The sequence below is a fragment of the Paractinoplanes atraurantiacus genome (assembly GCF_900215205.1).
GTDB lineage: Bacteria > Actinomycetota > Actinomycetes > Mycobacteriales > Micromonosporaceae > Actinoplanes > Actinoplanes atraurantiacus.
In genome coordinates, this window is record NZ_OBDY01000027.1 from 111229 (window position 1) to 153848 (window position 42620).

At 71.7% G+C, this 42620-nt stretch carries 34 protein-coding genes; 16 read left to right on the forward strand and 18 right to left on the reverse strand.

The features are described 5' to 3' along the window. Window positions 1–44 precede the first annotated feature (44 nt). On the forward strand, window positions 45–608 hold the full coding sequence (locus CRP55_RS56380; protein ID WP_097327231.1) for an endonuclease VII domain-containing protein: 564 nt from the start codon (window positions 45–47) through the stop codon (window positions 606–608). 393 nt (window positions 609–1001) lie between these two features. On the opposite strand, the gene CRP55_RS40140 is transcribed toward CRP55_RS56380, so the two are convergent. Beyond that, the gene (locus tag CRP55_RS40140; protein ID WP_097327232.1) at window positions 1002–1712 is read right to left on the reverse strand and encodes a response regulator; all 711 of its coding nucleotides are present in this window, start codon (window positions 1710–1712) and stop codon (window positions 1002–1004) included. Further along, window positions 1709–3178 carry a sensor histidine kinase gene (locus CRP55_RS40145; RefSeq protein WP_245923673.1) on the reverse strand — a complete coding sequence of 490 codons (1470 nt, stop codon included), beginning with the start codon at window positions 3176–3178 and terminating at the stop codon, window positions 1709–1711. The genes CRP55_RS40140 and CRP55_RS40145 overlap by 4 nt, the downstream gene beginning before the upstream one ends. Before the next feature lie 108 nt (window positions 3179–3286). Here CRP55_RS40145 and CRP55_RS40150 point away from each other — a divergent pair, with 108 nt between their 5' ends. Both CRP55_RS40150 and CRP55_RS56570 read left to right on the forward strand, forming a co-directional pair. After that, window positions 3287–4603, forward strand: coding sequence for a cation:dicarboxylate symporter family transporter (locus tag CRP55_RS40150; RefSeq protein ID WP_097327234.1), 1317 nt, complete (start codon window positions 3287–3289; stop codon window positions 4601–4603). 13 nt (window positions 4604–4616) lie between these two features. Continuing rightward, entirely contained in the window at window positions 4617–6569 is a 1953-nt protein-coding gene (locus CRP55_RS56570) for a protein kinase domain-containing protein (protein ID WP_179855539.1), read from the forward strand. On the opposite strand, the gene CRP55_RS40165 is transcribed toward CRP55_RS56570, so the two are convergent. Together CRP55_RS40165 and CRP55_RS40170 are read right to left on the reverse strand one after the other, a co-directional pair. Then, on the reverse strand, window positions 6570–9662 hold the full coding sequence (locus tag CRP55_RS40165; RefSeq protein ID WP_097327236.1) for an NACHT domain-containing protein: 3093 nt from the start codon (window positions 9660–9662) through the stop codon (window positions 6570–6572). It abuts the gene before it with no gap. 3 nt (window positions 9663–9665) lie between these two features. After that, window positions 9666–10292 (reverse strand): maleylpyruvate isomerase family mycothiol-dependent enzyme, encoded by a 627-nt coding sequence (locus tag CRP55_RS40170; RefSeq protein WP_097327237.1) that lies wholly within the window; start codon window positions 10290–10292, stop codon window positions 9666–9668. Window positions 10293–10887: 595 nt separating this feature from the next. On the opposite strand from CRP55_RS40170, the gene CRP55_RS40175 reads away from it, so the two are divergent. Continuing rightward, window positions 10888–12057 carry an epoxide hydrolase family protein gene (locus CRP55_RS40175; protein WP_097327238.1) on the forward strand — a complete coding sequence of 390 codons (1170 nt, stop codon included), beginning with the start codon at window positions 10888–10890 and terminating at the stop codon, window positions 12055–12057. Here CRP55_RS40175 and CRP55_RS40180 read toward each other — a convergent pair. The 3 genes from CRP55_RS40180 to CRP55_RS40190 form a co-directional block, all read right to left on the reverse strand. Next, the gene (locus CRP55_RS40180; protein WP_097327239.1) at window positions 12054–13016 is read right to left on the reverse strand and encodes a serine hydrolase domain-containing protein; all 963 of its coding nucleotides are present in this window, start codon (window positions 13014–13016) and stop codon (window positions 12054–12056) included. The genes CRP55_RS40175 and CRP55_RS40180 overlap by 4 nt on opposite strands. A gap of 80 nt (window positions 13017–13096) precedes the next feature. Further along, window positions 13097–14251: a hypothetical protein gene (locus tag CRP55_RS40185; RefSeq protein ID WP_143235267.1), complete on the reverse strand. Its 1155-nt coding sequence runs from the start codon at window positions 14249–14251 to the stop codon at window positions 13097–13099. A gap of 142 nt (window positions 14252–14393) precedes the next feature. Further along, a complete protein-coding gene (locus CRP55_RS40190; protein ID WP_097327241.1) occupies window positions 14394–15959 on the reverse strand; it encodes a GGDEF domain-containing protein in 1566 nt (521 codons plus the stop codon). A 152-nt stretch (window positions 15960–16111) separates the two neighbouring features. Between CRP55_RS40190 and CRP55_RS40195 the strand changes: the two genes are divergently transcribed. The 3 genes from CRP55_RS40195 to CRP55_RS40205 all read left to right on the forward strand — a co-directional run bounded on the left by CRP55_RS40195 (window position 16112) and on the right by CRP55_RS40205 (window position 20828). Then, window positions 16112–17491, forward strand: a complete 1380-nt coding sequence (locus CRP55_RS40195; protein WP_097327242.1) for a M28 family peptidase — start codon at window positions 16112–16114, stop codon at window positions 17489–17491. Window positions 17492–17571: 80 nt separating this feature from the next. Continuing rightward, the gene (locus tag CRP55_RS40200) at window positions 17572–18708 is read left to right on the forward strand and encodes an acyltransferase family protein (protein WP_179855540.1); all 1137 of its coding nucleotides are present in this window, start codon (window positions 17572–17574) and stop codon (window positions 18706–18708) included. Window positions 18709–18824: 116 nt separating this feature from the next. Further along, entirely contained in the window at window positions 18825–20828 is a 2004-nt protein-coding gene (locus CRP55_RS40205) for an NACHT domain-containing protein (RefSeq protein ID WP_097327244.1), read from the forward strand. A 22-nt stretch (window positions 20829–20850) separates the two neighbouring features. Here CRP55_RS40205 and CRP55_RS40210 read toward each other — a convergent pair whose 3' ends face one another. From CRP55_RS40210 to CRP55_RS40220, 3 genes are read right to left on the reverse strand one after another with little or no spacing between them, the layout of a single operon-like run. Continuing rightward, window positions 20851–22128, reverse strand: a complete 1278-nt coding sequence (locus CRP55_RS40210) for an ABC transporter permease (RefSeq protein WP_097327245.1) — start codon at window positions 22126–22128, stop codon at window positions 20851–20853. Continuing rightward, window positions 22125–22805, reverse strand: coding sequence for an ABC transporter ATP-binding protein (locus CRP55_RS40215; RefSeq protein WP_097327246.1), 681 nt, complete (start codon window positions 22803–22805; stop codon window positions 22125–22127). The genes CRP55_RS40210 and CRP55_RS40215 overlap by 4 nt, the downstream gene beginning before the upstream one ends. Continuing rightward, window positions 22802–23788, reverse strand: coding sequence for an efflux RND transporter periplasmic adaptor subunit (locus CRP55_RS40220; RefSeq protein WP_179855541.1), 987 nt, complete (start codon window positions 23786–23788; stop codon window positions 22802–22804). The genes CRP55_RS40215 and CRP55_RS40220 overlap by 4 nt, the downstream gene beginning before the upstream one ends. A gap of 126 nt (window positions 23789–23914) precedes the next feature. Between CRP55_RS40220 and CRP55_RS53560 the strand changes: the two genes are divergently transcribed. Further along, entirely contained in the window at window positions 23915–24064 is a 150-nt protein-coding gene (locus CRP55_RS53560; RefSeq protein WP_179855542.1) for a hypothetical protein, read from the forward strand. Further along, the gene (locus CRP55_RS40225) at window positions 24061–24339 is read left to right on the forward strand and encodes an NUDIX hydrolase (RefSeq protein ID WP_101536239.1); all 279 of its coding nucleotides are present in this window, start codon (window positions 24061–24063) and stop codon (window positions 24337–24339) included. The genes CRP55_RS53560 and CRP55_RS40225 overlap by 4 nt, the downstream gene beginning before the upstream one ends. A 3-nt stretch (window positions 24340–24342) precedes the next feature. Here CRP55_RS40225 and CRP55_RS40230 read toward each other — a convergent pair whose 3' ends face one another. Beyond that, window positions 24343–25263 (reverse strand): tetratricopeptide repeat protein, encoded by a 921-nt coding sequence (locus tag CRP55_RS40230; RefSeq protein WP_143235269.1) that lies wholly within the window; start codon window positions 25261–25263, stop codon window positions 24343–24345. A 72-nt stretch (window positions 25264–25335) separates the two neighbouring features. Between CRP55_RS40230 and CRP55_RS40235 the strand changes: the two genes are divergently transcribed. The 3 genes from CRP55_RS40235 (at window position 25336) to CRP55_RS40245 (ending at window position 29437) form a co-directional block, all read left to right on the forward strand. Then, window positions 25336–27498 carry a phage tail tip lysozyme gene (locus CRP55_RS40235; protein ID WP_097327248.1) on the forward strand — a complete coding sequence of 721 codons (2163 nt, stop codon included), beginning with the start codon at window positions 25336–25338 and terminating at the stop codon, window positions 27496–27498. Window positions 27499–27592: 94 nt separating this feature from the next. Beyond that, a complete protein-coding gene (locus CRP55_RS40240; RefSeq protein WP_097327249.1) occupies window positions 27593–28114 on the forward strand; it encodes a hypothetical protein in 522 nt (173 codons plus the stop codon). Window positions 28115–28123: 9 nt separating this feature from the next. Beyond that, window positions 28124–29437 carry a sigma 54-interacting transcriptional regulator gene (locus CRP55_RS40245; RefSeq protein ID WP_097327250.1) on the forward strand — a complete coding sequence of 438 codons (1314 nt, stop codon included), beginning with the start codon at window positions 28124–28126 and terminating at the stop codon, window positions 29435–29437. Here CRP55_RS40245 and CRP55_RS40250 read toward each other — a convergent pair. The 5 genes from CRP55_RS40250 to CRP55_RS40270 all read right to left on the reverse strand — a co-directional run bounded on the left by CRP55_RS40250 (window position 29352) and on the right by CRP55_RS40270 (window position 36175). Further along, on the reverse strand, window positions 29352–30158 hold the full coding sequence (locus tag CRP55_RS40250; RefSeq protein ID WP_097327251.1) for an amidohydrolase family protein: 807 nt from the start codon (window positions 30156–30158) through the stop codon (window positions 29352–29354). The two genes, CRP55_RS40245 and CRP55_RS40250, sit on opposite strands and share 86 nt — an antisense overlap. A 2-nt stretch (window positions 30159–30160) precedes the next feature. Beyond that, on the reverse strand, window positions 30161–31996 hold the full coding sequence (locus tag CRP55_RS40255; RefSeq protein WP_097327252.1) for a hypothetical protein: 1836 nt from the start codon (window positions 31994–31996) through the stop codon (window positions 30161–30163). 13 nt (window positions 31997–32009) lie between these two features. Beyond that, complete coding sequence (locus CRP55_RS40260; RefSeq protein ID WP_097327253.1) at window positions 32010–33356, reverse strand: hypothetical protein; 1347 nt, start codon at window positions 33354–33356, stop codon at window positions 32010–32012. 3 nt (window positions 33357–33359) lie between these two features. Continuing rightward, on the reverse strand, window positions 33360–34880 hold the full coding sequence (locus CRP55_RS40265; protein WP_097327254.1) for a hypothetical protein: 1521 nt from the start codon (window positions 34878–34880) through the stop codon (window positions 33360–33362). A gap of 65 nt (window positions 34881–34945) precedes the next feature. After that, window positions 34946–36175, reverse strand: coding sequence for an RNA polymerase factor sigma-54 (locus CRP55_RS40270; protein ID WP_097327255.1), 1230 nt, complete (start codon window positions 36173–36175; stop codon window positions 34946–34948). Window positions 36176–36360: 185 nt separating this feature from the next. On the opposite strand from CRP55_RS40270, the gene CRP55_RS40275 reads away from it, so the two are divergent. From CRP55_RS40275 to CRP55_RS40285, 3 genes are read left to right on the forward strand one after another with little or no spacing between them, the layout of a single operon-like run. After that, window positions 36361–37041: a DUF6345 domain-containing protein gene (locus CRP55_RS40275; RefSeq protein ID WP_097327256.1), complete on the forward strand. Its 681-nt coding sequence runs from the start codon at window positions 36361–36363 to the stop codon at window positions 37039–37041. Between the two features lie 25 nt (window positions 37042–37066). Further along, on the forward strand, window positions 37067–37948 hold the full coding sequence (locus CRP55_RS40280) for a hypothetical protein (protein ID WP_143235271.1): 882 nt from the start codon (window positions 37067–37069) through the stop codon (window positions 37946–37948). Window positions 37949–37965: 17 nt separating this feature from the next. Beyond that, on the forward strand, window positions 37966–38745 hold the full coding sequence (locus CRP55_RS40285; RefSeq protein WP_097327258.1) for an alpha/beta fold hydrolase: 780 nt from the start codon (window positions 37966–37968) through the stop codon (window positions 38743–38745). Here CRP55_RS40285 and CRP55_RS40290 read toward each other — a convergent pair. Together CRP55_RS40290 and CRP55_RS40295 are read right to left on the reverse strand one after the other, a co-directional pair. Further along, the gene (locus CRP55_RS40290) at window positions 38717–39307 is read right to left on the reverse strand and encodes a TetR/AcrR family transcriptional regulator (protein ID WP_245923674.1); all 591 of its coding nucleotides are present in this window, start codon (window positions 39305–39307) and stop codon (window positions 38717–38719) included. The genes CRP55_RS40285 and CRP55_RS40290 overlap by 29 nt on opposite strands. Window positions 39308–39323: 16 nt before the next feature. Then, entirely contained in the window at window positions 39324–41327 is a 2004-nt protein-coding gene (locus CRP55_RS40295; protein ID WP_097327259.1) for an MDR family MFS transporter, read from the reverse strand. A gap of 56 nt (window positions 41328–41383) precedes the next feature. On the opposite strand from CRP55_RS40295, the gene CRP55_RS40300 reads away from it, so the two are divergent. Beyond that, on the forward strand, window positions 41384–42620 hold a 1237-nt coding region (locus CRP55_RS40300; RefSeq protein WP_143235273.1), incomplete at its 3' end, for a methyl-accepting chemotaxis protein.

Genomic DNA, 42620 nt, shown 5'->3' on the forward strand with positions numbered 1-42620 from the left:
GACGAAAATACTGCTCGCATGATTGTTCCCTCCTCGGTCGCGGCATGTGTCGGTTCGAAGACTGCACGAACAAGGCCGTCTCGGCGAATCTCTGCGCCGGCCACCGCCATCACAGAGACCAACATAAGGCGCTAAAGCCACTGCGGAAATCCCACCCTGCGGAGGTGACACGCCAGCGCAACACGGACGGTGAGAAACGCTGCCCCGGTTGCGAGACCTGGCAGGCAGAGACTAACTTTCGCCAAAACCGGAATCGGGACAGTATCGACGGCTTTGATCTTTGGTGCCGCTCGTGCACGACCTCTCGCCAACGAATCACGAAGTTCGGTGTGACTGCGGAAAAGTACGAGGAGATGCTGGAAGCCCAAAACGGACTTTGCGCCCTATGCCTCGAGCCTCCCGGCCTGAGGCCGATGTCCGTCGACCATGATCACCGCTGCTGCCCAGACCGCGACAGGACATGCGGCGATTGTGTACGCGGTCTTCTATGCCACCGGTGCAACCTCGGCCTCGGGCAACTTCGGGATCGAGTTGATAACTTTCAGCGAGCCATCGCGTACTTGGAGTACTTCGACGTCGAGCTGGACGAACGAGCCCGATCGGTTTAAAGCCATGAGTGAGCCGATCGACCACCTCCTCCACAAGAATCTGAACGCGCCGCCTCGCCGGCGCCGATCACCGCATCACCGGGCGTTCCTGCACCGGGCCTGGCGCGGCGGCTCCACGAAGCGCACCTCGACGCCGGTATCTGATCAACCGCCACCTCACCGCGGCCAGCGGACCCGGCTCTGGGTCGCCGATGCCACTCGAGGCAAAAAGAGCCGAGGTTGGTGTCCATGTAGCCGATGACGTCCTTTGCAGCCGAGGCGGATCTTCCGGGTGAGGACGCCGGTCGAAGGGGTGACCACGACGTACCAGTACGTCGGACTGTCATGGGGTGAGAGCGAACGATGCATGTGCTCGCCGCAGATCGTCGTTCCGGTCAGCTCCGCAGTCATGTATCACGGATACTCTCCAGGCCCGGCCGCCGGAAGCAGACGGTATTCGACCTCTGGGCGGCCTGGGCCGCCGTAGCGAGGGCTTCGGGTCACCTGGCCCGTGTCGGCCAAGTGTTCCAAGTAGCGGCGGGCGGTCACCCTCGAGGCGCCCATGCGGGACGCCACCTCGGCCGCGGACAGGCCCGTCGTGTCGTCGGCTGCTCGGAGGACGCCGAGGATCAGGTCCAAAGTGTTCTGGTCGAGGCCCTTGGGGAGGGTGACCGGGGAGGTGCCGCGCAGGGAGGCCAAGGCTCGGTCGATCTCGTGTTGGGCCGCTACCGGGGAGGTGCCCTGGACCTGGGCGCGATAACGGGCGTACCCCAGCAGCTTCTCCTGGAAAGCGGCGTAAGTGAACGGCTTGAGCAAGTAGTGCGTGACGCCCAGCGAGACCGCTGAGCGGACCACCGCCAGGTCGCGGGCCGACGTCACGACCAGGACGTCGGTGGTCAGGCCGGCGCCGCGCAGGGTGCGGCACAGGTCGAGGCCGAACATGTCGGGCAGGTGCAGGTCGAGCAGGATCAGGTCGACCGGGGTCGTGCGCAGCGTGGCCAAGGCCTGCTGGCCGGTGTGCGCCACGCCGGCGACAACAAAACCTTCGACCCTTTGGGTGTACGCGGCGTGGGCGTCGGCCAGAAGCGGCTCGTCCTCCACCACCAGGACGCGGATGTCGGTCACGACGGCACCGGCAGGCGCACGGTGACGGCCGCGCCGTCCACCTCGATCGTGCCGCCATGGCGGTCGGCCACCTGGCGGACCAGGGCGAGGCCGATGCCCCGGCCCTCGGCCTTGGTCGACCAGCCCTTGCGGAACGCGCCCTCGGGAAGGCCGGGGCCGGTGTCGGTGACCCGGACCAGGACGGCGCCGTCCCCGGCGACCACCAGCACGGTCACCTTGCGTGGGGGAGCGGTGCCGGCGACCGCCTCCAGGGCGTTGTCGACCAGGTTGCCGACCACCGTGAGCAGGTCGCGGCTCGGCAGGGGCGCGCCGGCCATCCGGGACGCCTCGTCGACCACCAGCTCCACGCCGCGCTCGCCGGCCTGGGCCGACTTGCCGAGCAGCAGGGCGGCCAGGGCCGGCTCGTCCAGGGCGCCCACCACCTGGTCGGTCAGCTGCTGGGCGGCCGCCAGCTCGGCCGTGGCCAGCTCCACCGCCTCCCGGGAGCGGCCCAGCTCGACCAGCGTCAGCACCGTGTGCAGGCGGTTGGCCGCCTCGTGCGCCTGTGCCCGCAGGGCGTCGGTCAGGCCGCGTACGGAATCAAGCTCCCCGGTCAGAGCGCGAAGCTCCGTGTGGTCACGCAGGGTCAGGACGGTGCCGATGGTCTGGCCCTCCGAGCGGATCACGCGCTGGTTGGCCACGAGCACCCGATCGCCGGCGAGGACCGGCTCGTCGGCCACGGCGGCCCGGGACGCGATCAGATCGCGTACGGGGGAAGGAAGGTCGTCGCCCAGCAACCGCCGCCCCTCGTCGTTGATCAGCGTGATGTGCCCGCCGCGGTCAGCCACCACGAGCCCTTCGCGCACGGAGTGCAGCACGGCGTCGTGGTACTCGTACATCCGGGTCATCTCGGCCGGGCCCAGCCCATGCGTCTGGCGGCGCAGGCGACGGCTGAGCAGCCAGCTTCCCGCGGCCGCGAGCAGCAGCGCCAGTGCGGTCGGGATGGCGACCGCCGGCGTACGGCCAAGCAGCTTTTGATTGATGGCGTCCGTGGTGATGCCCACCGAGACCAGGGCGATGACCTGACCGTCGTTGCTTTTGACCGGCACGACGGTCCGGACCGACTCGCCCAGCGTGCCCACGCTCTTCTCGGTGACCGTGCCGCCGGCGAGGGCCTTGTCGATCGTGCCGATGAACGGCTGGCCGATCAGCGAAGGTGTCCGGTGGGTGTAGCGCGTGCGGTCGGTGGCCATGATGACGATGAAGTCGGTCCCGGTGGCGACACGGACGCTTTCGGCGTACGGCTGCAGCACCGCCGACGGGGACGGGCCCCGCACCGCGTCGACGACCATGGGGGAGCGCGCCACGGTCTCGGCGATGTCCATGACGTCGTCGATCGCGGCCTGCTCGGCGTCGTCCAGGACGATGAGGACCGTCCCGGCCGTGCCGATGGCGACCAGGGCGGCCACGACCAGCGCCTGGAGCACGAAGAGCTGCCGCGCGATGCTCCAGCGCGTCTCCGTCCGGAAACGTGACCGTAAACAGAATGAACGCAATGATGCTCCCGGGGTGAGACGCGGGCCACATTCTCGCGTATGAAGACCTCGAGGGACCGCACCCACTACCTCTATCTGGCGGTGATCGTCGCCGTCGTGGCCGGCATCGCCGTCGGCCTGCTCGTTCCGGACTTCGCCGTGGAGCTCAAGCCCGTCGGCACCGCCTTCGTGAACCTGATCAAGATGATGATCGCGCCGGTCATCTTCTGCACCATCGTGCTGGGCGTGGGCTCGATCCGGCAGGCGGCCAAGGTGGGCCGGGTCGGCGGGCTGGCGCTCGGATACTTCCTTCTCATGTCGACCGTCGCCCTCGCGATCGGCCTGGTCGTCGGCAACATCATCCACCCGGGGGCCGGGCTGCACCTGGACCCGTCGATCGCCGAGGCCGGCCAGAAGGCGGCCGGTGACGCGCCCAAGGAGGGCCTGGACGACTTCGTCCTCGGGATCATCCCGACCAGTCTGCTGTCGGCGCTGACCGACGGTGAGGTGATGCAGACCCTGCTGGTGGCGCTGCTGGTCGGCTTCGCGGTGCAGGCGCTGGGCACCCGGGGCGAGCCGGTGCTGCGCGCGGTGGAGGTCATCCAGCGGCTGGTCTTCAAGATCCTGGCCATGATCATGTGGCTGGCGCCGATCGGCGCCTTCGGGGCCATGGCGGCGGTGGTCGGCGCGACCGGTGTGGACGCGCTCAAGAGCCTGGCCCAGATCATGCTCGGCTTCTACGTCACCTGTGCGCTGTTCGTCTTCGTGGTGCTCGCGGTGATCCTGTGGACGTTCGCCCGGGTCAACATCTTCTCGCTGCTCAAGTACCTGGGCCGGGAGTTCCTGCTGATCCTGTCGACGTCGTCGTCGGAGTCGGCGCTGCCGCGGCTGATCGCGAAGATGGAGCACCTGGGCATCAGCAAGCCGGTCGTCGGCATCACGGTGCCGACCGGATATTCGTTCAACCTCGACGGGACGGCCATCTATCTGACCATGGCGTCGCTGTTCATCGCGGAGGCGATGGGCGACCCGCTGTCGATCGGCGAGCAGATCTCCCTGCTCGTCTTCATGATCATCGCCTCCAAGGGCGCGGCCGGCATCACCGGGGCCGGCCTGGCCACGCTGGCCGGCGGGCTTCAGAGCCACCGGCCGGACCTGGTGGACGGGGTCGGGCTGATCGTCGGAATCGACCGGTTCATGTCCGAAGCGCGGGCGCTGACCAACTTCGCCGGCAACGCGGTGGCGACCGTGCTGGTCGGCACGTGGACCGGCGAGATCGACCGGGAGAAGGCGACGGCCGTGCTGGCCGGGCAGGACCCGTTCGACGAGGCCACGATGCTCGACGATCGGCCCGCGGAGGTCGTTGAGCGGGTCTGAGTAACATGATCCGGTGCTTTCCCCGGGGACCTTGCTCAGCGAGCGCTACGAACTGACCGAACGCATCGCCGCCGGTGGCATGGGTGAGGTCTGGCGCGGGACCGACCGCATGCTCCATCGCGCCATCGCGGTCAAGGTCGTGCTGCCGGGCCTCATGGCCGACCCCGAGTTCCTCACCCGGTTCCGCTCCGAGGCCCGCATGATGGCCGCCCTGCGCCACCCCGGCATCGTCCAGGTCTACGACTACGGCGAGAACGCGCAGGTCGGCGGCGGCCGCATGGACTACATGGTGATGGAGTTCATCGAGGGCACCCCGCTGTCGAAGCAGATCCAGCAGGCGGGCCGGCTCAGCCCCGCCGAGACGATGCGGATCGTGGCCCAGGTGGCCGACGCGCTGCAGGTGGCGCACGACGCGGGCATCGTGCACCGCGACGTGAAGCCGGCCAACCTGCTGGTCCGCCCCAACGGGGCGCTCGTGCTGGTCGACTTCGGGGTGGCCCGCTCGACCCAGGTGACCGGCATCACCAGCACGAACGTGGTGCTGGGCTCGGCCAACTACATGGCGCCGGAGCAGGCCGAGGGTCACCCGGTGTCCGGGCTCACCGACGTGTACGCGCTGGGGGCGGTCGCCTACTGCTGCCTGACCGGCCGCCCGCCCTACGTCGGCGAGAATCCACTGCAAGTGCTGGCCCAATTGGTGTACGGGGAATTGCCGCCCCTCCCGCCGGACGTGCCGCCGGCGGTCGCGGCGCTGGTCAACCGGGCCCTGGCCAAGAACCCGCAGCACCGCTTCCCGAGCGCGGCCGCCCTGGCCCAGGCGGCCCGGGGCGCCGGCCGCCCCGGAGCCGGGCCCACCGTCCCGTATCAGCGCTCCGGCCAGCCGCCGGCGAACTCGGGCGCGTTCCCGCCCGCGGGCCGTGCTCCGGCCTCGGGTGCGTTCCCGCCCGCGGGCCGTGCTCCGGCGTCGGGTGCGTTCCCGCCCGCCGGTCGCGCCCCCGCTACTGGTGCATATCCGCCCGGGCGTGCGCAAAGCGGCGCATACGGTGCACCTACCGGTCGAGCCGGCGCGGCCGCTGTCCCGCAGGCGGGCCAGCCCGGCGGCACGGCGCGGTATCCGGGTGGCACCGGCGCCTACCCGGGTGGCACCGGCTCATATCCCGGGGGCACCGGCTCGTACCCCTCGGGCAGTGCCTCCGTTCCTTCTTCCGGCGGCTACGCGGCCGGCGCCGCCTCCGTCTCCCCGCCCAGTTATGGCAACCGCCCGCCGGCCGCGGTCGTCACGGGCGGCTACGAAGGCGGCTCCTCCTCGTCGGGCGGCGGCAACTCCTCCGACGGCAAGAAGCGCGGCACGGTGATCGCTGTGGCCATCGCGGCCGTCGTCCTCGGCGTGGTCGCGGTGACCTTCGCGATCGTCACCAGCGGCTCGGACAACACCTCCACCGACAACACCGCGGCCAACGGCGCCGTCGACCCCGGCGCGGGCGCCACCCCGCCCCCGGTCGAGGAGACCACCAAGGCCGGCAAGCCCAAGCCGGCGAAGACGAAGACCACCGAGCCCACCGACGAGGCCACGCAGCCGGTCGGGGAGCCCTCCGTGCCCGAGGAGGAGGAGACCCCGGCCGACGTCACCAACCCGTACACGCCGACCCAGCTCTGCGGCAGCGACTACAAGATCCTCGAGACGGCCACCCTGAAGGGCGACGCCGGCACGGTGGGCCGCGTCTACCTGCTCGTCTCGGGCGACAAGCAGCAGAACTGCGTGGTCACCCTCCGCAGCAGCGACCTCAACGAGAAGGCCGACGCCTCAGCCTTCCTCGAGGTGCAGGACAAGGACCGCGACACCCAGGACGGCGAGGTCGACTTCTACGCCGGCCCGGTCAAGGCCGCGGCCGCCAAGACCTGCATCAAGTGGGGCGGCTCCATCGACGACTTCTCCTACGAGAGCGACTTCGGCCACTGCGGCTGATCACCGCGCCCCGGTGGTGCTGCCGTGCGGCGGCGCCGGCCCCGGCGAGAGGCTGATGATGAGGTGCGGCGCCGTCCGGTCGAGGTTCTGGGTCGGCGGCCGCCACCTGCGCACGAGGCTCACCGCGACGGCCTCGGCCGACGCCTCGGGCTCGTCGGCCAGGCTTTCGCACAGCTCGGTGAGCCACGGATCGGGTCGCCCGGCCTCCAGCGCCATCGCGGTGAGCAGGGTGGTCGCGGCCGGTGAACGATAGAGTTCGGCTTCCCTGAGCGCGGGAACGTTCTGGAGGAGCTCGGGATGGTGGTAGACGGCCGTGGCGACCGCCGTCGACGTCAGTGCCACCAGCCCCACGGTCTCGTCGACCCACTGGAGCAGGTCTCGCAGGAACTCCGCCGACCAGCACCATGACTGCTGGCGGAGCGCCGCCGAGACGAGATCGACGACGGCGGTGATCGCCGGCTCGGGGGTGCCCGGCGGCGGTTTGGCCAGGACGTAGACGGGGTCGTGTCGATGCCCGAGGACGGTGGCGGCGGTCAGCCAGCTCACCATCATCTCGGTCCAGTCGTCGCCCTCGATGTAGTAGACGAGCCGGCCCTGGACGGCGGCGCCCAGCCGAAGCTGCTGTTCCGTGGCCCGGTCGCCGGTCAGGCGTGCGTACTGGATGTCGGCGAACTCGGGCGGGAACCCGACCTCGGCCGGCCTCAGGTGGATCCGGCCGTCGTCGAAGGCGATCGTGCCGAGCAGCGCCTGGCGGCTGCCGGCGTCGAGAACGGCGCGCCACAGCGTCACCGTCGAGCGCCACCACTCCAAGGGCTCCGGCTGCTCCTCGCACAGTGTCTCCACCGGCAGCCCTTCTTGCCCGGCCAAGGCCAACCGCAGAAGGACCAGGTTCGCCGAGTACGTCGCGAGCCGGCGGACCGGGCTCTCCGACGTCGGCCGATAGAGCGGGTGCCGCCCGGCGTCGCTCCGTCGCTGAGAGCCGTCGATCAGCGCACGCAGGGTCCTCGTCACGTTCTCGCGATCAGCCGCCGGCAAAGCGCCGAGCAGCTCACCCGCGAACTCCAGGATCGGCGAGCGGATGGCCAGGACCTGGTGCGACAACAGCGCGAAGAGCAGATCGTCCTCCGGCGCCCGCGGCTCGAAGCGCCCCCCGAAGGCGGCGTCGCCGATCCGGATCAAGACCTCTTTGAGGTACGCGGCGATCAGGTATTCGCCGAAGGTGGCGTGCAGGAACTCGTAGCAGCGCCGCAGCCCACCGTCCCGGCCGACCCGCGTTCGCGCCTCGGCGGCGTGCACGAAGAAGAATTCGGCGAGCACCCGCTGACCGGCCTCCTCGGGCAGCCGGCCGCGCTCCTCGCCGCCGGCCCGGAGCGCGGCGAGGTCCTCGCCCAGTTCCTGCTCGGTGATGTCCTGCCGTCCCCGGTTGAACATGCCGATCGCCGCCACCGAGAGCCGGTGCAGGTGATCGGCGGCAGCCCGATCGAGGTGGTCTCCGCGCACCGCGACGGGAGACCCCTTCCGGACCTCCCGGATGGCGAAACTGCGCAACAGGAGCCCGTAGAGAGTGGCGAGCGACAGCTCGGCGGTGGGCTCCGGGGTGTCCGGGTCGGCCCAGTAGATCGCCAGCATGAGCAGCAGCAGAGGCTGCCGGGCGAGCTCCGGCCGGACCAGCGCGGCCTCGGCGCTCAGCATCCGCAGCCGCCCGGTCGCATTGGCCCGCTGCCAGGCCGCCAGCCATCGCGCCACCTGCTCGTCGCCGAACTCCTCCAGCTTGACGATGAGCGTGCCGGGTGGGATGTCGAACCGGTCGGCGACGATGGTCCGCGAGGTGACCACCACCATGACCGGCTGGTCCTGTGCCGCTTCGGCCCGCTGGAACTCCATCACCTCGTTCAGGAAGGCGGAACGATCGACCGGCGACGCCTGGAGCAGCTCGTCGAGGCCGTCGAGGAGCACCACGCGGACCGTTCCGGCGCTTTCCGCCGCGAGCCGATGCCATTCGACCCGGCCGTGGGTGCTCAGGTCGAGCGCCTCCTGGATCTGCTGGTGGAGCCGGGCTCCGGCGGTCACCCGCCGCAACGGCACACGGACCACGGTGTAGGAGCTCTCCGGCAGCCGGGCCGCGAGGATCTTGGTCAGCATCGACTTGCCCGCGCCGGGGTGACCCAGCACGAGCAGCGGCTGCCGATGCGAGGAGTACGAGGCGAAGTACCGGGTGAGCATGAGGTCGATGTCGTCCAGGCGGGGCGTCTCCGCCCACCACGAGTCGTCGGCGGGCCGGGTGGCGTTGCCGGCGACGCTCAGGCGATAGGACGGTTCGACATATCCGGCCTGGATGGTCGGGAAGACCATCGCCTCCGGATAGCGATCATTGTCGGACGACACGATGGGCTGATCGAGGAAGTCACGGTTCGCCCGGCGCATCGCCATGGGTTGTCCACCGGCCGGCTCGGGCGCCTGCGCCGTCATCAGCCGCAGCATCTCCTCGACGCGCGACAGCGCGGCCTGCGGCCGGCCGGGCTCGGTGACCGTGCCCGACCCTGACCAGGCGAGGAAATCCGGGGCGACGGCGGCCAGCGTCAGGCACTTCTTCGCGTACAGGTCGACGACGTCGAATTCGAGACCACGGCTGGAGTACAGCTCGCCGACGCGGCGGAGCCATTCACGGACCGCCCCGCTCCGGTCGAATCCGGGAACGCCGTGCGGCAGTGGCAGCTCGGTGTCGTACACCTCCAGGAACAAGGCGACGTCGCTCTGGTCCAGCTCACGCGGGACAGCGTGGTCCTCGAACCGGGGGAGCGCGTCGACCAGCGCGCTCGCCGCGGCGACGGTGTGCACGGCCGCCGCCAGCTGGAGCCGCGCGAAGCCGCGGACGCCGGACAACCGCGCGGCCGCCCGGCCCAGACAGTCCCGGAGGATCCGGGCGGCCCCCGTCCGTGGATCGGCCCAGCCCCAGAGACCCTCGGGGGAGGGCAAGCTCCGGTGGAGGATCACCCCGCCGAGGAGCCCGTCGAGCTCGGCGACGGCCGCCGGCTCGTACGCGTGGAAGACCTGGAGAGCGCCCCTCAGCGTGAGTGGAGACCCGTCGGCCATGGGTCAGGACAGGACGGGGAAGAGGTCGGTCGAGGCCCGGCCCGTGGTGGCCTCGATGAAGTCGATCGGTGGGGCTATCTGGGACAGGACGGCCGCGGTGTGGTGCAGGCTCTCGGCGGGGACGTCGGGCTCGAGGTCCAGGGCGCGCTGCACGTCGAGCAAATGGATGGTGGTTTCCAGGATGCCGATGCTGACCGCCTCTTCGAGGGGCATGACGGCGCGGCCGAAGTAGTTCACGCGGACCGGGCCCAGCTTGCGGGCGGCCTCGATGGCGGTGGGGCCGGTGGAGGCGAACTGGGTCACCAGCTGCTCGACGGTGTATTTGGTGGAGTCTTCCCGGCCGGCGCTGGCCACGTGGGAGCGCATGGTGTTGGCCACGCCGTCGGGGGCGTTGAACTCGGCCATCAGGGCGGCCGCGGAAGCGTGGGTGGCCGGGGCGTCGGTCACCCACTGCTCCACCAGCACGGCGAAGCCGAAGGGCCACTGGGCCGCGTGGGCCCACAGGTGGCGCACCGTCCAGTCGTCGAGGCGGGTCGGCTTGTCCCAGTCCGCGTCGTTCAGGGTGCGCCCGGTCGCCGCCCACACCGACCAGAGCGCGTCGAGCGTTGTCAGCCGATCATCGATGGTCATGACCCGACTCTACTGAGATCGGCGTCACACCTCGATCCCACACCCGTTCGACGGACAGCACCTTCTCACCCGCGACCCGCGACCCGCGACCCGCGACCCGCGACCCGCGACCCGCGACCCGCCGCCCCTGCCCCGCGCCCGCCGCCCTCCTTCCGCCGTCCGCCTTCCGCCGCCCGCGACCTGCCGTCCGCCTTCCGCCGCCCGCGACCCACCACCCGCCGCCCTCCACCCGCGACCCACCACCCGCCGCCCGCCGTTCCGTCCGCTGTTCTCGCCTCCCTGGTAACCCACCTCGCCCGCGCCTTGCCCTCTGAGTTCGGGTGCCGGCTCGGCCCCGGCTTTCCCTCTCGTTCCGCCCGAAAGCTCGAGCATCGGACGCTCCACTGAGGCGGAAGGCTAGGTTCCTAGGATGCTCTAGGCGGTGGCTGCCGGACCACGGCTCGCGGACGCGACGGCGGCCGACCGCACTTGCCGACTGCCGCTGGGGGTCACTGGCTCTGGGCGGACCAGGGCTTCTGACGGGTGCCCGTGATGGCGTACGTCAGCAGGCTTTGAAGTGTCTTGAAGCTCGGCTCGCGAAAGGCAGGGGTGTGACATGACCACGGAGGTACGGCCGTTCACCGTGCAGGTTTCCAAGGACGCGCTCGAGGATCTGCGGCGGCGGCTGGCGGCCACGCGGTGGCCTACCCGGGAGATCGTGGGGGACCGGTCGCAGGGGGTGCAGCTCGCGACCATAAGGGCGCTGCGGGAGTACTGGGCCACCGAATACGACGGCGGGCGGGTGGAGGAGCGGCTCAATGCTCTGCCGCAGTTCGTCACTGAGATCGACGGGGTGGACATTCACTTCGTGCACGTGCGGTCGGAGCATCCGGGGGCCCTGCCGCTGATCATGACGCATGGGTGGCCCGGGTCGGTGATCGAGATGCTGGACTCGGTCGGGCCGCTCACCGATCCCGCCGACGGCCGGGACGCGTTCCATCTGGTGTTGCCTTCGCTTCCGGGGTACGGATTCTCGGCTGAGCCGTCCGAAGCGGGGTGGGATCTGGTGCGGACGGCGCGGGCCTGGGCGGAGCTCATGCGGCGGCTCGGATACGACCGGTACGTGGCGCAGGGCGGTGACGTCGGCGCCGGGGTGACCGACGCGATGGGGCGGCTGGGGCCGGACGGGCTCGCCGGGATCCACACCAACCTGCTCGTGCCGGCGCTCAACGATCCGGCGTCGCTGCCGAACGGCACCGAGCCGGAACGGGCGGCCCTGGCGGCGATCAAGACGTTCCAGAGCAGCGGGAACGGCTACTTCGTGGAGATGGCGACGCGGCCGCAGACCATCGGGTACGCGTTGCAGGACTCGCCGGTCGCCCTGGCCGCCTGGATGATCGACCACGACACGGACGCGTACTACAAGATCGCGCGGGCGTTCGTCGACGGTCAGCCCTCGGGCAACCTCACCCGCGATCACATCCTCGACAACATCACGGCGTACTGGCTGACCGGTACCGCTACGTCGGCGGCCCGCTCCTACTGGGAGGCGTACGGGCCGGACGCGCCCGCCGCCGGCCGCCGGCCGCTGCCGGATCCGCGGGTGCCGGTCGGGTTCAGCGCCTTCCCCGGGGAGATCTGGCGGACGCCGCGCAGCTGGGCCGAGAAGGCGTACCCGACGCTCAACTACTTCGGCGAAGCGGAGCGCGGTGGCCACTTCGCCGCGTGGGAGGAGCCGGAGCTGTTCGCGGCCCAGTTGCGGGCCGCGTTCCGGCCGTTGCGCTAAGCGCTCAGCGCCCGGAGCAGGTCGCCGGCCTCCTTGTCCATGAGGCGCTGGGTGCTGCTGAGCAGGACCACGGCGGTGCGGTGTTCCGGGTCGAAGCCGGCGAACGAGGTGAAGCCCGAAGTGCCGCCGTTGTGCCACAACTGGGTCTGGCTGCCGAGGCGGGCATGCAGTCGGCGGCCCATCCAGCCCAGGTGGACCCAGGTGAAGGGGTTGATCTGGTGCTTGACCGAGCGGGTCAGGTGGATGGCCGGGTCGTCCGGGTCGTCGAGCTGGCGGCGCAGGAAGGCCAGGAGGTCGGCGGCGGTGGAGTGCAGGGCGCCGGCGCCGGCCAGGTCGGCCAGATGCCAGGGCGGTGTCTCGCGGCCGCGGCGGGTGTGGCCCTGGACGAGAAGGGAGGGGTCGGGCTGGGGGAGGCCGGTCTTTTCGAGGACCAATTGGGTGTACGGGGTTCCGGCGCGCCGTGCGAGGGCGAGGCCGAGGAGGCCGGCGCCGAAGTTGGAGTAGCGGAAGCGTTTGCCGGGTGGGGCGGCCAGGCGGGTGCGGGCCAGGGCGGCCAGGAGCATGTCGGTGGTGCATCGGGCGTACGGGTCGGGGTCGTTCGGGTGCAGCAGCAGGCGCTTGAGCATGCCGGTGGGCAGGCGGGGGAGACCGGCGGTGTGGGTGGCGAGGTGCTGCAGGGTGATCTGTACGCCGTCACGGGAGGGCACGGAGGCGCCGGAGGGCAGCAGGCCGGCGAGGGGCTCGCCCAGTGAGACGGAACCGTCGACGGTCATCCGGGCCAGGGTGAGGGCGGTGAAGACTTTGGTGATGGAACCGATCTCGAAGACGTCGTCGGCGGTGACGCGGCCGGCGGAACGGATCTCGCTGTCGTCGCCGGAGAGGACGGCGACGACAACGCCCGCGCGGGTGCGGGCCAGGTCGTCGGCGGTCTGCTGAGCCAGGCTTCCAAGATCCGTCATCGCTCCATGATGGTCGGCCCGGCAAACGGCCCGCTGCCCGGGGCGGGCAGCGGGCCGGTACGGTGCCGGTGCGGCGTGCGTCAGACGGCCGGCGGGGCGGCCTCGACGGTCGCGGTGCCGGTCTCCACTGTGGCGGCACCGGTGTCCGCGGCCGCCGTGGTCTCGGCGCCGGTAGCTTCACCAGCGGTCGCGCCGGCGGCGGGAGCGGTGGCGGTCGCCTCACCGGCGGAGGGAGCCTCGGCGGTCGCCTCACCAGCGGCCGGAGCGGTGGCGGTGGCTTCGCCGGTGGTCACTTCGGTGGCCGGCGCCGCGGTCGCCTCGCCCGCGGTCACGTCGGTCGCGGTCTCCGTGCCGGTCGCGGTCTCAGCGCCAGTGGCGGTCTCGGTACCGGTCGCGGTCTCAGCGCCAGTGGCGGTCTCGGTACCGGTCGCGGTCTCAGCGCCGGTCGCGGTCTCGGTGCCAGTGGCGGTCTCCGTGCCGGGAGCGGTGTTCGCGCCGGTCGCGGTCTCCGTGCCGGCAGCGGTATCCGCGCCGGTGGTGGTCTCGGTTCCGGTCGCGGTGTCCGCGCCGGTGGTGGTCTCGGTGCCAGTGGCGGGTTCGGCGGCCGGCTCGGTAGCGGTCTCGTCCGACGCGCCGGGGGCAGTAGCGGTGTCCGTGCCGGTCGCGGTGTCCGTGCCGGTCGTGGTGTCCGCGCCGCTAGCGGTGTCCGTGCCGGTGGTCGTGTCCGTGCCGGTGGTCGTGTCCGTGCCGGTAGCGGTGTCGGTGGCGGCCGGCTCGGTGGCAGCGGGCTCGGTCGAGGCGGGTGTGGTCGTAGCGGGCTCGGAAGTGCCGGGCTCGGAACTGGCGGGCTGGGAGGTGCCGGGCTGGGAGGTGCCGGGCTGGGAAGTGGCCGGCTCGGTGGCGGTCGTGTCGGCCGGTGTGCCGGGCTGGGGTCCGCCGGGCTGGCCGGGCTGCTGGCCCGGCCACGGGGCGCCGGGGCCGCCGGAGCCGCCCATCGGCATGGGCCAGCTCGTGAGGCTGTTGAGGCCGGGCAGGCCGTCGATGGTGAAGATGGCGATCACGATGCCGGAGATGCCGGACTTGTGTTCAGGAGGCGGGGCGTAGGCGCCGGCGGCGCTCGCCGTCGCGTCGTCGGGTTCGTTGGCGAGTGCGCCCTGTGCGGGGGCCAGGGCCATGGCCGCTCCGGTGAACAGGACCATGCCGGCCAAGGCCATACGGCGGCTTGTCTTACGCATTTCTTTTCCTCCCGGGTCTTCGTTACGACCCGGTCAGCTCAACATATCTGCCGCATTCGAATACGGCGCTCCAACGGATTGGGTGGAAGTTTTTCCTGAGGCCGCTGAAACCATTGGTGATAAACAAAAAGCGCCGGAAAATTTAGGCTGCCGGGAGCTGCTCGATGTAGTCCTCGCACTCTTCGACATCGTCGCCGCCGCGCCTTTTCGCCCGGTACATCGCGGCATCGGCCCGCCGCACGATTTCCTGGAGATCGACGGCCGGTCCGCCGGCCACGCCGATGCTGAGGGTGGCCGGGCAATCGGGGAGCGCCCGCACCGCGTCGACCATTCTGCGGCCCATTTCGTAGGCCGTTCCGGTGTCCAGCCCGGGCAGCAGGACCGCGAACTCGTCGCCGCCCAGGCGGGCCACCAGGTCCTGGTCGCGGACGTTGGCGGTCAGGGCCGTCGCGATCGCCCGCAGCGCCGCGTCGCCCGCCTCGTGCCCGGCCGTGTCGTTGATCTGTTTGAACTTGTCGGTGTCGATGACCAGCACCGCCACGTCGCCGTCCTGGGTGCGCCTGACCGCCTCGTCGAAGGCGCGCCGGTTGGCGATGCCGGTCAGCGCGTCCAGGTCGGCCGCCCGGGCCGCCTGCTCGTGGCGGCGGCGCAGCAGGTCGAGCGACTTCATCGTGGTGAACGAGTGCAGGGTGCGCTGCCGCTGCTGCCACAGGGCCGCGGCCAGCGTGGCCCCGTAGGCGAGCGCCGCCTTCGCGTCGGCCGAGCCGTGCGCGGCCAGCAGCAGCGCGTGGGTGTGGTGGGTGGCCGAGGTGATCAGCACGCCGGCGTCGCCGGGCAGGGCCGCCACCGCGCGGCCGATCAGTTCCAGGGCCTCGTCGAGGCGACCGGTGCGGCGCAGCGCGACCGCGTGGAAGGGCTCGCAGAACGCCACGACCAGCGGGCTCATCCCGTACGCCTGCAATTTGGCTTGATGGGTTGAGATCTCGACCGCGGCGGTGGTGGGATCGTGCCGGTCGGCCTTCGCGCAGGCGGCGGCGAGCAGGGCATAGCTTCGCCACACGTCGGCGGCGGGCCCGCTGACCTCGGCGGCGGCGCGCACGGCGTACACCTCCGCCTGTGCCGTGTGGTCCTCGGCCTGCTGGACCTGGCCGACCTGGTAGAGCTCGAGGGCCCAGTGCAGGTGCAGCTCGGCCAGGTTGATCAGCCACATGGAGCGTTTGCCGCTCTGGCTGCTGTCGTGGGCGCAGATCTCGTAGGCGGCCTCGTAGTGCGGGCCGACCAGCTCGTAGAGGCGCAGCTCCATGAGGGCGAAGGCGATGGCGACCCGGGCGTGCACGGCCGCCACGGGCTCGGTCTCGATGACGGCGTACGTCTCGGCCTGCACCAGGTCGCGCATGACGCTGTCGAGGTCGTATTCGACGGCGTGGGTCTCGCCGAGCCGGGCCCGCTGGGAGGCGCGGGTGCCCAGGGCGCAGGCCTGCCAGCCGGGGCTGTCCTCGCGTTCGGCGGCGGCGAGCATCTCGTCGAGCGCCTGTTCGGAGGAGGTGGGGTCGCCGAGCACGTCGTACGCGACGGCCCGCACGAAGTGCAGGCAGGCGCGGTCCCCGACCTGGAGCAGCAGGGTGCCGGCGCGCTCGAGTGCCTCGTGCGTGCCGCCCGCCTGCGCCTCCTCGAGCAGGCGCATGGCCTCTCGTGTGACGTCGTCCATCGGACCTCCCTGCGGGGTAAATCGGCAACGGGCGCGGTACTTGAGGGTTTCGGTAGCTATTGAAGATCGCTGATATTGCCCATAGGTTCTTCCGGGACGGGGAACGATGGCCCACGAGGCCGCCGTCCTCGCCTGAGACGAGGAGGAGACCCATGGACAACTCGGTTACCCGCCGCCGGATGCTGACCGTCGCGCTCGGCGGCGCGGCCACCGTGGCCCTGCCGGCCCCCGCCTGGGCCGTCACCGGTCAGCGGCCCGGCGCCGTGCGGCCGCCCGCGCTCACCGGCCACGACACCCAGGTCGCCCGGCGCGTGTCGGCCGAGCGTGCCCTGCAGCATCTGAAGGTCCTGTCGGTCGACATGGGCCCGCGCATCGGCGGCACCCGCTCCGAGAAGATCGCCGCCGATTACATCGCCAAGACCTTGGACCGTTTGGGGTACGACGTCGCGTTGCAGCCGTTCCCCGTCGCCGACAAGTTCCTCGCCCAGCTCGACTCGCCGACCGGGCTGCCCCGCGATCTGAACTGGCAGGCGGGCGCGTCCGCCCTGGGCGGTCTCGACACCCGGGTGCGCGGCACGGTAGTCGACGTGGCGGCCGGCGCCCCGGAGAACTACACCACCGACGTCACCGGCAAGATCGTGCTGATCGACTACGTGGCCGCGTCGCGCGACGCCCAGGTGGCCACCGCCGTCGAGAAGGGCGCCGCCGCCGTCGTCTTCCTGCCGGTCGACCTGGTCGAGCCGCGCCGCGCCTCGGCGTTCAGCCCGGTGCTGGCCACCGCCGTCGCCATCCCGGTGGTCGGTGTCGCCCAGGCCCAGAAGCACCGGCTGCGTGACCTGCTGGCCAAGCGCCGGCTGATCCTGACTGTCACGACGCGTGCCCACCGCAACCTCACGTCACACAACGTGATCGCGGACGCCCCGCGGCGCAAGCCGGCCGGCACCGAGCCGGTCGTCATGGTGAGCGCCCACTACGACACCGTCATCGGCGCGCCCGGCGCGAATGACGACGGCTCGGGCACCGTACTCAATCTGGAATTGGCCCGTGTGCTGCGGCACCTGCCGCGCAAGACGCATCTGCGCTTCGCGTTGTGGGGTTCGGAGGAGCAGGGGCTGATCGGTTCGCGGTACTACGTGGCGCAGCTGCCGCAGGCCGAGCGGGACCGCATCCTGGCCGTCTACCAGAACGACATGGTGGCCACGAGCTGGGACCCGGCGACCCGGTACTGGCTGCTGTCGTACACCGGCCTGGCCAACCGGGCGACCGACGAGGTGGCCGCCGCCGCCGAGCGTCTCGGTTACGCGCCGCGCATCTCGCCGGTGACGTTGCGTGGCTCCAGCGACCACCAGTCGTTCCAGGAGGTCGGCATCGCCGCCGCGAACTTCTCGTGGCGCGGCGAGGAGTCGCCGGCCCTGCTGGAGCCGCCGTACCACAGCCCCGAGGACACCATCGCCAAGAACATCAGCCTCGAGAGGCTCCAGGTGTCGCTCGAGCTGATCGGCTCGGCCGCGTACGCGACCGCGCAAGGTTAGCGGACAGCCCGCCCACAGCACACGAACAAGATCGACTCCTAGCGTGAGCCGCCTCATCGTGTGCTGTGGGAGGGGCTGTCGTGGCCGAGACAAGAGCGCCGACGCGCGACCGGTATTTCGATACGCTGCGGGTGCTGGCGATCATCCGGGTGTCGGTGTACCACATGTTCCCGTTCGCCGTCCTGGAGCTGGTCTTCCCGTCGATGGGCGTGATGTTCGCGCTCGCCGGCTCGCTGATGGCGAACTCGCTGGCGCGGAAGCCTTCATGGGGAAAGGTCATCTGGGGACGGGTGCGGCGGCTCCTTCCGGCGTACTGGGTCCTCGGCTTGTTCGTCGTTCCCGCCATGCTGCTGCTCGGCTGGGACGAACGCCCGGCCCTGTGGCACCTGATCGCCTGGGTGGTGCCGTTCGTCTCGCCGCCGTCCAGCGAGGCCGGCCTGCAGGCGCAGGAGGTCATCTGGTACCTGGTCACCTATCTGTGGCTGGTGGCCCTGTCCCCGGTGATGTTGTGGCTCTACCGCCGCGCCCGCCTGCTGACCATCGTCGCGCCGCTGGCATTGCTGCTGGCGTTGACGGTGTGGCCGACCTGGCCGTCCAACCCCAACTTCCAGGAGGTCGGAACAGACCTTCTGATGTACGCGGGTTGCTGGATCCTGGGCTTCGCCCACCGTGACGGCACCCTGCGAATGGTCAACGGCTGGCTGATCACGGCCCTGGCCCTGGTCTCCGTGGCCGGCGCGCTGGTGTGGGCGCACCGGCACGCCGCCGACGGCGTCCTGCAGGACATGCCGGTGGCCTACGGCGTCTACCAGATCGGCTTCGTCCTGGCCCTGCTCCGCTGGCAGCCCGACATGGCCTGGCTGACCAGGCGCCGGGGCCTGGACAACTGGGTCACGCTGATCAACGCCCGAGCGGTGACGATCTACCTGTGGAACAACGTGGCCATCGCGCTGTGCTTCCCGATCGGCGACGCCCTCAACACCTGGATCTTCGGCGAGACCGGCGAGGAGATCAGCTACAGCGTGATAGCCCTGGCCCTGCTCATCAACGCGGTCCTGTTCTTCGGCTGGGTGGAGGACCTGGCCGCCAAGCGCCCACTGCGCTTCCTGCCCTGGCCCCACCCGGCGCCGGTGGCAGCGCCCCCAACCACGCCCATCGGCCGGGCCAGCGTCCCGGCTCCGGCGCGGGTCCCGGCGTACGCGAACCACCGCATCTGAGATCACCCTCGCGCAACGGCCGGATCCCGCGCAGGGCTCCGGCCGTGCCCGTGCTCGGAATGGGGTCACCGGATCGGCTGACCTGTCCGTGACCGGCCACCGACCATAATGTCCTCGTGGTGGCACTGGCGAAGCGCCCGCGGCTCTGGTTCATCGTCGTGATCGTGGCCAGTTCGGTGGCCGCCGCCGCGCTGACCGCCTTCTTCCTGAGCGAGGGGCGGGCGAAGTCCGATCAGTGGGCGAGCATCATCAGCGTCTTCGTCGCCGTGCTGGTCGCCGTGGTCTCCTTGCTGCTGTGGTTGTGGCGCCGGGGCGGCGACGACGCCACAGATGAGCGTGTCCAAGATGCCGTGGACGCCCTGGCCTGGGTGCAGTCCGAGCAGTGGGGCACCGAGCGGGCCGCGCGTTCGATACACGACCCGTGGCTGCTGCCGGTGCGCTGGACCGTGACGAAGCGGTCCCGCACGATGATGACCAGCTGGGCCGCGGCCCGCGGCCGGCCCGGCGCCGGGCCGGTGTCGTTCGACGGCACCCTGGACCGGATCGCCGACGTGTTCGAGGGCCACCATTCGCCGCGTCGCCTGGTGGTGGTCGGCGACGCCGGCAGCGGCAAGTCGATCGTCGCGCTCGAGCTGACCCTCCAACTGCTCGAACGACGCCGGCCGGGCCAGCCGGTGCCGGTGCTCCTCCCGGTCGCGGGCTGGGACCCGCAGCTCGATCTCGACGACTGGGTGGCCGGCCAATTGGCGCTGCTCAGCCGGCGACTGGGCCGGCTGGTGACCAGCGCGACCGGGCAGCGCCGGACCCTCGCCCGCGAACTGGCGGCCCGAGGTCTCGTGCTGCCGATCCTGGACGGCCTGGACGAACTGCCGCGTGACCGGCAGGCCGCCGCGCTGAACGGCATCGCCGCCGCAAGGGGAGGAGTGGCCCGGCGCTTCGTGCTCACGTCACGGACCACGGAATACGAGATCGCGGTCCGCGCCGCCGGACGGCGGCCGACCGCGCCCGTCGTGGAACTGCTTCCGCTCGCGGCGTTCGACGTGGCGCGTTACCTGGAGGAAGGCAGCGCCCACGACCCGGGGCGGTGGACCCGGGTACGCGCGCGGCTCACCGCGAAGGCGCCGTCCCCGCCGGCCGAGGCGCTGTCCACACCGCTGATGGCCTCACTGGCGCTGGTCCTTTACCGCGGCGCTCACACCGATCCGGACGAGCTCGTGGACGCCGGCTGGGCCGCGACCGCGGACGGGATCCGGCAGCATCTGCTCACCGGGCTGATCCCCACCGTCTATACGTCGGCGATCGGTGGGCACCCGCGGCGCAGCCCGGCCCTGACGGCGGCCGCGGGCGACGCGCTGACCCTGCTCGCCCGCCATCTGGCGGACCAGAAGACCTATCAGCTCACCTGGTGGCAGCTCCATCTCGCGGTACCACCGAGGACATTGCGCGCGGCACGGTGGGCGGTCGCCGCGTCCAGCCTCGCCGTGGCCTTCGGGCTTGCGATGGGCCCGCAGTACGCGGTGATCACCGCGGTGTTGTCGATCTTCCTGCTCCGCGAGCCGCCGGTCGAGCGGCCCGAACGATTCTCCCCACGCGGCATCCCGCTGCGCGGCGTTGCCGTCGGCCTGCTTCTCGCGACGGCCGGCGGCGGGCTGATGGGATACGCCGCGGGAGCGGTGACTGGTGTCCTGTGCGGTGCCGCGATCGGAGTCAGCTTCGTGTTCGGCAGCCACGCGTTCGCCCCGTTCCAGGACGACGACCCGGCGACCAGCCCCCGTGAGCTGTTGGTCGCCGATCGCCGCCAGACTCTGGCCGCGGTGGCCGCGTTCGCCCCGGCCGCCGCGATCGCGGCGTGGATCTGGATGGATGTGCCGAGAGCCCTGGCGATCGGTTTCGCCGTCGCGCTCGCGATCGTCATGCGCAGCGCCTGGGGCACCCTCAACCTGGCTCGGATCATGCTGCGCGCGGCCGGCCCGATGCCCCTGTCGCTGATGGGCTTTCTGGACGAGGCCCGCAACCGGGGCGTGCTCCGGCAGTCCGGCGCGCTCTATCAGTTCCGGCACGCCGCCCTCCAGGAACATCTCGCGCGCCGCGGCCGGCCACCGGTCGCCGCGGCAACCTGACGGCGCACCACGGCGCCCGGCCTCAGGCGCGCATGACCGTGGCGATCGGGATGCCGGCGGCGCGCAAGGCGGGGACGAAACCGCCGAGGATGCCGGCCACTATGCCGGCGATGATGCCGGCCACGCCGGCCTCCCAGGGGAATTGGACGTTGTCGAGGATCGGGTGGGTGTTGCCAGCCAGGGTGGTTGCCGCCTTCAGGGCCAGGGCGCTGGCGCCGATCGCGGCGGCCGCGGTCAGCAGGCCGGTCAGTAGGGTCTCGGCCAGGACGATGCCGGCCAGCAGGGAGCGCGGGGTTCCCACGGCGCGGCGCAGGGCGAACTCCTCGACCCGTTCGCCGACCGTGGCCAGGCCGACGTTCAGGATGCCGGCGACGCCGATGAGCAGGACCAGGCCGGCCATCGAGAAGAACACCAGCCGCATCAGGCGTAGCTGGTCCTCCTGCTGTTCGCGGTTGTTGACATCATTGACGTAAGTCTCCAGGCCCGCCGCCTTGATTTTCGCCGTCAGGACCTGCTCGACCGGGGAGCCCGGCCGCAGCATCACGTTGATCTCGCCGGCCGTGTTCGGGTCGACCAGCTTGCCGGGCGGCATCCAGGTGGCCAGCTCGTCCACGCGGACGTACGCCCGGGGTTCGGTGCCGCCGTCGTCGACCACGCCCACGAACCGTGGCGTCAGGTTGGCGGTGGTGCCCCGTACGCGCATCTCGGCCGGCACCTGGTACTGCCGGAAGCCCTTGGCCGCCTCCTGGTTGAGGACCAGCCGGGGCGCCATCGACGGCACGGTCGTGAAGTCGAGCCAGGTGCCCGACACCGTGCGGAACGGGCGGAACTGGCGGATGTCGCCGGTCAGCGCGGTCAGGCGTACCTCCACCGCCGCGCCCTTCGGCCCGGACGGCTCCTCGCAGTGACCGTCGGCGAAGCAGACCTGACCGCCGCCCCAGTCCTGGCCGATCGGGGCGCCGCCCTCGTTCACCGGGCGCACGCCGGGCTCGCCGATGATGCCCTGCATGGAGATCCCCGCGACCGCGTCGGTGCGGCCCTTCACCGACGTGAGCACGGCATCGGCCGCCTTCTGCTCCGGCGGCATGCCGATCGTGCGGGTGCCGTCGTAGCCGTACGTCAGCTCGAGGTCGGACAGCAGCGCCCGCTCGGCGATGCTGGCGCCGGCCTGCACGACCACGACGGCCAGAACGCCCAGGAACAGGCTCACCATCGACAGCAAGGTTCGCAGCTTGCGGGCGCGGATGCCCTGGATGCCGATGATCAGGGAGGACCGGAACCGGCCCGAGAGCCGCATCATGCCCGCACCCGCTCGGTCAGAACCCCGTCGACGAGGTCGTGGATGCGCCCCATCCGGGCCGCGTGGTCACGGTCGTGGGTCACCAGGATCAGCGCGCATCCCCGCTCGGTCGCGCCGAGCAGCGCGTCGATGACGAGCGTGCCCGTCTCGGTGTCCAGCGCGCCGGTCGGCTCATCGGCGAGCAGAACCTGAGGATTGCGTACGAGGGCACGCGCGATCGCCACACGCTGCTGCTCCCCGCCCGACATCTTGGCCGGACGGTTCTTGGCCAGATGCGCGATGCCGACCTGGTCGAGGGCCTGCATCACCCGGGCCCGGCGCTCCCGGCGCGGCAGCCAGCCCTGCCCGTTGACCAGTGCCATCGCCACGTTCTGGGCCGCCGTCAGATGCTTGAGCAGGAAGAACCGCTGGAACACGAACCCGAAGTGCGAGCTGCGCAGCTTGGCCGCGCGGCGCTCCGGCACCCGGCTGATGTCCTGCCCGGCCAGCACATAACGGCCCTGGTCGGGGCGGTCGAACAGGCCGATGACGCTGAGCAGCGTGCTCTTGCCGGAACCGGAGCGCCCGACGATGGCCACGCTCTGCCCGGCCGCCACCGACAAATCAACACCGTCGAGGATGGTACGGGGCTCCGACTGTCCCTTGAGGACCTTGGTGATCCCGGTCAGCTCGATCACTTCGGGCCCTCGGCCGGCGCCGGCAGGTCGGGGCCGGGCACGGCGATCTCCTCGTCGCCGCGCAGACCCGACTTGATCTGCACGACCTTGCCGTCGGACAGGCCCAGCACCACCTCGACCGTCTTGCGGGTGCGGTCGGCGGTGAGCACGTCGACCTTGCCGCGGCCCTGCGTGCCGGCGACCGCCTCGACCGGCAGCACCATGGCGTTGCTGGCCCGGTCGGTGACGACCGACAGCGTGACCTCGGCGCCGTTGATCAGCTTGACATCGGCCGGCGGGGCGCAGACCAGCTGCATGCCGGTCGGCTCCGAGCCTTCCGGCGCGGTCTCGGTGCTCTCCGGATCAGGCACGCGGACGACGGGCGCGCCCGAGGGGTCCGGGCTCGGCGCCGTGGTGGTGGGCGTGGGCGGCTCGGGGATCGTGCCGGCCGGCAACGCGGCGATGGTGCCCAGCGCCGTACAACCGAAAGGCCCTGGACCGTTCTTGATCTGACCGGTGACCGTCTTGGCGGCCCCCGAGATGCGGTAGGCCGACGCGCTGTCGATGTCGGCGACGATGCCGTAGCCTCCGTGCCGCGCCGAGATGATCGGCATGCCCGCGCTGACCTCGGCCCGGTCGTCCATCAGCCGGCCGGCCAGCATCGAGCCTTCCGGAATGTTGATCCGCCGCGGCGTCCCGTCGTCCCACACGGTCGCCACCCACAGCGGCTGCGCGGCCGGCGTCTTGTTCGGCTTGCGCTGCACGTAGCGGATCTCCCCAGCGGTCGGCGCGACAATGCCGAACAGCGGGTTGATGGCCACCTTGCCGGTCAGGCTGATCTGGTTCGACAGGTTCTGCCGAGCCGGCTTCACGGTGGTCAGCACCGTGCCGCGCTCCTCCAGCCCCGGAGTGGGCGCCGCCTCGTCCTTGGCCGAACACCCCGAGAGCGCCGCCGCGGCCGCGACCACCACCGCCCCACCGAGCACAAGCCCGCGTCTGTCCACCCTGGTCCCCTTTACACACCGGCCCGGGCACGTTCCCGCCCGGCGCGGCGAACCCTACATGGATCACGCAACCCCGTAGCGCATCGACCACGGTGAGCGCCGAAGCCTGGCGTCATACTGTCGCGCATGACGTCGCCGATCACGGTGGATGCCCAGGGCAACGAGCTTCTGGACTTCCGGCCGGGACACGAGCGGGACCTCGAGCGGCTCGATCCCGGAATCCCGCTTCCGCTGGCCCTCGTGGTCGCCGAGCACGAGAGCTGCCCGGCGGCATGATCGAGTGCGGCGAGACAGCCGAGGAAGCGGTGGTTCGCGAGTTCGTCGAGGAGACCGGCCAGGAAGCACCGGTGGTCACCTACCGAGGGCCGGCCACGTTCCGGCTGAAGCCGGACGACCGCCTGGAGTACGCGGCGGTTTTCGCGGCGGCCCTCACCGGCCGCACGCCGTTCGAACCCAACAACGAAGTGGACCAGATTTTGTGGTGGGACGGCTCTGACCGCCCGAACCTGGCGCTGCTCGACGCGGAGATCTGCCGATTGCTGCGGTCTTGACCCTCAAGAGGCCGAGGCGTAGCCGGCGAGCGTGCCCCGGTAGGGCTCTGGCACCTGAGAAGCCAGCTCGGCGAATCGTTGCCGATCGGTGGGGGCGCCGGTCGCCCGAGCTCGGTAGGCAGCTGCGGCTGCCGCCATTGTCACGTCGTGTGGTTCCAAGTCCTCGCCTCGGGTGGCCAGGGCGGCCGCCTCCGCGAACTCGCCCTGCTCGGCGGCGAGGTCGGCCAGGTCGAGGTAGAGCGACCAGTTGCCCGGCTCCAGGGCCAGAGCGCGGTGGAAAGCGGCGGAGGCCTCCGCGCGGTTGCCCAGCGCGCGCCAGGTGCCGGCCCGCACGACCTCCGTCAGCATCACGGGCCGCACCGCGTCGGCTCGGTCGCACAAAGCGAACGACTCGGTGGTCCGGCCACACGCGCGCAGCAGGATCGCCATGCGGGCCATCTGGTCGGGGATCGGGTCGCGGTCGCACACGGTCTCGATGGCCGCGAACCACGGCTCGAGGCACTCCACAGCGAGCACGGTGGTGAGGTCGCGGCCGGGGTCGCTGATCCGCATGGTGGCCTCGGCCAGCGCAACCGGGGTCACCGTCGCGAGGAAGCGCGGGTCGCCGAACCAGGGCGCGCGGGCCCACGGCACCTCCGGTGAATAGCCGCACGCCGGGCCGAGCCACTTGACGGCCTCGTCCATGTCGCCGTCGGCGTAGGCGAAGTAGGCGCCGGCGACCACGGGGCCGATGGTGTCAGCCGCGGCTAGAGCGGCGGCGACCTCGGCCGGCAGCTCCTGCCGCAGTTCGTCGAGCGCCGCGTACGGCCCGGGGTCGCGGGGATCGGCGGCGATCTCCCGCACGATGTGGCTCAGCGCCGCGGACGGCGAACCGCCACAGTGGGCCATCACCTTCGCGAACGCCAGTGTTCCCTTTGCCGTCACGCCGATCACCCTAGAAGGCTGGCCCGGTTCTTGCTGCCTGCTGCGGGAGAGCTATCGGTAGGAGGGTCGGCGATGACGGCTTCGACCGCGGTGCTCGAACACCGCGAGGCGCGACGGCAGGCCATGCCCGGGCGGCTGGTGGTCGGTCAGTTGCCGCTGCTGGCGCGGCACGTCGGCAGCCCGCCCGATCTGGTGCTGCGGTGGAACCGGGTGCCGGCCGGGGCGCGGGTGGACGTGGTGGTGCATCTGCACGGGTTCTCGGCGCGGGGGCGGGGGATGAACCTGGTCCGCGACAAGCTGCCGATCAGCGGGCTCGACCTCGGCGGGCGGCCGATGCTGGGGGTGCTGCCGCGGGGGCACTTCTTCGGTGGGCGGTCGGGTCACGGGTTCAGCTTTCCGGCGCTGCGGCGGCGCGGGGCGGTCGCTGCGCTGGTCGACGAGGCGCTGCGGCGTTTCAACGGGGTGACCGGGGCCGGGGCCACGCGGGGGCGGCTGATCCTCACCGCGCACTCCGGGGGCGGGGCGGCGCTGATGCAGATCGTCGGCGAGGCCGATCCGGACCAGGTGTACGCGTTCGACGCGCTCTACACCGACCCGGCGCCGCTGATCGCGTGGGCGCGGCGCAAGGCGGGCAACGGCGCCATGCGGGTGATCTTCCGGGCCGGGGAGGGAACGGCGGCCAACAGCCAGAGGGTGGCCCGTGAGGTGCCGAGGACGGCGCGCTTCCGGGTCGAGCGCACGACAACACCCCATAACGACATTCCCGGCGCGTACGGAGGGAGACTGCTCACCGACCCGGCGGCCGACCTCCCCGGCGTGGCGCCCGCCATCGCGGGCAGCGCTGCGCCCGCGCCGCCGCCCTCGCGGGGGCTTCCGGCCGCGCAGCCGCCGAGTGGGCCTCCGGCAACCCAGCTCAGCGAGCGGATCGCTCAGGTGGCGCGGGCCGAGTTCCGGCGGTGGCGGCCGGGCGGTGGGGCCGCGCTGACCGAGATGATGCCCGCCGCCGGCCCGATCCTGCGCGACTACTACCGCGTCGGTGTCGGCGTTCCGGTCACCGACGCCCAGTTGCAGAATCCGGCCTATCAAGGGGTGCACCCGTGGAGCGCGGTCTTCATCTCGTACGTCATGCGGACCGCCGGCGCCGGGGCCCATTTCGCCTATTCGCCGGCGCATCAGACCTACATCCGGGCCGCCCGCCGGAACCGGCTGGGCAATGTCACCGGCAACCCGTTCTGGGCGTACCGCGTCGACGAGGTCGCACCCCGGATCGGTGACCTGGTGTGCAACGCGCGGGCCGGCAGCGGGGCGACCTACGACAACATCGGGGACGCGCAGACCCGGTCCACGCACTGCGACGTGGTCACCGAGATCCAGCAGGGCCGCGTCCGGGTGATCGGCGGCAACGTCGGCCAGACCGTCGGCGAGAAATGGCTGACCACCCGGCCCGACGGGCGGCTGAGCACCGCCGGCCGGCAGAGCACGTTCTTCGCGATCATCAGTACGAGAGGCCCGCGCACAGCAGGCACGGCCGCGCCACCCGCGTCAGCCGCGCCGCCCACGCCGCACGGGCCCGGCGTTCCGTACGGGCCGCCCACTCCGGCCGCGCCGCCGGCAACCGCTGGACCGCCCGCGCCGGCCGCGCTCGGTGATGTGAACGCACGGGCCGCGCGGGTCATGGAACTGCTGGTGCAGCGGTACCGCTATCCGGTCGCCGGGGCGGCCGGGCTGGTCGGCAACCTCATGGCCGAGTCCGGTGTGATCCCGGAGCGGATCGAAGGCAGCGCCGAGACCACGCCCACGCGGGCGCAGGGCTTCGACGGGCAGGTGCGCACCTTCACGCCGGAGCAGATCCGCGACCGGGACAGCAAACGCGGGCTCGGCCCGAAGCTGCCCGGAGTCGGCCTGGCCCAGTGGACCAGCGCCAACCGCCGGGCGGGCCTTTTCACGCACACCTTCGACGGCCGCCGGCCCGGCGCCGCCATCCTGTCCGACCTTCCCGCACAGGTCGACTACCTGGTCACCGAGCTCGGCCGCGACTACCGGGCGGTCGACGCCGTGCTGCGCTCGCCGGCGGTCACTGTGGAGCAGGCCTCCGACATCGTCGTGCTGCGCTTCGAGGTGCCCGCCGTCGTTTTCAACGGCAAGCCGGGCGACCCGGCCGTGCAACAGGAGCTGGCCCGGCGGCGCGGTTTCGGTCAGCGGGCCCTCGCGGCCTACCAGCGCGGGCGCCCCTAGTGCGAAACGTCGGAAGAATCGGCTTCATGACATTGTCCTCACCCCTTCCCGACCTGCTCGTCCACGATGAGAAAGCTGCTACGGAGGTATCGCCGTGAACCCCTTCTTCTTCGAGATCGTCCGGCGCCGGAACCACCGCTATGCCTGGGAGTTGGTGACCTATTTCGGTGGTGACCGGCGGCTGATCGCCCGCTCCTTCCGCGACTGGCAGACCGCCGCCGAGGCCACCGAGTCGGCCACGGCCACGCAGCAGGCGGTCTGCGACGCCGGCATCGTGCCCAAGCCGGCGCAGCCCGGCGACATCCAGTTCGAGGTCATCGAGGACGTGCTGGCGCTGGAGGTCACCGGCCACGGCGACCTCGACGGCGGCTACGTCGACCCGGACCACGACGGCTACGGCGACCGCGACCGCAGGTCCCTGACGACGACCGCGAGGTCCACAGGCAGCGCCGAGACGGGCAGCGCCGGGACGGGCCGTGCCGAGAGGAGCAAGACGAGCGCCGAGGCCGGGAAGTCCAACGGTGAGGCGGCCAAGTCGAACGGTGAGGCCCGGCCCAAGGCGCGGCCCCGCAAAGCTCCCGCGAAAACCACCAGGGCCGGCGCCTCGAGAAACTGAGGCGCGGGCATGAGTCCGGAAGGCACCGCGCTGGTCGAGGCCCGCCTGGAGGTCGCCGCGCCGCCCGTGCGGGCCGCGCTGCGCGACGCCGGCGTGCGGGCGTCGCCCACCGCGCGCAACACCGTGCTGGCCGTCGACGCGTCCGACCCGGGCGCCGCCGACCGGGTGCGGGGGCTGGCCGGGCCGGGCCGCCTGCTGGTGCTGTCGACAGTGCCGATACCGGCCGGTGACACCGGCTGGGCCCTGCTGCGGGCCGGCGCCTCCGACGTGGTCGTGTGGGCCGGCGCCGCCACGGCCGAGCTGGTCGCCCGCCGGCTGCGCCGCTGGCACAGCGTCGACGTGCTGCTCGACCGGCCGTACGTGCGCGAGTTCCTGGTCGGCGACAGCCCGGTGTGGCGGGCCGTGCTGCGGGAGGCGGTCGAGGCGGCCCGGTTCACCGCGGCCGCCGTGCTGATCACCGGCGAGAGCGGCACCGGCAAGGAGCGCCTGGCCCAGCTGATCCACGACCTCGACGCCCGGCCGGCCAAGAAGAAGCTGGTCATCCTCGACTGCAGCACCATCGTGCCGAGCCTGTCCGGCTCGGAGTTCTTCGGGCACGAGAAGGGCGCCTTCACCGGCGCCTCGGCCCCGCGCACCGGCGCCTTCGAGCTGGCCGACGGGGGCACCCTGTTCCTCGACGAGGTGGGCGAGCTGCCGGTGACGTTGCAGGCCGAGCTGTTGCGGGTCATCCAGGAGGGCACGTTCAAGCGGGTCGGCAGCAACCTGTGGCGCAAGAGCTCGTTCCGGCTGATCTGCGCGACCAACCGCGACCTGGCCGCCGGGCAGGCCGTCGGCACTTTCCGGCCCGACTTCTTCCACCGCATCTCCGGCTGCACGCTGCGGCTGCCCAGCCTGCGCGAGCGTCTCGACGACGTGATCCCGCTGGTGGAGCACTTCTTCAAGGAAGCGGAGAAGGTGCCACCGCGGCTGTCGCCGGCGGTGCGGGAACTGCTGCTGCAAAGGGCCTATCCGGGCAACGTACGGGATCTGCGGGCGCTCGCCCTGCGCATCATCCACCGCCATCTGGGCGGCGACGAGATCAGCCTGGGCGACGTGCCCGAGGCGGAACGGCCCGGCCCGGGCGTCCCGGCCGCCGACACCCGGCTGCAGGGGTGGGTGCGTGACCGGCTGCGCCGCGGCGCCACCCTGGCCGACCTGACCGTCGGCGTCGAGGAGGAGGCGCTGCGCTCGGCCCTGATCAGCGCGGACGGGGACGCGGGCCGGGCAGCGCGAACGCTGGGGATACCGGTGCCGCGGGCCGCGGGCGGCGTACCCGCGAGGTGAGCCGCAGGAAGGTGCCGCCGAGGACCTGTTCCTCGGCGGCGCGCGGCAGCCCCAGCAGGCGCACCTTGGCCAGTTCCAGGCCCGGGTGCAGCCACGGCCCGTCCGAGCCGAACAGCACCTTGTGCGCTCCGGCGCGGCGCACCGCCCGTACGAGAAGATCGAACCTTCTGATCCCCGAAGTGTCGGTGTAGACGTTGGGGTGCTCGGCCAGCACCGTGATGAACGTGGTCTGCGCCGTCCAGTCGTCGGCGAAGCTGCCCAGGTGGGGGATGACGAAGTCGACGTCGGGGAACTCGGCCGCGAACAGGGCGACCGTGCCGGTGTCGCCGGCCGGGTCGTAGAGCACCGGCAGCCGCCACTGCCGGGCCGTCTCGCAGATCTCCCGGCTGAGCCGGGCGTCGTGCCGGTGCACCTTGATCCCGCAGAAGCCCAGGCCGTCGACCGCCCGGGCGATCATCGCGGGCACCCGGCCCCGGTCGCGGTCGGCGTGCACCATGGCGAAGCCGGTGAACCGGCCGGGCCGGGCGGCGACGATCCGGGCCACCTGCTCGTTGGCCGCCGCGTAGTCGGAGTGGAAGGCCGCGAACAGGTTCGAGCGGGTGATGCCGGCCCGGTCGCACCGGCGCAGATAGGCGTCCAGCGGCGCCGCGGTGTCCCAGGGCCCGGTGAATCCGTCACCGGGCCCCGCGTGACAGTGCGCGTCGATGATCGGCGTGCCCATGGTCAGCCGGGGAACACCGACTGCTGCGGGCGCCGCGCGTACCCGTTGGAGGCCTCACGGCCCAGCGCGGCCGGTGAGTGCGCCCGCCGGTGCACGCCCTGCCCGGTCACCGCCTGGTACGCGTGGCAGTACTGCTGCACCTCGCGCCGGAAGTAGCGGGCCCAGTTGGCGGCCTGGTCCGGGTCGTTGACCGACGTCCACGCCCCGAACCGGATGCCCAGCAGCAGCTGCTCGGCGAACTCGGCCAGGTCGCGGTAGTGCTGCGCCGACACGTCGGACCAGCGCTGGAGCCGGTTCATCGAGTCGACCGAGCGCATCCAGCTCTCCGGGGTGTCCACCATGACCTGGTGCGGCAGGAAGTCCCGGATCTCGGCGCGGCTCAGAATCCACTGCGCCATCAGGAACTCGTGCCGGGCCGTCCACGGCAGGTCGCCGTACTGGTTGTGCGCGCCCTGGGTGAGCAGAAGGTGGGTCTCCTTCAGGCTGTTGAGCACGTCGAAACCGTTGGCGATCTTCACCGTCAGGTCGTCGTCCTCGTAGAAGCGCAGGCACTCGGCCAGCAGGCTGTGGAAGGCGCCCATGAACCGGGTGCGGGTGTCGGCCAGCCGGCGGTCGGACGGTCCGGGCGGCAGGCCGTAGTGGTGCTTGTACTCGTCGCGGCGCTGCGCCTCGGTCAGCCGGTGGTCGGCGTCGCGCAGCCAGCCCCAGAGCACGTTGTTCAGCGGCCGCAGCGGGTCGATGTCGACGCCGGCCAGCGGGTCGCGCCCCGGATGGGGGTTGGCCCGGTTCTGGAACCGCCAGGTGATCGCGTTGATGGTGCGCATCAGGCCGCCGCACTCCAGCCAGTACTCGTGGATCGGCTCGATCAGCACCGGCCTCGTCAGCTTCTCGGCCAGGATCCCGAAGGCCAGCGACGCCTCGTCGTCGTGCCGGCCGGCGCCGACCACCGGCACGTCGCCCAGCGCCCGGCGCACCAGGTCGAGATAGGGCAGCACGTCCAGGTCGCGGCCGTCGCCGGTGGGCGTGTCGACCAGGTAGCGCCGGAACTGCTCCTCGAGCTCGCCCACGGTCACGTCGCGGTTGAGCCGGGCGCTCTCCTGCTCGAGGTCGACGTGGCGGAAGTCGCCGGGATCGGTCCGCACGTTGATCATGAGGAAGACCTCGGTGGCCGCCTTGAGCAGCCGGTAGCGCTCGACGTGCGGGAACGGCAGCGCCGTACGCCGCTCGACGCGCCTCAGATGCGCGCGGTGACCGTTGAGCGCGCTGCGCGCCGGGTCGCTGTCGTGCCAGACCCGGTCGATGAAGTCGATGTACGGGTTGAAGCTGATGTTGGCGGTGCTGTTGCGGATCGCGACCCACAGCGACTGGTCGGTGGTCGGCGCCACCGCCGCCCGCCGCATCGACACCGAGACGTCGTCGCCCGCGGTGAACGGGCGCGGCGACACCCGGAACCGGTCGCTGGCCCTCACCACGGTGTCGCGGCTCACCTCCCCGCCGTCGCCGAAGCCGGTGCGCTGCAATTCGATCCGTACGGTCCACTGGCCGACCGCCAGGGCGGACGTGTCCAGGGTGGCCCGGATGACGGGCCCGTCGCCCTCATCGTCGTCGCCGTCGCCGAAATCGTGGTGGCGGCCGGTGATGCTGGTGATGCCCAGCCCGCCGTCGGGCAGCGTCACCGGGCCCTCCACGCGCCAGGTGACGTCGTACTCGCCGGTCAGTCTGGCCGCGGTGGCGACGAGTTGCACGACGCCGCCGGCGGTGATGTGGTCCGGGCTCGCATTGAGCGTCAGTTGCCGTTCCGCGCTCAGGCTGCCGACCCGGATGGTGTCTTCCGACATGGTTCTTCTCCGATCAGATCGCGAGGGAAAGGTGGTGGCCGGTCCTGAAAGGCGGATCCGCCCAGATCGTGGGCTGGCCGACGAATGTCGGCACCGCGGCCCGCGCGGTGGCGAGGGTGCTGGTGACGGCCCAGTCCGTGATCAGTTCGCGCAGCAGCCGCGCCTCGCGCGCCGCGCCGAGCAGCCCGGCCGCCCGGGCCTGGCCGATCAGCGCGAACGCCAGCGTGGGGGGCGCCCCGGCCAGCCGCCGCGGGTCCGCGCCGCCGGCGTGGAAGCGGCGCAGCAGGGCCGCCGGATGGACCTCCGGGTTGTGCAGCACCTCGCCGAGCGGCTGCCCGCGCAGCGCCGGCGAGCGGTGCCGCACCAGCAGAGTGACCAGGTCGGGCATGGTCTCCTCCAGATCGGCGAGCATCCGGGCCGTGGCCGGTGACAGGTCGCCGGCCGGATACATCCGGCGCCAGACCGCGGCCAGCCGCCGCCACTGCGGGTCCGGGTAGAGCCGGTCGCCGATGGCGCAGCTGAGCAGCACCCGGATCCACGGCACCGGATGCGGATCGTCGTCGGCCGGCCGGAAGACGAACCCCGGCGGCAGGCTGACCAGGGCGATCAGCCCCAGCGTGGAACCGACCCCGATGCGGCCCACGGCCCAGTAGTCGGCCACGATCTCCGAGATCCAGGAGTCCCAGCGCTGCCACGCGGCCCGGCGCCGGCCGCTCATGGTGTGCCGTCGCAGGCCGGTGCGGATCGAGTCGACCAGGCCCAGCAGCGCCGCGCCCTGGTGACCGACCTCGTGCACCAGCGACGAGGCGACACCGAAACCGATGATCCGCTCGCGGGGGATCCGGATGATCGCCACCGGGTTCGCGCCGCCGCCGGGCAGCCTCGTGCGCACCCGGCGGATCGCCCCGCCCAGGCCGCGGTGCAGCGCGCACACCACCGGCGGCCCCTCGACCAGCCCGCCCGGCAGGCGCAGCGCCTCGGCGGCGGCCACGTCCAGGCCGGAGAGCATGACGCCGTTCTCCGTCTCGCTGCGCTGAGTGATCACCTCGGAGAACAGGTCGAACTGCGACAGGGCGTTCTGAAAGGCGATCCGCAACGTCCAGAACCGGCGCTGCTGCTCGGCCGCCGGGGCCGCGGCGCCCGGGCCGGCCAGCCAGCGCAGGAAGTCCTCGCCGCGCCGGCCCACGTCGCGCCGGCCGGCCGCGAGGTGATCCTCGATGCCGGCGAGCGCGGCCGGTGACAGCGCCGCGGCGGCGACCGAGGTCTCCTGGAGGACGAACGGCCGGACCAGGCCGAGCCGGGTCAGCAGCGCGCGCGTCTCCTCCTCGACGAACCGGGTGGCGGACGGGTGAACGGTCATCGCTCAGGCGCCCAGCAGTTCGATCTTGCCGCCCCGGCGGACCCAGCGACCTCCGCTGTCGCCGTGCCCGTTGCCCTGCGCCGGCGTCTCCCACTCGCCCTGGTGGTACTCGGGCTGGAACTCGCCGTACTGCGTCTCCCCGTACTGCGTCTCCCCGTACTGGGCTTCGCCGTATGGCGCTTCGCCGTAGGACGCCTCGCCGTAGGGAGCCTCACCGTAGGCGGCCTCGCCGTACTGGCTCTCCCATTCACCCGAAGCAGGGCCGGGCGGAGGCGGCGCCTCCGGTGGAGTCCCACCGGACGGCGGAGCGGCCGGCGAGGGCTCGGGCGGGACGCTCGGGGGCGGCGGCGCGCCGATCGGCACGGCGACCCAGCGGAAGCCGGGCTGCGGCGGCTCGGGCGGCGGTCCGGCGGGCGGGCCGGGCGGCTGCGCGGGCGGCGGGCCGGCGGGCTCGGGCGGCGGCGGGCCCTCGATGTAGCCGGGACCGTAGCTGTAGCCGGGACCGTAGCCGTAGCGGTAGCCGCGGTAGCCCCACGGGCGCCCGTAGCGGCGGTACGGGTGGCCGTAGCGGTAGCCGCCCCGGTAACCACCGCGGTAACCCGGGCGGTAGCCGCGGTACCCACCGCGATATCCACCGCGGTAGCCGTACCGGGAACGGCCGCCGAAGATGCCGCGTACCGCCCGGCCCAGGAACGGCCGTGCGAACCGCGACGCCGCCCGGATCAGGCCCAGCTCGCCGACCAGCTCGGCCGGCGCGCCCGGGGGAGCGGCCGCCGCGTGCTGGGCGGTGGCCGCCGTCAGCCGTACGGCCTGCCGTGCCGTCTCGAAGATCTCCTGCTCCTGGCTCATGCCGCCGGTCTCGGACTCGAAGATCTCGCCCGGGTCGCTGTTGCCGGGCATGGCGGCCTGGATGACCGGGGCGACCGCGTTGATCACCGCGCGGCCCTGCGGCGTCCGGGCGGCGTTCTGCACGCCCTGCGCGGCCCGGCCGACCACATTGACGATGCTGCCCAGCAGCTTGCCCAGCTCCTCCTCGCTGTTCACCTCGAGCAGCCGGGACGCCATCTGCGCCTCCTGCGCAGGGCTGAGCACGGGCCCGCTCTCCCGCTCCGGCGCCTCACCGAGCACACCTTTGAGCAGCTTGCCGAGGATGAACTGCTCCTCACCCTCGTCCTCGCCTTCTCCTTCGCCGAGTACGCCCTTGAGCAGCTTGCCGAGGATGAACTGCTCTTCGCCTTCGTCCTCGCCCTCGTCCTCGTACTCCGCCTCGCGCTTGCCGCCGCCGAGCGCGCCCAGCACGGCGGGCACCACGTTGGCCAGCAGCGGCAGCAAGGGGAGGAACTGCTCCTCGGACTGGCCCTGCGACTCGTCATCGTCGTCGTAGTCGTAGTGCCGGCGGCGGCGCCGGCCCCAGTACCGGCGGCGGCGGCCCCACTCGTCCTCGCCCTGCTGAGCCTGCGGATATTCGCTCTGGTTCCATGCGGTCTCGGCGGTGTGCTCGCCGGCCGTCGCGGTCTCGAACATGGAGCTCTCCCATCGTCGTGCAGATGCACCTGGGAGAACTGCAAGAACGGGGCCAACCCCCGCGCTCAGCGCAGCGCGGCCGCGGTGAAACCGAGCCGGGCCCGGTGTTTGGCCACCGTGCGGCGGGCCATCGTGAAGCCCTCGGCGCGCAGCTTCTCGGCCACCTGCTGGTCGGAGAGCCGTCCCTCGGCCGCGCTCAAGATCCGGCGCAGCGCCTCGTCAGCCCCGCCGCAACCGGAGAAGAACGCGGACAGCGGGCTGGTCGTCCCGTCCGGCATGAGCGCGTACTTGTCGGCCACCGCCCGGCTGACCGTCGACTCGTGCAGCTCCAGCGCCGCCGCGACCTCGGCCCGGGTCAGCGGCACCAGATGGGCCGCGCCGTGTGACAGGAACGCGTGCTGGCGCCCGGCCACGTGCTCGACGACGCGGCGCAGCGTGTTCCACCGGTCGCGCAGCTGGGCCAGGAACATCCGGGCCCCGGCCGACCCCGGCCCGCCGGGGCGGGCCCGCAGCCGCAGCAGGGCCGACTCGACGAGCTCGACCCGGAAGTCGTCGCCGTCGGCCCGGATCACCACGTCCGGCACCACGTAGGAGGCGGCCGGCGCGGCGCCGCCGTCGAACGCCGGATAGGGCCGCAGCCGCCGCCGGATCAGGTCGAGCACGGCCCGGACCGCCTCCCGGCTGGTGCCGAGGGCGTCGGCGATCGCCGTGAAGTGGCCGCGGCTGAGCGCGGCCAGATGCCCGGCGATCACCTGCCGGGCGATCGCGTCGTCCGGCAGCCGCAGAGCCTCCAGTTGCAGCAGCAGGCACTCGGCGACACCGGTCGCGCCCACGCCCGGCGGCCCGCACCGGCGGATCGCGGCGACCACGCCGGCCACCCGCTGCCGGTCCGCGTCGGCCGCGAGCGAGGCCGGATCCCGGTCGAACAAGCCGTGCTGGTCGAGGCAGTCGACCAGATAGTCGGCCAGCGGCCGGTCGGCCGCCGGCACCTCGGCCAGCACGAGACGGCGCAGGGCGGCCACATCGGTGTCCCGGTCCGGTACGTCCGGCGGGCCTTCGAAAGAACCGGCGGAACGCACACCGCAGAGCGGGCAGCGGGCCGCCCACGAGCCGCGGCAGACCGGGCACTCGCCCGTGTCGAGGCGTTCCAGTTCGGCGTTGGCGCTCAGCTCGTCCTCGACGGTGTCGCACAGCGCCGCGTACGGCAGCATCAGCAGCTCACCGAAGGCGATCAGCGCGGGCGACACCTCCAGCCCGAAGCGTGGCGTCATGGCGAGCTCGAACGAGACGGACACGTCGCACCTCCCGGTCCGGCTCCCAGCAGGATCCGTGCCAGGTCGGGCCGCCGGGCCGTTGTCGTCCGTGATCCGACACCGCCGGCCGCCGACCCCCGTCGGTTTGACGACTGGCCGGTACGGGCGGCCCGCACCCGGCGTGACGATGACAGCGCCTGGCGGGACACGGGACGGGAGGCACGGCGATGACGATCGGGATCGAGTGGGTGAACGACTACCACTCCGCGAGCTCGAATCTGTCCAACAACGACGACAACGCCCGGGGGTTCTACAACCGGCTGCACGGGCTGCGCCGGTTCGAGTACGGCAACGACCTGGCCTGGGACCAGGACTTCGAGGAGAGCGGCGCGGGCAAGCCCGCGGCCGGCACCGACCAGCTCTATGCCGACAACGTCGACATCGTCTTCTTCTCCGGGCACGGCTCCCGCTCGGGCGCCTCGTTCGGGGTGAAGACGTTCGACGACGGGACGGCGCGGGCCTCGAACATGCGGCTGGGCAACCAGGACCTGGAGTGGCTGGTGATCGACGGGTGCGAGATGCTCGCCCACGACAACGGGTTCGTCTTCCAGCGGTGGGGCTGGCCGACCTTCAAGGGCGCGCACTACATCCTCGGGTTCCACACCACGGCGTACGACGTGAAGGACCGCGGCGAGAAGTTCGCCGACCGCCTCAACCAGGGCTGGACCGTGCGCGAGGCGTGGATCCGCGCCTGCGTCGAGACCGAGGACGACGACGTGTCGTGGGCCTATCTGCGCGCCGACGGCGAGGGAACGAACACCTACAACGACCACTGGCACGGCAAGGGGTTCGTCAGCGCCGACCCGTCCAACCCGACCATGCTCGCCTATGCGCGCGGCACCTGCTGAGGGAACGGAGACCGAGATGCCGACCGTGACGAAGAGAATCCACGTCGAGCCCGAGGTCGAGCGGCAGCCCGGCCCGGTGACCGTCTACCGCGCCGAGGGCGAGAGCTCGTCCCGGCAGATGCGCGACGACCTGATCCGCCGGGCCGAGCGCTGGCGCGAGCACTTCGGCCTGCGCGCCGAGCCGGCCGACCTGGGCGAGCGGATCGTCTATCTGAGCGAGAGCGCCGCCCTGGAGGTCTACCTGGCCACCGACTCGGTCTGGTGGACCGACCGCTCGCGGGCCTACCAGGAGATCACCAGCGACCGGGTGCCCGGCGACGAGCAGGCCGTCGAGCTGGCCCGCCGGTTCGTGGCCGGCACCTTCGAGCCGCGGGCCGAGCTGCGGACCGCGCACGTCGGCGAGCAGGTGGCCTCGTTCAGCGACGGGCCGGACACCGAGGCCCGCTCGCAGCGCGTCGGTGTCGCCGTGACGCTGCGGCCCACCCTGGACGACCTGGACGTCTTCGGGCCGGGGGCCAAGGTGCGGATCGCGTTCAGCGACTCCGAGGAGCCCAGCGACGTCGCCTACTTCTCCCGGCCCGTGCAGCCCGACGGGCAGGTCGACGTCATCCACCCGTATCAGGCGGTCGAACGCCTCAGCCGCGACCGTCGCTTCACCGGCGTCCTCGAGGCCGGGATGGAGCTGCGGATTCGCCGTCTCGAGCTGGGCTACTACTCGGCTGGGCCGAGCATGTCGCAGCGCTATCTGGTGCCGGTCTATCTGGCGGCGGGCCAGGTCGAGGGCTCGGAGCTCGACGCCGACGTCTTCCGCCTCTACCTGCCGGCCGTCGATCTGGGATCGAAGGACATGAAGGAATTGGGTGTACGGGCGAACCCCACTGTCGCGGGATCGTTCACCAGTTTCTGACCACCTATGATCTTTTGATGTACGTGGAACGACGCGGGCACGGCACGCCGGTGCTCCTCCTGCACGGGTTCGGGGTCGACCACCGGATTCTGCTGCCCCTCGAAGAGGTCTTCGACAAGGAGCCCGGCTGGGAGCGGATCTATCCGGATCTGCCGGGCTTCGGCCGTACGCCGGGACGCGACGACGTGCGGGGCAGCGACGACGTGGTCGACGAGCTGGTGCGGTTCATCGGCGCCGAGCTCGGTGACCGGCGGTTCGCGCTGGTCGGCAACTCGTGGGGCGGCATGCTGGCCCGGGCGGTGGCGGCCCGCATGCCGCACCGGGTGCTCGGGCTGTGCCTTCTCTGCCCGGCGATCGTGGCGGAGCGTGGCGAACGTGATCTGCCCCCTCGTACCGTACTGAAAGAAGATCCTGAATTGATCTCCTCCTTGGCGGCGACCGAGCGGGAGCTCTATCAGCAGGAGGCGGTCGTCGAGTCGGCCCAGGACTGGCAGCGGTTCCACGAGTTCGTGCTCCCGGGGATCCTCGCCGCCGACCAAGCGGCGGCCCAGCGGATCGAGGCCCGCTACGCCGCGCGCCTGGAGTCCGGCCGGTACGAAGGTCCCGCGCTGGTGCTGACCGGGCGGCAGGACGACATCGTCGGCTACCGGGACGCGTGGCGGGTGCTGGAGGACTATCCGCGGGCGACGTTCGCCGTGCTGGACGCGGCCGGGCACAACGCGCCGCTGGAACGCCCGGAGCTGACCGGGCCGCTGGTCGCGGACTGGCTCAGGAGGATGCGCGCAGAAGAGCGTTGATCACATCGGTCAGCGGCGGGGTCAGCTCACCCTCGCCGGCCGAGGTCAGCGGCTCGACCCGCAGCGACGAGCGCAGCACCACGATGCCCAGCGAGGTGGCCAGCACCAGCTGGGCCCGCAGCAGGCCGTCGGGGGCGGTGGGTGAGCAGACCGCGGCGAGCCGCTCGCTGATGGCCTGGATGACGCCGCGGCGCATCTGCTCGGCCCGCTCGTCGCCCGAGGTGCGCAGCAGCAGGAGCATCGACTCGGTCATGCTCTCGTCGTCGCGGGAGGTGGTGATGCGCCGGGCGATGTCGGCCGCCACGTCGTCGAGGGCGATCTCGCCCGAGTCGCGGCGCAGCTCGCTGACCGCGCTCGACAGGCAGGCCTCGAACAGGCCCTCCTTCGACGAGAAATAGCGGCTGATCAGCGCCACGTTCACACCCGCCTCGTCGGCGATGTCGCGGACCGTGGTCGCCGAATATCCGTCGCGGGCGAAGCGCTTTTTTGCGACGTCGAGCAGCAGCTGCCGGGTGCGGGACGCGTCCCGGCGCTTCGGCGGTGCTGGCTCGGGCGTTTCCACGCCGGAAGCCTATCCGTCAGCGGGCCGAAGTGTCCCGTGAGGGCTCCTCGTCGGCCAGCCGCCGGGCCACGTTGTGCAGGGCCTGGTCCATCAGGGCCCGGTCCTGCGGCCCGGCCAGGGTGATGTCGTCGAGGTTGGCGTCGAGCCAGTTGCGCCAGGCGCCCTTGACCCGCTCCAGCTGTTGTTCGCCGGTCGGGGTCAGGATGACGGCGTCGCCCTCGCGGCGGGCGTAACCGGCGTCGCACAGGTCGGCGAAGGTGGGTTCGAGCACCTCCGGCGGCACCCGGTGGGCGCGGGCTATCGACTCCAGGCCGGCCTGCCCGGACGTACGGCTGCGCATGTGGGTCTGTCCCATCGCCCAGGCCTGCGCCGGCCGCAGATCGGAGCCCGACGAGGTGAGGATGGTGTCGAGCACGGCCCGGTCGCGTACGGCGTCGCCGATGGCCCGCTCGAGCTTGGCCACCCGGTCGTCCGGCTGCGGCGGCGAGAAGCCCTCACCCACATCGGTCGCGGCCGCCTTGGCGCTGTCGCGCAGCGGCACCTCCTTGAGCAGCCAGGCGATTCCGAAGCCGAGCACGGCGACCGGCACGACCCAGCGGAACACATAACCGATGGTCTCCGCGTACGCGTTGATGATCGGCGCGGCCTGGGCCGCGGTCAGCGCGTGCAGCGCCTCGGGGCTGGCCGCGGCCGACGGCGACACCCCGGGATCGGAAGCGAGGGCGGTCTCCAGCGAAGGGGTCAGCTTGTTGTTGAACAGGGTGCCGAAGATGGCGGTGCCGAAAGAGCTTCCGAGGGTACGGAAGAAGGTGACCCCCGAGGTCGCGGTGCCGAGATCGGCGTACGGGACGGTGTTCTGCACGGCGATGGTCAGCACCTGCATGGACAGGCCGATGCCGGCGCCCAGCACGAACATGTAGAGCGACTCCAGCCACGTGCTGGTCGCCGCGTCCATCGTGGACATCAGGAACAGGCCGAGGGCCAGGATCGCGCCGCCGGCGATCGGGAAGGCCTTGTAGCGGCCGGTCCGCGACACGACGATGCCGGAACCGATCGAGGTGAGGAACAGCCCGGCCACCATCGGCAGGGTGCGCACGCCGGAGGCGGTGGCCGAGACGCCGTTGACGTACTGCAGATAGGTCGGCAGGAAGGTCATCGCGCCCAGCATCGCGAAGCCGACGATGAAGCTCAGCGACGAGCAGACGGTGAAGACCGAGTTGCGGAACAGATGCATCGGCAGCATCGGCTCGGCCGCGCGCAGCTCCACCATGACAAAGGCGCTGAGCAGGACCACCGCGGCCGCGAACAGGCCGATGATGACCGGCGAGGACCACGCGTACTCGTTGCCGCCCCAGGACAGGGCCAGGATCATGCTGGAGGAGCCGAGGGCGACCAGCGCGATGCCGGCGTAGTCGATGATCGGCCGGGCCGCCGAGCGGACGGCCGGGATGGCCCGCGCGGCCATGATCAGCACGACCACGGCCAGCGGCACGTTGATGTAGAAGGCCCACCGCCAGCTCAGGTGGTCGGTGAACAGCCCGCCCAGGGTGGGGCCGACGACGGTGGTGACGCCGAAGACCGCGCCCAGCGCGCCCTGGTAGCGGCCGCGGTCGCGCAGCGGGATGACGTCGGCGATCAGCGCCATCGCGGTGACCATGAGGCCGCCCGCGCCGACGCCCTGCACCACCCGGGCCGCGATCAGCACCAGCATGTCGTCGGCGATGCCGCACAGCGCCGAGCCGAGGATGAAGACCACCGTGCTGACCTGGAAGACCAGCTTGCGGCCGAACAGGTCGCCGAACTTGCCGGCCAGCACCGTGGCCACCGTCTCGGCCAGCAGATAGGCGGTGACGACCCACGACATGTGCCCGGCGCCGCCCAGGTCGGCCACGATGGTCGGCAGGGCGGTCGAGACGATCGTCTGGTCGAGCGCGGCCAGCAGCATGCCGAGCAGGATGGCGACGAAGACGACGTTGACCTGCCGCCGGGTCAGCACCGGAGGCGCGGTGGCGGTGGACATGCCCTAAGTTTCATGTTTCGTTCCGATTCGCGCCGGATTATCGCTAGCTTTCTCGCATGGCAAGCGCGGTGCTGGCGGACCTGAGCGTCAAGACGAAGATCCTGGGTGCCGTCTGCGTGGCGATCGTGCTCGCCGTCGTCGTCGGCGTGGGCAGCCTGGTCGGGCTCAGCAACACCAGCGCCTCGGCCGAGCAGATCTACACCAGCAACGTCTCCGGCGTGAACTACGTCGGCGAGATCCGCAGCGAGCTGGCCCAGTCCCGGCTGGACGTCACCAACCAGATGCTGTCCGACACCGCGGCGCAGAAGAAGCAGTACAGCGACGCCTTCGACAAGGACTTCGAGGCGCTGACCGACGCGCTCGCCGCCTATCGCACCAGCGGACCGGCCGTGCCCGACGACGAGCTGGCCGAGCTGTCCGACGACTTCGACACCTACCGCGGCATGGTCGTGGACAAGCTCCTCCCGGCCGGTGACAAGAACGACCTCGACGCGTGGCAGAGCGCCCGCGACAACGACGTCATCCCGCTCATGCAGGAGGTCTCCGGCGACCTCGACCGGATGCGCGCCGCCGAGAACGCGGACGCCAGGACCAACGCCGAGGGCGCCCGCTCGAAGTACGGCACGAGCCGGACCGTCACCATCACGCTGCTGATCGTCGGCTCGGTCATCGCGCTGTCGCTGGGGTGGGTGGTGGCCCGCCAGATCGTGCGGTCGATGGCCAAGGTCAAGCATGTCTGCGACGGGCTGGCCGAGGGCGACCTGACCCGCACGGCCGGCCTGAGCACGAACGACGAGCCCGGCCAGATGGGCCGCTCGCTCGACGTCGCCATGGCCCGGCTGCGCGAGACCGTCAAGACCATCGACTCGTCGGCGGCCGCACTGGGCAGCGCCTCGGACCGGATGTCACAGGCCAGCGGCGAGATCGCCCAGTCCGCCGACGAGTCCTCGGCGCAGGCCGAGACCGTCTCCGCCGCGGCCGAGCAGATCTCCCGCAGCGTCGACGCGGTCAGCGCCGGCAGCGACGAGATGGGCGCCGCCATCCGGGAGATCTCGCAGAACGCGGCCGACGCGGCCCAGGTCGCCAACGAGGCGGTCGGGCTGGCCGCCAGCACCTCGCAGACCATGACCAAGCTCGGCGAGTCGTCGGCCGAGATCGGCGACGTGATCAAGGTGATCACCTCGATCGCCGAGCAGACCAACCTGCTCGCGCTCAACGCCACCATCGAGGCGGCCCGGGCCGGCGAGGCCGGCAAGGGCTTCGCGGTGGTCGCCTCCGAGGTCAAGGACCTGG

Coding starts and splice junctions, on each gene's coding strand:
- CRP55_RS40150 (WP_097327234.1), top strand. CDS start 3,287: ATGAAGACCTCGAGGGACCGCACCCACTACCTCTATCTGGCGGTGATC.
- CRP55_RS40255 (WP_097327252.1), bottom strand. CDS start 31,996: ATGTCGGAAGACACCATCCGGGTCGGCAGCCTGAGCGCGGAACGGCAA.
- CRP55_RS40170 (WP_097327237.1), bottom strand. CDS start 10,292: ATGACCATCGATGATCGGCTGACAACGCTCGACGCGCTCTGGTCGGTG.
- CRP55_RS40195 (WP_097327242.1), top strand. CDS start 16,112: ATGGACAACTCGGTTACCCGCCGCCGGATGCTGACCGTCGCGCTCGGC.
- CRP55_RS40180 (WP_097327239.1), bottom strand. CDS start 13,016: ATGACGGATCTTGGAAGCCTGGCTCAGCAGACCGCCGACGACCTGGCC.
- CRP55_RS40295 (WP_097327259.1), bottom strand. CDS start 41,327: ATGTCCACCGCCACCGCGCCTCCGGTGCTGACCCGGCGGCAGGTCAAC.
- CRP55_RS40260 (WP_097327253.1), bottom strand. CDS start 33,356: ATGACCGTTCACCCGTCCGCCACCCGGTTCGTCGAGGAGGAGACGCGC.
- CRP55_RS40250 (WP_097327251.1), bottom strand. CDS start 30,158: ATGGGCACGCCGATCATCGACGCGCACTGTCACGCGGGGCCCGGTGAC.
- CRP55_RS40165 (WP_097327236.1), bottom strand. CDS start 9,662: ATGGCCGACGGGTCTCCACTCACGCTGAGGGGCGCTCTCCAGGTCTTC.
- CRP55_RS40225 (WP_101536239.1), top strand. CDS start 24,061: ATGATCGAGTGCGGCGAGACAGCCGAGGAAGCGGTGGTTCGCGAGTTC.
- CRP55_RS40265 (WP_097327254.1), bottom strand. CDS start 34,880: ATGTTCGAGACCGCGACGGCCGGCGAGCACACCGCCGAGACCGCATGG.
- CRP55_RS40210 (WP_097327245.1), bottom strand. CDS start 22,128: ATGATGCGGCTCTCGGGCCGGTTCCGGTCCTCCCTGATCATCGGCATC.
- CRP55_RS40175 (WP_097327238.1), top strand. CDS start 10,888: ATGACCACGGAGGTACGGCCGTTCACCGTGCAGGTTTCCAAGGACGCG.
- CRP55_RS53560 (WP_179855542.1), top strand. CDS start 23,915: ATGACGTCGCCGATCACGGTGGATGCCCAGGGCAACGAGCTTCTGGAC.
- CRP55_RS40185 (WP_143235267.1), bottom strand. CDS start 14,251: ATGCGTAAGACAAGCCGCCGTATGGCCTTGGCCGGCATGGTCCTGTTC.
- CRP55_RS40235 (WP_097327248.1), top strand. CDS start 25,336: ATGACGGCTTCGACCGCGGTGCTCGAACACCGCGAGGCGCGACGGCAG.
- CRP55_RS40245 (WP_097327250.1), top strand. CDS start 28,124: ATGAGTCCGGAAGGCACCGCGCTGGTCGAGGCCCGCCTGGAGGTCGCC.
- CRP55_RS40285 (WP_097327258.1), top strand. CDS start 37,966: ATGTACGTGGAACGACGCGGGCACGGCACGCCGGTGCTCCTCCTGCAC.
- CRP55_RS56380 (WP_097327231.1), top strand. CDS start 45: ATGTGTCGGTTCGAAGACTGCACGAACAAGGCCGTCTCGGCGAATCTC.
- CRP55_RS40275 (WP_097327256.1), top strand. CDS start 36,361: ATGACGATCGGGATCGAGTGGGTGAACGACTACCACTCCGCGAGCTCG.
- CRP55_RS40190 (WP_097327241.1), bottom strand. CDS start 15,959: ATGGACGACGTCACACGAGAGGCCATGCGCCTGCTCGAGGAGGCGCAG.